This window comes from Nonomuraea sp. NPDC050540 (assembly GCF_044457485.1).
Taxonomy (GTDB): Bacteria; Actinomycetota; Actinomycetes; order Streptosporangiales; family Streptosporangiaceae; genus Nonomuraea.
In genome coordinates this window covers 1-57671 of record NZ_JBITHA010000031.1, presented here as the reverse complement: position 1 = coordinate 57671, position 57671 = coordinate 1, and the positions used below count along the sequence as shown (strand labels likewise).

At 71.0% G+C, this 57671-nt stretch carries 46 protein-coding genes (1 of these 46 running past the window's edge); 23 read left to right on the top strand and 23 right to left on the bottom strand.

From position 1 onward, the window contains the following. Window positions 1–1283: the 3' portion of a tetratricopeptide repeat protein gene (locus tag ACIBI5_RS51800; RefSeq protein ID WP_397258821.1), read on the top strand. 19 nt of this gene lie to the left of the window's left edge; only the last 1283 of its 1302 coding nucleotides appear in the window; its start codon lies off the left edge, out of view; it ends in the stop codon at window positions 1281–1283. On the opposite strand, the gene ACIBI5_RS51795 is transcribed toward ACIBI5_RS51800, so the two are convergent. Together ACIBI5_RS51795 and ACIBI5_RS51790 are read right to left on the bottom strand one after the other, a co-directional pair. Continuing rightward, window positions 1275–2048, bottom strand: a complete 774-nt coding sequence (locus tag ACIBI5_RS51795; RefSeq protein ID WP_397258819.1) for an LLM class flavin-dependent oxidoreductase — start codon at window positions 2046–2048, stop codon at window positions 1275–1277. The genes ACIBI5_RS51800 and ACIBI5_RS51795 overlap by 9 nt on opposite strands. Beyond that, on the bottom strand, window positions 1997–2368 hold the full coding sequence (locus ACIBI5_RS51790) for a nuclear transport factor 2 family protein (RefSeq protein WP_397258817.1): 372 nt from the start codon (window positions 2366–2368) through the stop codon (window positions 1997–1999). The genes ACIBI5_RS51795 and ACIBI5_RS51790 overlap by 52 nt, the downstream gene beginning before the upstream one ends. A gap of 84 nt (window positions 2369–2452) precedes the next feature. On the opposite strand from ACIBI5_RS51790, the gene ACIBI5_RS51785 reads away from it, so the two are divergent. Continuing rightward, window positions 2453–3103, top strand: a complete 651-nt coding sequence (locus ACIBI5_RS51785) for a TetR/AcrR family transcriptional regulator (protein WP_397258815.1) — start codon at window positions 2453–2455, stop codon at window positions 3101–3103. Here the strand turns inward: ACIBI5_RS51785 and ACIBI5_RS51780 are convergent. Genes ACIBI5_RS51780 through ACIBI5_RS51770 form a run of 3 tightly spaced genes read right to left on the bottom strand, consistent with a single transcriptional unit; the run spans window position 3075 to window position 6148 of the window. Continuing rightward, window positions 3075–3590, bottom strand: coding sequence for a disulfide bond formation protein DsbA (locus ACIBI5_RS51780; protein ID WP_397258812.1), 516 nt, complete (start codon window positions 3588–3590; stop codon window positions 3075–3077). The two genes, ACIBI5_RS51785 and ACIBI5_RS51780, sit on opposite strands and share 29 nt — an antisense overlap. Before the next feature lie 50 nt (window positions 3591–3640). After that, a complete protein-coding gene (locus ACIBI5_RS51775; protein WP_397258851.1) occupies window positions 3641–4483 on the bottom strand; it encodes a GNAT family N-acetyltransferase in 843 nt (280 codons plus the stop codon). 36 nt (window positions 4484–4519) lie between these two features. Beyond that, window positions 4520–6148, bottom strand: a complete 1629-nt coding sequence (locus ACIBI5_RS51770) for an alpha/beta hydrolase (protein ID WP_397258809.1) — start codon at window positions 6146–6148, stop codon at window positions 4520–4522. A 136-nt stretch (window positions 6149–6284) separates the two neighbouring features. Between ACIBI5_RS51770 and ACIBI5_RS51765 the strand changes: the two genes are divergently transcribed. Beyond that, window positions 6285–8516 (top strand): xanthine dehydrogenase family protein molybdopterin-binding subunit, encoded by a 2232-nt coding sequence (locus ACIBI5_RS51765; protein ID WP_397258807.1) that lies wholly within the window; start codon window positions 6285–6287, stop codon window positions 8514–8516. Here ACIBI5_RS51765 and ispG read toward each other — a convergent pair. The 3 genes from ispG to ACIBI5_RS51750 are packed head-to-tail and all read right to left on the bottom strand — an operon-like array spanning window position 8500 to window position 12092. Continuing rightward, window positions 8500–9672 carry a flavodoxin-dependent (E)-4-hydroxy-3-methylbut-2-enyl-diphosphate synthase gene (ispG, locus tag ACIBI5_RS51760; protein WP_397258805.1) on the bottom strand — a complete coding sequence of 391 codons (1173 nt, stop codon included), beginning with the start codon at window positions 9670–9672 and terminating at the stop codon, window positions 8500–8502. The genes ACIBI5_RS51765 and ispG overlap by 17 nt on opposite strands. 10 nt (window positions 9673–9682) lie before the next feature. Continuing rightward, complete coding sequence (dxr, locus tag ACIBI5_RS51755; RefSeq protein ID WP_397258803.1) at window positions 9683–10915, bottom strand: 1-deoxy-D-xylulose-5-phosphate reductoisomerase; 1233 nt, start codon at window positions 10913–10915, stop codon at window positions 9683–9685. 34 nt (window positions 10916–10949) lie between these two features. Further along, window positions 10950–12092: a mandelate racemase/muconate lactonizing enzyme family protein gene (locus ACIBI5_RS51750; protein ID WP_397258801.1), complete on the bottom strand. Its 1143-nt coding sequence runs from the start codon at window positions 12090–12092 to the stop codon at window positions 10950–10952. A gap of 146 nt (window positions 12093–12238) precedes the next feature. Here ACIBI5_RS51750 and ACIBI5_RS51745 point away from each other — a divergent pair, with 146 nt between their 5' ends. The 9 genes from ACIBI5_RS51745 to ACIBI5_RS51705 all read left to right on the top strand — a co-directional run bounded on the left by ACIBI5_RS51745 (window position 12239) and on the right by ACIBI5_RS51705 (window position 23974). Continuing rightward, complete coding sequence (locus ACIBI5_RS51745; RefSeq protein WP_397258799.1) at window positions 12239–13210, top strand: LacI family DNA-binding transcriptional regulator; 972 nt, start codon at window positions 12239–12241, stop codon at window positions 13208–13210. 71 nt (window positions 13211–13281) lie between these two features. Continuing rightward, the gene (locus ACIBI5_RS51740; protein WP_397258798.1) at window positions 13282–14640 is read left to right on the top strand and encodes an ABC transporter substrate-binding protein; all 1359 of its coding nucleotides are present in this window, start codon (window positions 13282–13284) and stop codon (window positions 14638–14640) included. Continuing rightward, entirely contained in the window at window positions 14637–15503 is an 867-nt protein-coding gene (locus tag ACIBI5_RS51735; RefSeq protein WP_397258797.1) for a carbohydrate ABC transporter permease, read from the top strand. Before ACIBI5_RS51740 ends, ACIBI5_RS51735 begins: the two co-directional genes overlap by 4 nt. Continuing rightward, window positions 15500–16348, top strand: coding sequence for a carbohydrate ABC transporter permease (locus ACIBI5_RS51730; RefSeq protein ID WP_397258796.1), 849 nt, complete (start codon window positions 15500–15502; stop codon window positions 16346–16348). Before ACIBI5_RS51735 ends, ACIBI5_RS51730 begins: the two co-directional genes overlap by 4 nt. A gap of 21 nt (window positions 16349–16369) precedes the next feature. Beyond that, the gene (locus tag ACIBI5_RS51725; RefSeq protein ID WP_397258795.1) at window positions 16370–18649 is read left to right on the top strand and encodes a hypothetical protein; all 2280 of its coding nucleotides are present in this window, start codon (window positions 16370–16372) and stop codon (window positions 18647–18649) included. Next, window positions 18649–20841: an FAD-dependent oxidoreductase gene (locus ACIBI5_RS51720; RefSeq protein ID WP_397258794.1), complete on the top strand. Its 2193-nt coding sequence runs from the start codon at window positions 18649–18651 to the stop codon at window positions 20839–20841. The genes ACIBI5_RS51725 and ACIBI5_RS51720 overlap by 1 nt, the downstream gene beginning before the upstream one ends. Then, window positions 20841–21683: an NAD-dependent epimerase/dehydratase family protein gene (locus ACIBI5_RS51715; protein ID WP_397258793.1), complete on the top strand. Its 843-nt coding sequence runs from the start codon at window positions 20841–20843 to the stop codon at window positions 21681–21683. Before ACIBI5_RS51720 ends, ACIBI5_RS51715 begins: the two co-directional genes overlap by 1 nt. Before the next feature lie 121 nt (window positions 21684–21804). Continuing rightward, window positions 21805–22794, top strand: coding sequence for a trypsin-like serine peptidase (locus tag ACIBI5_RS51710; RefSeq protein WP_397258792.1), 990 nt, complete (start codon window positions 21805–21807; stop codon window positions 22792–22794). A 55-nt stretch (window positions 22795–22849) separates the two neighbouring features. Further along, a complete protein-coding gene (locus tag ACIBI5_RS51705) occupies window positions 22850–23974 on the top strand; it encodes a trypsin-like serine peptidase (protein ID WP_397258791.1) in 1125 nt (374 codons plus the stop codon). Between the two features lie 13 nt (window positions 23975–23987). Here the strand turns inward: ACIBI5_RS51705 and ACIBI5_RS51700 are convergent, their stop codons facing one another. After that, window positions 23988–24629, bottom strand: a complete 642-nt coding sequence (locus ACIBI5_RS51700) for a DNA alkylation repair protein (protein ID WP_397258849.1) — start codon at window positions 24627–24629, stop codon at window positions 23988–23990. Between the two features lie 56 nt (window positions 24630–24685). Continuing rightward, on the bottom strand, window positions 24686–25261 hold the full coding sequence (locus ACIBI5_RS51695; protein ID WP_397258790.1) for a TetR/AcrR family transcriptional regulator: 576 nt from the start codon (window positions 25259–25261) through the stop codon (window positions 24686–24688). A 127-nt stretch (window positions 25262–25388) separates the two neighbouring features. Between ACIBI5_RS51695 and ACIBI5_RS51690 the strand changes: the two genes are divergently transcribed. After that, window positions 25389–26297 carry an alpha/beta hydrolase family protein gene (locus tag ACIBI5_RS51690; RefSeq protein ID WP_397258789.1) on the top strand — a complete coding sequence of 303 codons (909 nt, stop codon included), beginning with the start codon at window positions 25389–25391 and terminating at the stop codon, window positions 26295–26297. An 8-nt stretch (window positions 26298–26305) separates the two neighbouring features. Here the strand turns inward: ACIBI5_RS51690 and ACIBI5_RS51685 are convergent, their stop codons facing one another. From ACIBI5_RS51685 to ACIBI5_RS51670, 4 genes are all read right to left on the bottom strand, one after another. Then, complete coding sequence (locus ACIBI5_RS51685; protein ID WP_397258788.1) at window positions 26306–26926, bottom strand: LysE family translocator; 621 nt, start codon at window positions 26924–26926, stop codon at window positions 26306–26308. Further along, entirely contained in the window at window positions 26926–28455 is a 1530-nt protein-coding gene (locus ACIBI5_RS51680; protein WP_397258787.1) for a B12-binding domain-containing radical SAM protein, read from the bottom strand. Before ACIBI5_RS51680 ends, ACIBI5_RS51685 begins: the two co-directional genes overlap by 1 nt. A gap of 253 nt (window positions 28456–28708) precedes the next feature. Continuing rightward, window positions 28709–31564: an NACHT domain-containing protein gene (locus ACIBI5_RS51675; protein WP_397258786.1), complete on the bottom strand. Its 2856-nt coding sequence runs from the start codon at window positions 31562–31564 to the stop codon at window positions 28709–28711. A gap of 20 nt (window positions 31565–31584) precedes the next feature. Next, window positions 31585–33012, bottom strand: a complete 1428-nt coding sequence (locus tag ACIBI5_RS51670) for an aldehyde dehydrogenase family protein (protein ID WP_397258784.1) — start codon at window positions 33010–33012, stop codon at window positions 31585–31587. Between the two features lie 384 nt (window positions 33013–33396). Between ACIBI5_RS51670 and ACIBI5_RS51665 the strand changes: the two genes are divergently transcribed. Continuing rightward, on the top strand, window positions 33397–34029 hold the full coding sequence (locus tag ACIBI5_RS51665) for a TetR/AcrR family transcriptional regulator (RefSeq protein WP_379620500.1): 633 nt from the start codon (window positions 33397–33399) through the stop codon (window positions 34027–34029). Here the strand turns inward: ACIBI5_RS51665 and ACIBI5_RS51660 are convergent. Continuing rightward, window positions 34019–35386, bottom strand: coding sequence for a PucR family transcriptional regulator (locus ACIBI5_RS51660; RefSeq protein ID WP_397258782.1), 1368 nt, complete (start codon window positions 35384–35386; stop codon window positions 34019–34021). The two genes, ACIBI5_RS51665 and ACIBI5_RS51660, sit on opposite strands and share 11 nt — an antisense overlap. Window positions 35387–35505: 119 nt before the next feature. Between ACIBI5_RS51660 and gabT the strand changes: the two genes are divergently transcribed. Further along, the gene (gene gabT, locus ACIBI5_RS51655; RefSeq protein ID WP_397258780.1) at window positions 35506–36822 is read left to right on the top strand and encodes a 4-aminobutyrate--2-oxoglutarate transaminase; all 1317 of its coding nucleotides are present in this window, start codon (window positions 35506–35508) and stop codon (window positions 36820–36822) included. Window positions 36823–36999: 177 nt separating this feature from the next. After that, on the top strand, window positions 37000–37215 hold the full coding sequence (locus ACIBI5_RS51650) for a hypothetical protein (protein WP_246509588.1): 216 nt from the start codon (window positions 37000–37002) through the stop codon (window positions 37213–37215). 4 nt (window positions 37216–37219) lie between these two features. On the opposite strand, the gene ACIBI5_RS51645 is transcribed toward ACIBI5_RS51650, so the two are convergent. From ACIBI5_RS51645 to ACIBI5_RS51630, 4 genes are all read right to left on the bottom strand, one after another. Then, window positions 37220–38425 carry a saccharopine dehydrogenase family protein gene (locus ACIBI5_RS51645; protein ID WP_397258778.1) on the bottom strand — a complete coding sequence of 402 codons (1206 nt, stop codon included), beginning with the start codon at window positions 38423–38425 and terminating at the stop codon, window positions 37220–37222. Between the two features lie 160 nt (window positions 38426–38585). Beyond that, the gene (locus ACIBI5_RS51640; protein WP_397258776.1) at window positions 38586–39710 is read right to left on the bottom strand and encodes an extracellular solute-binding protein; all 1125 of its coding nucleotides are present in this window, start codon (window positions 39708–39710) and stop codon (window positions 38586–38588) included. A 67-nt stretch (window positions 39711–39777) separates the two neighbouring features. Continuing rightward, complete coding sequence (locus ACIBI5_RS51635; protein WP_397258774.1) at window positions 39778–41283, bottom strand: CoA-acylating methylmalonate-semialdehyde dehydrogenase; 1506 nt, start codon at window positions 41281–41283, stop codon at window positions 39778–39780. Beyond that, the gene (locus ACIBI5_RS51630; RefSeq protein WP_397258772.1) at window positions 41270–42544 is read right to left on the bottom strand and encodes an aspartate aminotransferase family protein; all 1275 of its coding nucleotides are present in this window, start codon (window positions 42542–42544) and stop codon (window positions 41270–41272) included. The genes ACIBI5_RS51635 and ACIBI5_RS51630 overlap by 14 nt, the downstream gene beginning before the upstream one ends. A 149-nt stretch (window positions 42545–42693) precedes the next feature. On the opposite strand from ACIBI5_RS51630, the gene ACIBI5_RS51625 reads away from it, so the two are divergent. Then, on the top strand, window positions 42694–46071 hold the full coding sequence (locus tag ACIBI5_RS51625; RefSeq protein WP_397258770.1) for an FHA domain-containing protein: 3378 nt from the start codon (window positions 42694–42696) through the stop codon (window positions 46069–46071). On the opposite strand, the gene ACIBI5_RS51620 is transcribed toward ACIBI5_RS51625, so the two are convergent. After that, window positions 46044–46931, bottom strand: coding sequence for a DUF6531 domain-containing protein (locus ACIBI5_RS51620; RefSeq protein WP_397258768.1), 888 nt, complete (start codon window positions 46929–46931; stop codon window positions 46044–46046). The genes ACIBI5_RS51625 and ACIBI5_RS51620 overlap by 28 nt on opposite strands. Window positions 46932–47170: 239 nt before the next feature. Here ACIBI5_RS51620 and ACIBI5_RS51615 point away from each other — a divergent pair, with 239 nt between their 5' ends. Beyond that, window positions 47171–47875, top strand: coding sequence for an alternative oxidase (locus ACIBI5_RS51615; protein ID WP_397258766.1), 705 nt, complete (start codon window positions 47171–47173; stop codon window positions 47873–47875). Here ACIBI5_RS51615 and ACIBI5_RS51610 read toward each other — a convergent pair. Then, the gene (locus ACIBI5_RS51610; RefSeq protein WP_397258764.1) at window positions 47872–49332 is read right to left on the bottom strand and encodes an MFS transporter; all 1461 of its coding nucleotides are present in this window, start codon (window positions 49330–49332) and stop codon (window positions 47872–47874) included. The genes ACIBI5_RS51615 and ACIBI5_RS51610 overlap by 4 nt on opposite strands. Before the next feature lie 55 nt (window positions 49333–49387). On the opposite strand from ACIBI5_RS51610, the gene ACIBI5_RS51605 reads away from it, so the two are divergent. The 4 genes from ACIBI5_RS51605 (at window position 49388) to ACIBI5_RS51590 (ending at window position 53826) form a co-directional block, all read left to right on the top strand. Continuing rightward, entirely contained in the window at window positions 49388–50089 is a 702-nt protein-coding gene (locus tag ACIBI5_RS51605) for a TetR/AcrR family transcriptional regulator C-terminal domain-containing protein (RefSeq protein WP_397258762.1), read from the top strand. Between the two features lie 13 nt (window positions 50090–50102). Further along, window positions 50103–51710 carry an AMP-binding protein gene (locus ACIBI5_RS51600; RefSeq protein WP_397258760.1) on the top strand — a complete coding sequence of 536 codons (1608 nt, stop codon included), beginning with the start codon at window positions 50103–50105 and terminating at the stop codon, window positions 51708–51710. A 101-nt stretch (window positions 51711–51811) separates the two neighbouring features. Then, window positions 51812–53428, top strand: a complete 1617-nt coding sequence (locus ACIBI5_RS51595) for a PucR family transcriptional regulator (protein ID WP_397258758.1) — start codon at window positions 51812–51814, stop codon at window positions 53426–53428. 23 nt (window positions 53429–53451) lie between these two features. Beyond that, complete coding sequence (locus ACIBI5_RS51590) at window positions 53452–53826, top strand: cupin domain-containing protein (RefSeq protein WP_184967307.1); 375 nt, start codon at window positions 53452–53454, stop codon at window positions 53824–53826. A gap of 288 nt (window positions 53827–54114) precedes the next feature. Here ACIBI5_RS51590 and trpS read toward each other — a convergent pair whose 3' ends face one another. Both trpS and ACIBI5_RS51580 read right to left on the bottom strand, forming a co-directional pair. Further along, window positions 54115–55077 (bottom strand): tryptophan--tRNA ligase, encoded by a 963-nt coding sequence (gene trpS, locus ACIBI5_RS51585; RefSeq protein ID WP_397258756.1) that lies wholly within the window; start codon window positions 55075–55077, stop codon window positions 54115–54117. Window positions 55078–55258: 181 nt separating this feature from the next. Beyond that, the gene (locus tag ACIBI5_RS51580) at window positions 55259–55408 is read right to left on the bottom strand and encodes a hypothetical protein (protein WP_184967311.1); all 150 of its coding nucleotides are present in this window, start codon (window positions 55406–55408) and stop codon (window positions 55259–55261) included. Window positions 55409–55654: 246 nt separating this feature from the next. Here ACIBI5_RS51580 and ACIBI5_RS51575 point away from each other — a divergent pair, with 246 nt between their 5' ends. Next, window positions 55655–57127, top strand: a complete 1473-nt coding sequence (locus tag ACIBI5_RS51575) for a phosphodiester glycosidase family protein (RefSeq protein WP_397258754.1) — start codon at window positions 55655–55657, stop codon at window positions 57125–57127. Window positions 57128–57671: the final 544 nt, after the last annotated feature.

Sequence of the window (57671 nt, the reverse complement as noted above, 5' to 3'; positions counted from 1 at the left end):
GCGCTGCCCTCTCCGCATACGAGCGGGGCGACTACCACCGCGTCGCAGAATACTGCCAGGAGGGCCTGGCCGCCGGAACGCAGGACGACGAACTCACAGTACGGCTCAGCCACCTCCAGCTCACCGCCACCGAGCTATGGTGGGCAACCAGCCCTTCCGACGCCATCCGCACTCAGGTCGAGGCGGCGGTCGAGGCGGCGGGCCGTACCGGCGATCCCGCGCTCCAAGCCATGGCCGGCGTCAGCGCCGGCGCCTACCGCCTGGCCGCCGAGGGGCTGCACGCGGGGGTCTCCTGCTTCCGCGAGGCGGTCGGTCATGCGGAGCGGTCCGGCCGTCCTCTTGCCCGTGTGGAGGCGCTGTCCTCGCTGGGACATCATCTGGTGGGGCTCGACATGGCGGACGGCATCGCCACGCTCGAGAAGGCTCGCAGGATCGCAGAGCAGTGCGCGGAGGCCGAGATCCCGCCTGCGGACCGGCCACTGTTCCGCGTGCAGACCGCACGGCTGCACGGCCACATCGGCGTCGCCGCCTTCGACGACGGCCGGTTCGACGAGGCGGAGCAGGGCCTGCGCCGCTCCATCAGAGGTCTGAACGCGACACACGCCCGGGACCAGTTCGCGATGATCTCCAACTATCTGGGGCAGTTGCTCACCGCGACCGGCCGGTTCGAGGAGGCCGAGCAGGTGCTCCAGGAGGCGCTGAGTGTCCTGCGCGAGGATGCCGATCTCAGCGTGCACCAGGGGTACAACCAGGGATTGCTCGGCAAGCTCTATCTGGAGTGGGGCAGGCCGGACGAGGCTCGGCCGATGATCGACACCGGGTACGAGCGGGTCCTGCGCGCCGGGCACGCCTCCATCACACCCATCCTGCGCACCTACCTGGCCGAGTCGCTGATGGCACCCGGGCACCGCGACCTTGAACGGGCCCGTCGTCTGTGTGCCGAGACCGTTCGGGAGTGCCGCCGGACCGGGTTCCGGCGCAGCCAGGTCGGAGCACTCTCGCTGCAGGCGCTTGTAGAACTGCAGCGCGGCGAGATCGACGCGGCGCTCGGCTCCAGCACGCTCGCGGTGACGCTTCTGGAGGAGGCCGGAACCCTGCCCGCGCTGCGGACCGAGGAGGTGTACTACGTGCACTACCAGGTCCTCCAGGCGTGCGGCAAGGACGAGGCGGGCCACTGGCTGGAGCGCGCGCGGGCCACGGTGTCGGCGAAGGCCGCCAGTCTGTCGTCGCCGGACAGCTTTCTGACCCGGGTACCGATCAACCGCGCGATCGGGTCAGGGTGATCCGGCAAGGGCGCGGACGGCCGTGGTGAGGGTTTTCAGGGGGGCGTGGGTCCAGGGGCCTGCGGTGATGACGACGGCGTGGTCGATGCCCCATGCGGCCGCCTGTTCGCAGCGGCGGGTGAAGGAGGTTGCGGATTCGCCCGGGTTCAGGCGGGTGGAGAGGGGCTTTTTCGATCTCTTCGTAGGGGCGGGCGATCTTCTCGCACTCCCTGGCCAGGACGGACAGCTTCCTGCGTACGGTGTGACCGTCGACGGGGATGTCGAAGCGTTGCACGCGTCGGCGTAACGGGCCACGAGGGGCAGGGTGCGGCGTTCCCCGGTGCCGCCGATCAGGACTCTCGGGCGGGTCTCGGGGCGTGGGTGGCTTGTGGGCCGGGCCAGGTGGTAGTGGGTGCCTTCGTACGGGGACTCGTCGCCGGACCACATGTGCCGGGCGATGCGCAGCGTCTCCTCCAGGCGGTCGAAGAGCTCGGCGACCGGCGGCAGCGGGACGCCCATCGCGTGCGCCTCCTCCTCGTAGTACACGGCGCCTATGCCCAGCCACGCCCGGCCGCCGGAGAGCGCGTGGACCGTGGTGACCGCCTTGACCAGCAGCGCCGACTCGCGGAAGGTGACGGCGGTGACCATGGTGCCCAGGCGTACGCGGCCGGTGTGGACCGCCAGGTAGCCGAGGGTGGACGAGTAGTTGGTCAGCCCGATGCTGACGCTTATGGCTAGCCGCCCATCTGCCGCAGCGGCCCGAGGTGGACGCTCGCGACCCTCCATCCGGCCTCCTGCCGGACGGCCGACAGCGTGAGCCGGAAGCGGCCGGAGTTGTCGCGCCCGCCGAACGTGGTCTCCTGCGCGTCCACGCCGACGACCACCGCGGCGGAACCGTGCTCGTGCACCTGCGGCTCCTCCACCACGAAGGCGCTGTTGACCAGGCCGTTGTCGAACCGGACCAGCCACTGCTCACGCGTGAGTACGAACCCCAGCGGGCCCACTCCGACGAAGCCGTCGGCCAGGAGCCCGTCGAGGGCGGTGGCGTCGTTGGCCTGCTCGGCGGCGGCCCAGCGGTGCACCAGATCGAGAACGTCCGCGGACATGATGGTCCTCCTCGCTCGAATCGTGTACTTACTCTCAATCTAGAGTTACTATCGACTTATAGCAATTCTAAGTTTGGAGCGAGGGTGGGGCTGCGGGAGCGCAAGAAGGAGCTGACGCGTCAGCAGATCATGGAGACGGCCTGGCGGCTGTTCTCCGAGCGCGGCTTCGACCGGGTGACGGTCACGGAGATCGCGCGGGAGGCGCAGGTGGGTCCGGCCACGATCTTCAACTACTTCCCGGCCAAGGAGGACCTGTTCTACTCGGGCCTGGACGAGTTCGGGGCTCGTCTGGTCGCCGCCGTTTCCGGGCGGGCGGCGGGCGAGCCCGTGATCGCGGCCGTGCGGCGGTTCCTGCTGGAGTCCGGGGGCCTGCTGGAGGCCATCGCCGAGGGCGACGAGGAGGCGCTCTCCCGCGCCCGCGCCGTCCACCGGGTCATCTCCGAGAGCACCGCCTTGCAGGCCAGGGAGGCCCAGGCCTTCACCCGGCTCACCGCCGACCTGGGCCGCGCGATCGCCGCGGACACCGGCGACGAGACCACCGCCCGGGTGGCGGCGGGCGCGCTGGTCGGGGTGCACCGGGCGATGGTGGATCTGGCCCGCGTCCGCGTCCTGTCCGACGACCGCGTGCGCGATCTCGCGGGCGACGTGCGCCGGTACGGCGAGCGCGCCTTCACCCTCCTGGCCGGCGGCCTCCAGGACTACGCGCCTAGATCTCCGCGTGCGGACCGCCCTTGAGCTCATGGAAGCCGGGCGTCGCGGCCATGACCAGCGTGGCGTCCCACAGGTCTCCGGCGGCCGTACCGCGAGGGATCTGGGAGATCACCGGGCCGAACCAGGCCGGGCCGTTCTCGACGGCGATGATGGGGGTGCCCACGTGCGGGCCGACCTTCGCCACACCCTCCGCGGTCGAGGCGCGCAGGTGGTCGTCGTGGCCGGTGGTCTGCGCGGCCGTGGCCAGCTCGGGCGGGAGCCCGGCGGCCTCCAGGGCCACCGTCCAGTCCCAGCCGTCGAGCTTCTGCATCTCCTCGTAGAAGCGGCCGAGCGCGGCCGAGCCGTGGGCGAGTTCCACGGCGGCGCAGACCCGGGCCGGGAACCACAGGTAGCCCTCGGTGTCCCCTTCCGGGTCCACCTCCAGGTGCTCGTTCAGGGCGGCCAGGCTGAGCAGCCGCCACCGGATGTCGAGCGGGCGCACGTCGGCGGCCTCGACGAGCCACCGGGACACGATCCACGTATACGGACAGGTCGGGTCAAACCAAAAGGACACCAACATAGTTAGAAAAGTACCGACATGAAGGTGTCCACTTCGTGGAACCCGACCTTCCGGTACACCGCCCGCGCCGAGCGGTTGAAGTCGTTGACGTACAGCGTCACCACCGGCGCGAAGCAGGCCAGCGCCGCCTCCACCACGGCGGCCATCCCGGCCACCGCGTGCCCCTGCCCCCTGAGCTGCGGGTCCACCCACACACCCTGGATCTGGCAGGCCTGCGGCGTCACCGCCCCGACCTCCGCCTTGAAGACGACCCGGCCGTCGTCGATCCGGGCGTAGGAGCGCCCGATCCTGATCAGCTCGGCCACCCGGGTCCGGTAGAGCGCGCCCCCGTCACCGGCGTTGGGCGAGACCCCCACCTCCTCGGTGAACATCGCCACGCAGGCCGGCAGCAGCCGCTCGAACTGTTCCGGCCGCACCCGCCGTACCAGCGGATCGGCCGGAACCGGAGGCTTCTGCGCGGTCGCCATCACCGGCTGCGCCCAGCGGATCGCCCGCGCCCGCCCCCAGTGCGGCTCCAGGCGCTCCCACAGCAGCGACACCGCGCCCTGCGGGCCCACGATGGACGAGCACCGCCGGCCCTGCTTGCGGGCACGGTCCGCGAAGGCGTGCACGGCTTCGGGGCCGGCGTTGACGGGCACCAGGTTGGCACCGGCATAACAGAGCGAGACGAGACCGCCGCGCGGCCCGAAGCCCCACATCTGACCACCCAGCCGTGCCGGATTGAGTCCGACGGTCCGCACCCGGGAGGCGACGAAGACGTTGGCGACCGGATCGGTGTCCAGGAGGTCGAGCACCTCATCGCGATCGCTGTCATCGAGCACGCGCGACGCCGATGTACGCAGCATCACACGGTCAGACTACGCGAACGCCCCCCGATTGGCTCATCTCGCAATGACGTCGGTGAGCCTTTCGTGACCCTGGGGCAAACCGGACGACATGCGAGCCGCCGGGCGCGGCGCGGGCAGACTCGGGCAAGTAGCGCCGAACTTGGGCACGGTGGTGTCGGCGAGATAGGCGGCCAGGGCCTTGTCCACGCAGCGGTTGCCGGCCAGCGAGATGCCGTGGTTGCCGCCGGACTCGGTGAGCATGCGGGCGGTGGGGAAGAGCTTGCGCATGTTCAACGCCCCCACGTACGGCGTGGCCGCGTCCCCCTTCGACTGCAGCATGAGCACCGGCGGCAGTTCCTTGGCCCCCTGGATCCTGGGCGGCTTCCCGCCGGGCACGGACCAGTAGGCGCACGGCGCGTTGTACCAGGCGTTGGGCCAGGTCAGGAACGGCGCCTTGCGGTGCAGCTGGCTCATGTCGGACTGCCACACCTTCCAGTCGCGCGGCCAGGCGGCGTCGCGGCACTGCACGCCCAGGTAGACGGCGTAGCCGTTCTCGTCCTCGGCGTCCTTCTCGCCGAAACGCTTGAACGCCGCGACCAGGTCCTTCGTCTCGCCCTTGCGGACATAGCCCGCCCACGCCTGCGCCAGCGAGGTCCAGATGGTGTTGGTGTATCCGCCGACGGTGAAGATGTCGTCGAGCTCGCTCGGGCCGACCACTCCCCCGGCGGGACGCTCACGCAGGCGCGAGCGCATCTCGTACCAGGCGAAGCTCGTCTGCTTGGCGGTACGGCCCAGCTTGTACACCTTGTTGTTCTTGGCCGTCCAGGCGAGGAAGTCGCGGTGCCTGCGCTCGAAGCCGCGATCCTGGGCCAGGTTGGCCTTGTACCAGACGCCGTCCGGGTCGACGCTGCTGTCGAGCACCAGGCGCTTGACCCGCTCGGGGAAAAGCGTGGCGTAGGCGGCTCCGAGGTAGGTGCCGTAGGAGTAGCCGAGGTAACTGATCTCCTGCTCGTCGAGCGCGGCGCGGATCGTGTCCATGTCGCGGGCGACGTTCTCGGTGGTCATGTGGGGCAGCATCCAGGCCCACAGGTTGCCGCAGCGCTCGGCGTACTCGCGGGCGCGGGCCTGCAGCACGTTCTGGTCCCGGCCGGTACGCGGCACCGCGTCGGGCCGCGGCGGCGCGTAGAACTTGGCCGGGTCGACGCAGCGCAGCGCGGGCTCGCTCGACCCGACGCCGCGCGGGTCGAAGCCGATCACGTCGAAGCGCTCGGCGAGCTTGCCCGGCAACGCGGCGGCGACGTACTCGGCCAGCTCCCGACCGGAGGCGCCGGGCCCGCCCGGGTTGACCAGGAGCGTGCCGAGGTGGTGGTGGTCACGTGAGACGCTGCCCTTGACCCGGTTGAGGGCGATCTTGATGGCCTGCCCCATGGGCTCGCGGTAGTCGAGCGGCACCCGCAGCGTGGCGCACTCGACGCCCGGCCCCGGCGGCTCCTCGTCGACCAGCCCGGTGCCACCGAGCACGTTCCCGGTGACCGACCCCTGCTTCTTGTCCGCGCACTTCTCCCAGACGATGTCCGCGCGTCCGGAGGACGCCTCGGAGGGCGCGGCCACCGCGCCGCCCATCCCCACGGCCCCCATGGCCAGCACCGCCAGTCCGGCGACAATCCCGACAACCCGCTTCACCCGGCTGTTCCCCCGCTCTAGTCGTACGGCACTGCGATGGTGCCGCCCGCGGCGGATCCACTACATTCGGTATGGAGAAACTCTTACCATGGTGTAATCGCTTGATTGCCTTCTGTAATCGACCCAGAATCACGACATGGTCATCGGTTCCAGGACACCCCGCAGGGAAGACGCGCGACTTCTGACGGGCACGGGCCGGTTCGTGGGCGCGGTGCGCCTGCCCGGCATGGTCCACGCGTTCGTGGTCAGAAGTCCGATCGCGCACGGCCGCCTGCTCGGCTGCGCGGCGGACGCGGTGCGCGGCCTCGACGGCGTGCTGGACGTGATCACCGCCCGCGAGGCACCGGGCGCCGCGCTCCCCTGCGTCACCGTCGCCCCCGGCCAGGCCCAGACCAGCTACCCGGTGCTCGACGACACGCTCCGCTACGTCGGCCAGCCGGTGGCCCTGGTCGTGGCCCGCACTCCGGAACTCGCCCGCGACGCCGCCGACCTCATCGACCTGGACCTCGCCGAACTGCCGCCGGTCGTGGACCTCGGCGAGGGCGAGGTGGTCACGGACTTCACGCTGGGCGACGCCGACGCGCTGGAGGTAGCGGCGGCCCACGTCGTGGAGATGTCCTTCCGGTACGGCAGGGCCGCGCCGTTCGCCATGGAGCCCCGCGGCGTCGTGGCCCACCACGCCGACGGCGACCTCACGCTGTGGACCGCCACCCAGGCCCCGCACCACGTCCGCGACCACGCGGCGCACGCGCTCGGCCTCACGCTCGACCGCATCCGGGTGGTCGCCGGCGACACCGGCGGCGGCTTCGGCTCCAAGGAGCACCTGTACCCGGACGAGGCGCTGGTGTGCCTGGCGGCGATGCGGCTGGGCCGTCCCGTGGCCTGGGCGGAGACACCGGGCGACCGGCTGGTGGCGTCGCTGCCCGCGCGGGCGGCGACGCATCGGGCCCGGCTGGCCCTGGACGCGGACGGGCGGTTCGTGGCGATCCACGCGGACGTGCTCGGCGACCTGGGCGCGCATCCCTCCAACGTGGGCACCTCGCCGTTCGCGGTGACCGCTTCGATGCTGCCGGGGCCGTACCGGTTCGAGCGCGCGGGGGCGCGGCTGCGGTGCGTGCTCACCAACACCGTGCCGACCGGCTCCTACCGCGGCTTCGGCATGCCGGAGGCGGCGATGACCAGAGAACGGCTGATCGACGAGGCGGCCAGGCGGCTCGGCCTGGATCCCGTCGAGCTGCGGCTGCGCAACCTGATCGGCCCGGACGAACTGCCCTACACCAGCCGGATGGGCCAGGCCTACGACTCGGGCGACTATCCGGGCGCGCTGCGCGCCCTGTGCGAGCTGGTCCGGGCGCCCGCCAAGGACGACGGGCGGCTGCGCGGCGTCGGGTACTCCTGCCAGGTCGAGGGCACCGGCCTCGGCCCGTCGGAGGTGATGCGGCGGATGGGCATGCGGGCGGGCGGGTTCGAGACCGCGGTGGTGCGCATGGAGGCGGACGCCTCGGTGGTCGTGTCCGCGGGCGTGGCCGGGATGGGGCAGGGCATCGAGACGACGCTGGCGCAGATCGCCGCCGAGCGCGTCGGGGTGCCGCTGGCGGGCGTGCGGGTGGTGCTGGGGGACACGGCGGCCACGCCGTACTCGGGGGTCGGCTCGATCGCGAGCCGGTCGCTGGTCGTCGGCGGCGGCGCGCTGCGGCAGGCGGCCGACCGGCTCAAGGAGCGGGTCCTCGCGCTGGCCGCGCACCGGCTGGAGGCGGCGCCGGAGGACCTGGAGCTGGTCGACGCGACGGTGCGGGTGAAGGGCGACCCCCATGCGGCGCTGACGCTGCGGGAGATCGCCACGCACGCCTGGCGCGGCTGGGATCTGCCCGAGGGCTTCTCACCCGGCCTGGAGGAGCGGGTGTCCTACGACCCGCCGGACTCCACCTACGCCTACGGCGCGCACGCGGCGGCGGTGGCCGTCGATCCGGAGACCGGGAAGGTCGAGGTGGAGGGCTACTGGGCGGTGGCCGACTCCGGCGTGGTCGTCAACCCGGCCATCGTCGAGGGGCAGCTGGTCGGCGGCATAGCGCAGAGCATCGGGATGGCGCTGACCGAGGAGGTCGTCTACACGGCGGACGGGCAGCCGGGCGCCATGTATCTGACGCCGACGGTGCGCGACGTGCCGGACATCACGGTGGTGCTGCGCAGTTCCCCGTCGCCGATCACGCCGGGCGGCATGAAGGGCGCCGGGGAGTCGGGCACGATCGGGCCGCCCGCGGCGATCGCCAACGCGGTCGCCGCGGCGCTGCCCGAGGTCGCCGAGCGGGTGACGCGCACCCCGATGACGCCCGAGGTGGTGTGGGGCTGGCTCAGCGCGCCACGGTGACCTGCGGGCCGGGCGCGTCCTCGTCGTCGAGGTCGATCTCGACGCCCATCTCGTCGGCGATGCGCATGGCCTCCTCGATGAGGGTCTCCACGATCTGCGACTCGGGGACGGTCTTGATGACCTCGCCCTTGACGAAGATCTGGCCCTTGCCATTGCCGGAGGCGACGCCGAGATCGGCCTCGCGGGCCTCGCCGGGGCCGTTGACGACGCAGCCCATGACGGCCACGCGCAGCGGCACCTTCATGCCCTCAAGCCCGGCCTGGACCTGCTCGGCCAGCGTGTAGACGTCGACCTGGGCGCGGCCGCAGGACGGGCAGGAGACGATCTCCAGGCCGCGCTCGCGCAGCCCGAGCGACTCCAGGATCTGGGCGCCGACCTTGACCTCCTCGACCGGAGGAGCCGACAGCGAGACGCGGATGGTGTCGCCGATGCCCTCGGCCAGCAGCGCGCCGAAGGCGACCGCCGACTTGATCGTGCCCTGGAAGGCGGGCCCGGCCTCGGTGACGCCGAGGTGGAGCGGGTAGTCGCACCTCTGGGCGAGCAGCCGGTAGGCGTTGATCATCACGACCGGGTCGTTGTGCTTGACCGAGATCTTGATGTCGCGGAAGCCGTGCTCCTCGAACAGCGAGCACTCCCACAGCGCGGACTCGACCAGCGCCTCGGGGGTGGCCTTGCCGTACTTCTGCAGGAGGCGGGGGTCGAGCGAACCGGCGTTGACGCCGATGCGGATCGGGGTGCCCGTCTCGGCGGCGGCCTTGGCGATCTCACCGACCTTGTCGTCGAACTTCTTGATGTTGCCCGGGTTGACCCGCACCGCGGCGCAGCCCGCGTCGATGGCGGCGAAGACGTACTTCGGCTGGAAGTGGATGTCGGCGATGACCGGGATCTGCGACTTCTTGGCGATGATGGGCAGGGCCTCGGCGTCGTCCTGGGACGGCACCGCGACGCGGACGATCTGGCAGCCCGAGGCGGTCAGCTCGGCGATCTGCTGCAGGGTCGCGTTGATGTCGGCGGTGACCGTGGTCGTCATCGACTGCACGGATACCGGCGCGTCGCCGCCCACCGGCACGTTGCCGACCATGATCTGGCGGGAGTGCCGGCGTTCGGCGAGCGGCTTCGGGCGGACCGTCGGAATGCCGAGTGCTACAGAAGTCACGGGACCCAGTCTAGGCAACGCCGGTGAGCTCACCGGCACGTGTACGGGCCCAGGCGTCGGCGGCGAGCACTTCCTCGACCGTGTCGGCCGGGGTGACCTGGTGTTCGGCGACGACCTCGGCCACGGTGTCCACGATCGCGAGGAACGGCAGCGCCCCGCGCATGAAGGCGTCCACGCAGACCTCGTTGGCCGCGTTGTAGACGGCCGGGGCGGTGCCGCCCTCGGTGCCGACGTGCCTGGCCAGCTCGACGCTGGGGAACGCCTCGTTGTCGAGCGGCTCGAACGTCCAGGTGTGGGCGGTGCTCCAGTCGACCGGCCGGGCGGCGCCGTCGACGCGGTGGGGGTGGCCGAGCGCCAGAGCGATCGGCAGCCGCATGTCGGGCGGGCTGGCCTGGGCGATGGTGGAGCCGTCCACGTACTCGACCATGGAGTGGATGATCGACTGCGGGTGGACGACGACCTCGATGCGCTCGAAGCCGATGTCGAACAGCAGGTGCGCCTCGATGACCTCCAGGCCCTTGTTGACCAGGGTCGCGGAGTTGATGGTGATGACCGGCCCCATCGACCAGGTGGGGTGGGCGAGGGCCATCTCGGGGGTGACGCCGGTGAGCTCGGCGCGCCGCCTGCCGCGAAACGGCCCGCCGGACGCGGTGACGATGAGCTTGCGTACCGCCTCGGGGTCGTACCCGGAGGGTCCTGAGGCCCACAGCGACTGCTGCAGCGCCGAGTGCTCGGAGTCGACCGGCACGATCTGGCCGGGCTTGGCCCGCCGCTTGACCAGGGGTCCGCCGATGATCAGGGACTCCTTGTTGGCCAGGGCGAGCGTGCGGCCTGCGTCGAGCGCGGCCAGCGTGGAGGTCAGGCCGAGCGCCCCGGTGATGCCGTTGAGCACCAGCGGCGTGGCGCCGGGCGCCCAGGCGGCCCCGGGCAGGTCGCCGGATCCGCTGGGTGTCCAGGTGGCGACCTCGGCGACGCCCTCGGGCCCGGCCAGGACTTCGGGCCGGACGCCGCGCGCCGCCAGCGCCTCCTTCAGCGTCGGTACGGCCGCCGCGTCGGCCACCGCGACCGCCTCGACCCCGAACCGGGCGGCCTGCTCGGCCAGCAGTCCGGCTCTGCCGCCCCCGGCCGCCAGCGCCACCACGTGGAAGCCGGCCGGGTGGGCGTCGATCACGTCGAGCGCTTGGGTGCCGATCGAGCCGGTGGAGCCGAGGACGACGACGGGGCGGGAGATGTCTGCATGCACGGCTCCATTCTCCCGCCCGGGAGTGCCGCCCTGTTCACCAGTTGGTGAAAGCGCCGTCCGAGCCGCGCAGATGGGGCCGCTCCGCGGCGACGGCCCGGTATCGGCGGGCGGCGTCCCGGTCGATGTCCACCCCGATACCGGGAATGTCGGATATCTCCACGCGGCCGGCGTGGATCTTCGGCCGGGCGGTGAACAGCGCGTCGATCTCGGGCTCCGGCTGCTCCTGGTGCTCCTGGATCGCCACGTTCGGGCAGGCGAGGTTGAGGTGGAGCGAGGAGGCCGCGGTGACGGGGCCGAGCGGGTTGTGGGTGGCGAGCTTGACGTAGTGGGCCTCGCACATGGCCGCGATCTTCTTGGCCTCGGTGAGCCCGGCCGCCACGCCCACGTCGACCCGGGCGTAGTCGATGAGGTCGGCCTCCACCAGTCGCTGGAACTCCCACTTCGAGCCGAACTGCTCGCCGGCCGCGAGCGGCGCCGCCGTACGGGAGCGGAGCATGCGGTAGGCGTCCAGGCCCTCGCTGCGCAGCGGGTCCTCCACGAAGTACGGCCGCGCCGCCTCGATCTCCCTGCACAGGGTGAGCGCCTCCGGCGGGTCGAGCCGGGTGTGGACGTCGAGTATGAGCTCGACCTCGTCCCCGACGGACGCCCTGACCTGGTGGAACAGCTCGATCCCCGCCCGCATGGAGGCGCGCTGGTCAAGGACGCCGTCCGGCGCGTGGGGCACGGCGAAGCGCAGGTGCCCCCAGCCTTCCGCGACCAGGTCCCGGGCCTTGGCCAGGAAGCGCTCGCGGTCGTGGTAGTCGTCGCCCAGGTGGATGTAGGCGGGCACGTGGTCGCGCACCCGGCCGCCGAGCAGTTCGTAGACGGGCACGCCGAGGGCCTTGCCCTTGATGTCCCAGAGCGCCACGTCCACCGCGGCGATGGCCGCCGACACGAAGCGGTCGGCCGGGAAGAAGCCGCGGCGGAACATGACCTGCCAGAGGTGCTCGATCCTGGCCGGGTCCTCGCCGACGAGCAGTTCGCCGAGGTGCTCGATGGCGCCGGCCACGGCCTTCTGGCGCGAGCGGATGCCCACCTCGCCGATGCCGTGCAGGCCCTCGTCGGTATCCAGGACCAGCAGCATCATGCTGTCGCCGTGGTCGGGCAGGGTCAGCACTTCCCAGCCGGTGATCTTCACTCGTGCTCCTATGAAAACGTTCCCGAGAATCTCAAGAACGCATCATGGCATCTCCGCGTAATCTGCAAAAGATCTGGATTTATCACTCTTGACGCATGGCGGTAACGTTTGCAAGCATCCTGGCTACCAACGAAGAGGAGGCCGGAGTGGCGGTAACCATCAAGGAAGTGGCGAGCGCCGCCGGGGTCTCCGTCTCGACCGTCTCGCGCGCCTTCACCGCGCCCGACCAGGTGCAGCCGCAGACACTGCAGCGCATCCTCGACGCGGCGTCCAAGCTCGGCTACGCGCCCAATCCGGCCGCCCGCTCCCTGCGCGGCGGCAGGACCGGCTCGCTCGGGCTGATCATCCCCGACATAAACAACCCGTTCTTCCCGCCGATCTTCAAGGCCATGCAGGCCAGGGCCCGGCGTCAGGGGTACACGATCCTGGCCGCCGACACCGACGAGCGGGAGTTCGACGAGCTCGAGACCATCGCCACCGTCTCCAAAAGGGTCGACGGCCTGGTGCTCTGGGCGTCCATGCTCGGCGAGGACCGGCTGCGCGAGCTGGCGGCGGAGATTCCGCTCGTGCTGGTCAACCGGCACGTCGAGGGCATTCCCGAACTGCGCATCTCACTGGCGGCCGGCATCGCGCAGGCCGCCGAGCACCTCAAGGCCTACGGCCACACCCGCTGCGTGTTCGTCAACGGCTCGCGACCCGAGCTCGAACGCGGCAAGTCCATCAGGGAGTCGTTCGAGGCGCACGAGCTCTCGCTCGCCGAGCTCGGCCCCTACGAGCCCCGCTTCGAGACCGGCGTGCACGCCGCGACCCTGGTCGCCTCCGGCGACGCCACGGCCGTCGTCGCGCACAACGACCTGGTCGCCCTCGGCGTGCTCCACCAGCTCGCCAAGCTCGACGTCAAGGTCCCCGGCGCCGTCAGCGTGATCGGCATCGACGACACGCTGCTCGCCGCCACGTCCACCCCCTCGCTGACCACGATCAGGATCTCCGCCGACGAGGTCGCCACCCAGGCCGCCGACCTGCTCATCGACACGATCGCGGGCAGGGGCGAGGGGCGCGTGGTGGAGATCGGCTCGCGCCTGATCCCGCGCGCCTCCACGGGGCCCGCCCCGCGCTGAACCCCAACCTCCTGAAGGTGCGGCGTTCGCCGTACCTCTATCCCCACCTGCCCCGACGCGGGAGAGTCATCATGAAACACACCGCCGCCCTTCTCGGCTGCGCCGTCCTCGCCACGGCGCTCGCGGCGTGCGGATCACCCAGCGCCGACGACGGCGCGGTCGTGATCCGCGTGCAGGGCATGCCGCCCGCCACGGACAAGCCCGGCCTCGCCCAGTTCAAGACGATGGTCGCGGACTTCGAGCGGCAGAACCCCGGCATCAAGGTTCAGGGCTCGACGACCGCCTTCGACCCGCTGACGTTCTCCGCCAAGCTGGCCGGCGGGCGGGCCGAGGAGGTCATCAAGGTCCCCCTGACCGAGCCGCAGGGTCTCATCGCGCGCAAGCAGGTGCAGCCCCTGACCGCCGAGCTCGGCAAGTGGGCGCACTACAAAGAGTTCAACCCGCAGGTCCTGCAGCCGCTCAGCGACGACTCCGGCCAGGTGTACGGCGTGCCGCAGGCCCCCTTCGCCCAGGGCCTGGTCTACAACCGCGAGCTGTTCACCAAGGCCGGGCTCGACCCGGACAAGCCCCCCGCCACCTGGGATGAGGTACGCGCGGCCGCCAAGAAGATCGCCGGGAAGACGGGCAAGGCCGGGTTCGTCCACGAGTCGAAGAGCAACCAGGGCGGCTGGCAGCTCACCATGCTCACCTACACCCACGGCGGCGAGATCGAGAAGGACAGCGGCGGCACGTACGTCGCCGCCTTCAACGCCGAGCCTGCCAAGAAGGCGCTGACCCTGCTCAAGGAGATGCGCTGGAGCGACGACTCAATGGGCAGCAACCAGCTCAACGACCAGAACGACGTCATCAAGCGCTTCGCCGCCGGCGAGATCGGCATGTACATGGGCACGCCGGGCACCTACCGCCTGGCCAAGATGACCTACGGCATGGAGAACACCGACGCGTTCGGCATCGGCCCGCTCCCCCAGGCCGGCGGCAAGGCCACGCTGACCGGCGGCGACGTCTATCTGGTGCCCAAGTCGGTGAGCAAGGAGAAGGCCGCGGCGGCGGTGAAGTGGCTGCTGTTCGCCTACGCCCAGCCCGCCTACGACCCGGCCGCGGCGGCGGAGCGGGCCAAACAGCTCGCCGCCGACCCCGAGTCGGCGGTCGGGGTGCCGACCCTGCCGATGTTCGACGCCGCGCAGCAGGCCAAGATCGACGATGCGGTCAAGCCGCACGTGAACGTCAAGCTTGAGCATTTCGCGCCCTGGCTGGAGGGCACGCCCGCGCTCACGCTCAAGCCCGAGCCGCCCGTGCAGGCCCAGCAGGTCTACGCGGTACTCGACACGGTCGTGCAGGCGGTGCTCACCGACAAGGACGCCGACATCGACGCGCTGCTGGCCAAGGCGGAGACCGACGTGAACGCCAAGCTCGCCGCCGCCCAGCGATGATCCGCAAGAACACGCTCACGGCACTGGTCTTCCTCGTGCCCGCGCTCATCGTCTTCGGCGCCTTCTCCTGGTGGCCGATCGTGCGCGGGCTGCTGATCAGCTTCCAGAGCACCAACCTGGTCGACCCCGCCGAGTGGGTGGGGCTGGCCAACTTCACCGCCCTGTTCGCCGACCCGCTGCTCGGCGTCTCGATCCGCAACACCCTGCTGTTCGTCGGGCTGGCGCTGCTGATCGGCTTCCCGGCCCCGCTGGTGCTGGCCACGGTCATGGCCACGGTACGGCGGGCGGCCGGCATCTACCGGTTCCTCGTCTACCTGCCGGTCGTCATCCCCCCGGTGGTGGCGATCCTGCTGTGGAAGTGGTTCTACGACCCCGGGCACGGCCTGTTCAACGAGCTGTTCGGCCTGGCCGGCCTGGGACCGTTCCCGTGGCTGGACTCGCCCGGCAGCGCGATGCTCAGCCTGGTGCTCCAGTCGACGTGGGCGGGGATGGGCGGCGCCGTCCTCATCTACCTGGCGGCCATCGTCGGCATCCCCTCGGAGCTGTACGAGGCCGCCCAGATGGACGGCGCCTCCATCCGCGCCCGGATCTGGCACATCACGCTGCCGCAGCTGCGCCCGGTCATCGGGCTGCTGCTGCTCATGCAGCTCATCACCACCATGCAGGTGTTCACCGAGCCGTACGTCTTCACCGGCGGCGGCCCGGAGAACTCCACCCTGACCGTGCTGCTGCTGATCTTCCGCTACGCCTTCCAGGACGGCGCCTACGGCCAGGCCGCCGCGCTGTCGCTGCTGCTGGCGATCGTCCTGGGCATCCTGTCCGCGGTCTACCTGCGGGCCACCCGGAGCTGGAGCGCCTCATGATGATCTCGCCGGTGGAGGAGCGGCGGCCGGCCGTACGGGCGGCGCTGCGCTCGATCCAGTGGGTCACGCTCGGCCTGCTGGTGGCGCTGGGGATCGGGCCGCTCTACATGACGGTCAAGGGCGCGGTCTCGCCCTCGGCCGACCTGATCGCCAAGCCGCTGGAGCTGTGGCCGGCCGACCCGCGCCCGGAGAACTTCGCCACCGCCTGGGCCGATCTGGGCGTCGGCGGGTACCTGCTCAACACGCTGCAGGTCGTCGGCGGGGCGTGGGCGGTGCAGCTGTTCGTGGCGGTGACCGCCGGGTTCGCGCTGTCGGTGCTGCGGCCCCGGTTCGGCCGGTACGTGTACGGGGCGATTCTGGCCACGATGTTCGTCCCCTACACGGTCTCGATGGTCAGCCTGTTCATGACCGTCATCGACCTGGGGCTGGTCGACACCTACTGGGCGATCTGGCTGCCGGCGGGCGCGAGCGCGTTCAACGTGCTGCTGGCCAAGCGTTTCTTCGACGCGCTGCCCGCCGAGCTGTTCGCGGCGGCGCGCATCGACGGGGCGACCACCTGGCAACTGCTCACCAAGATCGTGCTGCCGATGAGCCGGCCGATCGTGGCGGTGATCAGCCTGCTGGCCGTCATGCACAGCTGGAAGGACTTCATCTGGCCCCTCGTGGCCATCACCGACCCGGAGAAGCAGCCGATCAGCGTCGCGCTGGCCAACCTGGCCGAGCAGGCGCCGCAGGACGAGCTGATCGCCGCCATGGCGATGGCGCTCGCCCCGCCGGTGCTGGTCTTCCTGGTCTTCCAGAAGTACATCGTCGCCGGTCTGGGATTCACCGGCGTCAAGGGCTGACAACTCGCGAAAGGCACCCCCATGCCGGACATCTCACCCCTGCCAGAAGTCTCACGACGCAACGCCCTGCAGATCGCGGGCGCGGCCGCCATCGCACCCGCCGCCGCCGCCGTCGCACCCGCCCTCGCGCCCTCGCCCGCGCGGGCGAGCACCGCGCCGACCGCCACCGCGCCGATCACGATCGAGGCCGACGGCATCGTGCTCACCGCCGGGACCGACGGGTCGATCACGGTCGGCGACGGCGCCGACCGGATCAAGCTCACCCATTTCATGATCAAGGACAGCGTCTTAGGGCAGCAGCGCACCTTCGGCGGCACGCCCTCCCTGATCACCGTGGACGGGCGGCAGGCCATCCAGATCGCCTACGTCATGTCCGCCTCCGCCCAGGCGGTCACGGTACGCGGGATCTTCACGGTCGCCGCCCGCCGGGCCCGCCTGCGCTGGGAGGTCTCGGGCAGCACGACGCTGACCCCGACCGGCTACATGTTCGCCAGGACCCTGCTGGCGCCCTCGGCGCCCGAGCGCTACGTGCCCGCGACCAAGTGGACGCGCGATGCCCGGGGCGGCGTGCCGTACGAGATCAATGACGGCGCGCTCTACCAGGAGACGTGGAGCGACACGCAGGCCTACTTCCGGCTGGCCAAGACCACGCCCGGCTTCACGAACGCGAGCTGGATCCACGCCCCCGCCGGCGCCGACGGCGCCACCGACGTCGAGCTGGTGCTCGGCGCGATGCGTCCGGCCGCCGCCAACGCGCTGGGCGCCGGCGCGCCGCTCAGCGTCGACGTCTGGAGCGAGCAGCCCTTCGGCCTCTACGGCAGTGCCGCGCCCATGGCGCTGAAGGCCCAGGTCGTGAACGGCGCCACCGTACCACGGCAGGTGACGCTGACCTGGTGGGCCCGCGACTTCGACGGCGGCCAGGTCGGCGGCGGCACCCTGAACAGGACCCTCGCGCCCGGCGCCGTCTGGGACGAGTCGTTCACCGTCGCGGGAGCCCCGCAGGGCATCGTCTTCACCGAGGTCAAGGCGGTCGCCGGGACCGACGAGGTGTTCGCCCGCACCAACCTGGCCACGCTCAAGGACCACGTCTACCAGGCCGAGGGCCGCTTCGGCATCGCGAACTACACCTGGATGCTCGTCCCGGACAAGGCGGCCGTCGGGCAGCTGATGAAGAAGATCGGCGTCAAGTCGGTGCGCATCGCCTATGACGGCGCGCCCGGCCACTCCCCCGCCGAGCTCGACGCCCTCGGCATCCCGCACAACGTGCAGCTCGGCGGCGTCATCTTCAACGGCACGCCCGAGCAGATCACCAAGTGGGCCGACGAGAAGGCGGCGATCGCCCGCGCCTCCGGCGCCCGCTACTTCGAGGTGGCCAACGAGCTCAACCAGCCGTGGATGTCCGGTCAGAAGGCGGCCGAGTACGTGCGCGATGGGCTCAAGCCGATCCACGACCGCCTGAACGGCTCCGGCATCAAGCTCATGAACTGCGGCCTCGGCGGCATGGACGTCAACTGGACCGCGAACTTCCACAAGGCGGGCGGCTGGCCGCTCATCGACGTCTTCGCCTTCCACCCGGGGCGCGGCAACTTCACCCCGGACTACGCGCCGCCGCCGTCGGAGTGGCAGCAGGGCGAGAACGGCACGTACTGGAACTTCCTCGGCGCGCTGCGCGAGGCGCGCAGGACCGTCGACGCGCACGGCGGCGGCAAGGAGCTCTGGCTGACCGAGGCGTACGCCTGCACCCGGCCCAACCGCTGGTGGAACGACAACCACCGGCAGGCGGCGGAGAACGTGCTGCTCACGCTGGCCCTGGCGCTGTCGGAGGGGGTGGACGGCGTGAACTGGTACCAGCCCCACGACAGCACGATCCACCACCCGCAGGAGGCCGACCCGAACAACGCCGAGTACCACTTCGGCCTCATGAACCGCGACACCAGCGTCAAGGCGGCCCTGCTGGCCTTCGCCACGGCCACCAGGACGCTGGAGGGCGCCAGGTTCGTCACGTGGATGACCTTCAAGGACCAGCAGGTCAAGGGCCTGCGGTTCGACGGGTTCGCCATCCTGTGGACCCGCGCGGACGGCTACCACCTGAACGCCGACCACGGCCCCGACCAGTGGTACCCGCACAAGGAGGCGTGGGTGGACCACTGGCCGACCAAGACGCGGCTCACCGTGGCGGCCAAGGGCGCGCACGTGCGCGTCGTGGACTGCATCGGCCGCGAGACCCGGGTCCCGGTGAAGAACGGCAAGGTGACGCTGACTCTGGACGGCGCGCCCCGCATCTACTACGGATTGTGCTAATGCGACAAGAAACCATAAAAGCTGACATCACGGTGGTCGGCGGCGGCCTGGCGGGAACCTGCGCCGCCATCGCCGCCGCCCGCCTCGGCCGTACCGTCGCCCTGGTCAACAACCGGCCGGTGCTCGGCGGCAACTCCAGCAGCGAGGTCCGCGTCTGGGTCTGCGGCGCCACCGGCCACGGCAAGAACCACCACGCCCGCGAGGGCGGCATCATGGGCGAGCTGTTCGTCGAGAACCAGTACCGCAACCCGCACGGCAACCCCTACTTCTGGGACACCACGATCCTCGACGCCGTCCGCGCCGAGCCGAACCTCTCCGTCTTCCTCAACACCGACGTCCGCCACGTCACCGCCGGCCCCGGCGGCATCGAGTCGGTCACCGGCTGGATGATGGGCTCGGAGCGGGAGATCACCTTCGAGTCCGGGCTCTTCCTCGACTGCACCGGCGACGGCCTGGTCGGCCACCTCGCCGGCGCGAGCCACCGCATCGGGCGCGAGGGCCGCGAGGAGTACGGCGAGCCGTGGGCGCCGGAGGTCCCCGACGACATCACGCTCGGCAGCACGCTGCTGTTCTACACCAAGGACGCGGGCGAGCCCGTCCGCTACGTCCCGCCGGACTTCGCCAAGGACATCACCCGGACCTCCATCCCCGAGCGCCGCATCATCAAGGCCGGCGACAACGGCTGCGCCTACTGGTGGATCGAGTTCGGCGGCGAACTCGACACCGTCCACGACAACGACCGCATCCGCGACGAGCTCTGGTCGGTCATCTACGGCATCTGGGACCACATCAAGAACTCGGGCCAGTTCGACGCCGACACGATGACACTCGAATGGGTGGGCGCGCTGCCCGGCAAGCGCGAGTACCGCCGCCTGCTCGGCGACTACGTGCTCACCCAGCACGACGTGCTCGGCCAGACGCCGTTCGAGGATCGCGTCGCCTTCGGCGGCTGGTCCATCGACCTGCACCCGCCGCAGGGCATGTACGCCACCGAGGCCGGGGCCAGGCAGCAGTACGCCGACGGGATCTACCACATCCCCTACCGCTCGCTCTACTCGGTCGACGTGCCCAATCTGCTCATGGCCGGCCGCAACATCTCCGCCTCGCACGTGGCCTTCGGCTCCACCCGCGTCATGGCCACCTGCGCGACGATCGGCCAGGCCGCGGGCACCGCCGCCGCCCTGTGCGCCGCGACGGGCGCGCGACCGCGTGACCTGCCGGTCGCCGACCTGCAACGCACCCTGCTGCGCGAGGACGCCTCCGTCGTCGGCCTGCGCTACGACGACCCCGCCGACCTCTGCGGCACGGCCGCCGCCACCGCGTCCGGCACCCTCACCCGGCTCGTGGCCGACACCCCGCAGGAGGCGTGGCGGCTCGACGCCGACGCCGGGATCGTGCTGCCGGTGGACCCGTCGCTCACCGGGGTACGGCTGCTGCTCGACGCCGCCGGCGACACCACGCTCACCGTCGAGTTGCACGACCCGGTGCTCGGCCAGAACTACGTGCCGCGCGAGCTGGTCGCCACCCGGGAGATCGCGCTCGCGGCCGGTGAGAAGCAGTGGGCGGAGCTGGGCCTGGACTGGCACCCGGAGACAGCGCGCAACGCCTTCCTGCTGGTCAAGGCCAATCCCCTGGTGTCCCTGCACGTGGCGGACCAAGCCACTCCCGGGGTGCTGTGCTTCACGCGGGTGCCGCTGCCGCCGCAGGCCGAGTCGCCGCAGCCGCTGCGGGAGTGGAGTGACCGGGGGTTGCTGCGCCGTACCTTCTGCCTGGAGACGGGGGTGACGGCGGCCTTCGCGCCGGGCAAGGCGCTCGACGGCTACCAGCGCCCCTACGCCGGGCCGCACATGTGGGTCTCGGCCACGCTGCCCGCCGAACTGGAGCTGCGCTGGCCGGAGCCGGTGACGATCGGGCGGGTGGAGGTCATCGCCGACGACGACGTCAACGAGGATCTGATCAATCTGCATCATCACCGCACGCCGTTCGAGATCATCCCGACGCTCGTGCGCGACTACCGCGTCGAGGCGCTCGCCGGCGGGCGGTGGCGGCAGGTCGCCGAGACCCGCGGCAACCGCCGCAGGCGGATCGCGCACCCGCTGCCCGAGCCCGTGACGGCGGAGGGGCTGCGGATCGTCGTCGAGGCGTCGAACGGGGCGCCCTCCGCGCACCTGATCGCGGTCAGGGCCTACTGATGGAGCGCGTGCTGGTGACCGGCGCCGCGGGGCGGATCGGGCGGTCGGTGCTCGGCCTGCTGCAGGCGCGGGGCGTCGAGGCGGTCGCGCTGGAACGTTCGGACCCCGGCGATCTGCCCGTCGCGCGGGTGGTGACCGGCGACGCGACCGATCCCGCGGCCGTCAGGCGGGCTCTGGACGGCGTGGACGCGGTGATCCACCTCGCCGCCATCGCCACGCCGGAGTGGCTGCCCGCCGAGCAGGTGTTCGGGCTGAACACGCTGGCCACCTTCACCGTGCTGGAGCAGGCCGGGCTGGCGGGGGTGCGCCGGGTGTGCCTGGCCAGCTCGATGGCGGCCGACGGGGTGCCGTTCGCGGCGCGGGAACTTCATCCGGCCTACGTGCCGGTGGACGAGCGGCTGCCGTCGCAGTCCGAGGACCCCTATGCGCTGTCCAAGCAGGTCGACGAGCTGACCGCGGCGACGATGGCGCGGCGGCACGGGATGGGGATCGTGGCGTTGCGCCTGCCGTACGTGGGCGGGTTCGATGAGCGGCTCGACGCGTTCGCCGCGCGTTGCGCCGCCGACCCCGGCGCGCACGCCCGCGGCTACTGGGCCTACCTGGAGACGCGCGACGCCGCCCGCGCGTGCGTGCTGGCCCTGGGGGTGCCGGGTCCCGGCGTGGAGGTGGTGAACGTCTGCGCGCCCGAGACGATGGCGAAGGAGCCGACCGAGGACCTGCTGCGCCGCTACCACCCCGACGCGGAGGTACGCGCTCCGCTGCCCGGCCGGACGGTCCCGGTGGACCTGTCGAAGGCGGAGCGGCTGCTGGGTTTCACGGCCGAATACCGGCTACAGATGTGACACCAGATAATCGACGGCATTAATGCCCGAATATCGCTATATCTGTTCGCGTAAATCTTGAGAAATCGGGATATTGGCACCGCTACCTTCCAACCCCAGGTCCGGTTTCGGGAGGTACGTAATGCACCGCAGAGTCGCTCTGCTTTCCCTCGTCACCCTCGCGGCCGGGAGCTTCCTGCTCCCGGCCGGGGCGGCGCAGGCCACGGCGGGCCCCAAGCCCGCCGCCAAAGCCGCCGCAGACAGCAAGTCCGAGCAGCGCGAGGTCCTGTCCTACTGGACCCCGCAGAAGATGGAGGACGCGCAGCCGCTCACTCCCCCCGCGCCCAAGGCCAACGCCAAGCACGGCCCCGGCACCCCCGGCGAGCCGACCACGGGCAACCCCTGGGGAGTCCCGCCCACCGGCACCCCCCAGCAGCAGGCCCAGGCCAGCGGCGGCGCCCCGTGGACCCGCGGCGGCGCCGTGGCGCAGACCACCGGCCGGGTCTTCTTCACCTACCAGGGCCGCAACGCCTCGTGCTCGGGTTCGGCCGTGACCAGCGCCAACGAGAGCGTCGTCATCACCGCCGGGCACTGCGTCAAGATGGGCGGCGCCTTCCACACCAACTGGGTCTTCGTGCCCGGCTACAACGCCGGACAGCGGCCCCACGGCACCTGGCCGGCCACCAGACTGCTCACCACGCCGCAGTGGAACGCCCGTGAGGACATCAACTTCGACATGGCCGCGGCGGTCGTCGCACCCCTGTCCGGCAAGACCCTGACGGACGTGGTGGGCGGGCAGGGCATCTCCTTCAACCAGGGCCGGAGGGTGCAGATGCACGCGTTCGGCTACCCGGCGGCGGCGCCGTACGACGGGTCGAAGCTGATCTACTGCGCCGGGCGGACCTTCGACGACTTCCTGCTCTCCCGCGACCACGGCCTGACATGTAACATGACCGGTGGTTCGAGCGGGGGTCCATGGTTCCAGAGTTTCAACGAGAGTTCCGGGCTGGGCACGCTCAACTCGGTCAACAGCTTCAAATACAACTTCGCCCCCAACTGGATGTTCGGCCCATACTTCGGGGCAGAAGCCCAGGCCGTCTACAACTCCGCCCAGAGCACCGACGCCCTCTGACGCATTTACCGAAAGTAGTCACAAGAACACCCGTCGTAGTGCACACTCGGGGTTCATGACCCTGAGCACCCCCCTGCTTGCGGCGGCACCGCTCGTCGCGGGACTGGTGGGACCGGCACTCATCGGCGCGACGGCGCTCGCGCCCGCCCATCAGCCAGCCGACCGCCCGTCCGTCACCAGCGTCGAGCGCGCGGCACCCCGCGCCGAGGTCGTCGAGCACGTCGCCGCCCGCACACCCGCGGACCAGCGGCGCGTGCTCGGCTACTGGACACCTCAGCGGATGGCCGGAGCTCTGCCGATCGACATGCTCGGCCTCGTCATGAAGGGCGGCGGGCTGCTCAGCGGACTGTCCAGCAGGTCCGGCGTCGGCACGGCGCCCGAGGTGGCCGGGGGCGCGGCCAAGATCGTCACCCGCGAGCTGCCCGGCAAGGCGGCGGTCCCCGGGCTGGCGGGCGGCGCGACTCCACGGCACCAGTCGGCCAGGCCCCAGGCCACGACCTCCGGCTCCCGCTGGGTGACCGGCGGCCTGGTGTCCAAGACCACCGGCCGGGTCTTCCTCACCGTGGGCGGCGTCGACTTCGTGTGCTCCGCCGGCACCGTCAGGAGCGCCAACCGCGACGTCGTCGTCACGGCGGGCCACTGCGTGAAGGACGGGGCCGGGGATTGGGCGGACAACTGGACGTTCGTACCCGGGTACCAGGAGGGCGGGGGGCAGCCGTACGGGGCGTACACGGCCAGGCGGATGTTCGTCGCCGGCCCGTGGTCGCGCAGCGGCGACGACAGCTACGACGTGGGCATGGTCGCCCTGAACACCTCGCGGGGCAAGCACGTGGCCGACGTGGTCGGCACCCAGGAGATCGCCTTCAACGGCGGCAGAGGCGGCCAGGCCTATGGCTTCGGCTACCCGGCCGACCCCCCGTACGACGGCGAGCGCCTGTTCTACTGCGCGGGCCGCCTGCGCAACGACCCCTACGGCCAGACCCGCGACCAGGGCCTGGGCTGCGACATGACCGCGGGCTCAAGCGGCGGCCCGTGGCTGACCCGCTTCGACCCCGCGACCGGCAAGGGCACGGTGACCTCGGTCAGCAGCTTCAAGTACTCCGACGACCAGGGCACCATGTACGGCCCCTACTTCGGCGACTCCGCCCGCGCCCTCTTCACCACCGCCCAGAACGCCTGACGGCCTCGCCCGGCTAGGCGTGCTGGCGGCGCACCATTTCGGCGATCCAGACGGGCGCGAACGGAGACGTGCAACCCGGGGACGTCGGGTAGTCCTTGAGCACCTCCAGGCGTTCACCGATGCCGACGGCACGGGCGCGGTGCTCGGCGTGCTCGATCCCGATCTGCGCCAGGCAGTGGTTCATCGCCCACTGCAGGCGATCCGGGGCGCCCTTCATCTCCGCCTCGATGACGTCGAGCAGCCCTGCCAGGTCGAGGACGCCAGGCTGCTTCGCCACACGTTCGGTGGTCAGCGCCCAGCCCGCGCTCGCCACGACCGGATCCGGATCGGCGTACCAGGCCACGCGCAGCTCTTCGACGTGCGGGTTCTTCTTCACCACGTAGTTCACGAGCCAGTCGTGCACCTTGGGCGTGCCGGCGTCGCGAACCATGGCGTCCAGTTCGTCGCGCTCGAACGCCTTCGGGCGGCAGATCAGGAGCGCCAGCAGCCTCGCCGCGGTGTCGCCCGTCTTCCACAGCTCACGGGCGAGTTCTTGCTGTGTCTTCAGCCGCTTGGCGAGGGCGCGCAGCTTGGTGAGGTTCACGCCGTGGTCGTCGCCGTGTCGCTCGTTCACCTCGCGGATCTTCGGGTCCTCGAGTACGGCCAGCTCGGCCATCACCTCGGCCACCGTGGTCTCGGCCACCCCAACCTCCCGTCCGTCACGTACGGGGCTCAGCCTACGTGCCGGCGCAGCCCTGCGACCAGGAGCGCGACCAGGCGGCGGGCGTCGTAGCGGGGGTCGGTCTCGGCGCCGACGCAGAGGTTTCCGATGCCACGCATGAGCTGGTACGCGTCAAGGCCGGAGCGGATCTCACCGGAGGCGGCGGCGGCTTCGAGGAGCTGGGCGCACACCGGCAGGAGTCGGTCGAGGAAGTAGGCGTGCAGGGTCTCGAAGCCGGTGCCGTCGTTCCGCATCGCGGCGGCGAGGCCGTGCTTGGTGACCAGGAAGTCGACGAAGAGGCCGATCCAGCTTTCGAGGGCGGCGCGCGGGGTCGGGCTGGATGCCAGCAGGGCCGGTCCGGCTTCGGCGCAGGCGTCGACCTGGTGCCGGTACACGGCGATGACGAGGTCCGCCCGGGTGGGGAAGTGGCGGTAGATCGTGCCGATGCCGACCCCGGCCTTGGCCGCGATGTCGCGCACCGGTGCTTCCACGCCCGCGGTGACGAAGACCGCGGCGGCCGCGTCCAGCAGGGCCTGCTGGTTGCGGCGGGCGTCCTTGCGCTTGGACCCGGTCGCGCTGTCGTTCACGGCGGGACTCCTTCCGAGAGACTTGCAAAGCGGAACCGTGTTCCGTATTGTTAGCGGAGCAGTGTTCCGTTTTGCTCATGATGGCAGATCAGAGGTCTGCCGGCCAATCCGAATGGAGAGCACTTCCATGTCCCACCCGAACGCCACGGTGGTGTCCGCGCACCCGGTCGTCCTGCCCGCCCCCGGCCGCGGCGAGGACCTGCGGGTCCACGTCTCGGCCCCCGCCACGGGCAGCGGCCTGCCCGTCATCGTCTTCTCGCACGGCTTCGGCTCGTCGATGAACGGCTACGCCCCCCTGGCCGACCACTGGGCCGCCGCCGGTTTCGTCGTCCTGCGGCCCACCCACCTCGACTCCAGAACGCTCGCGCTCCCGGCCGAAGACCCCAGAACGCCGGACATCTGGCGCATCCGCATCCACGACCTGACCCGCGTCCTGGACGGGCTCGACATCCTCGAAGCCTCGGTGCCGGGTCTCGGTGGGCGCGTCGACCGCGACCGCGTCGCCGTGGCCGGACACTCCTGGGGTGCGCAGACGGCGAGCACGCTGCTGGGCGCGCGCGTCCTGGACGCCGCGGGCGTCCCCGGCGAGGACCTGTCCGACCCCCGCGTCAAGGCGGGAGTACTGCTCGCGCTCACCGGTCTGGGCGACGACCTGGTCCCGTTCGCCGCCGAGCACTTCCCCTTCATGAGGCCGTCCTTCGACACCATGACCACACCGGCCCTCATCGTCGCCGGCGACAACGACCAGTCCCACCTGTCCACCCGCGGACCGGACTGGTTCGTCGACCCGTTCCTCCACAGCCCGGCGGACAAGAGCCTCCTCACACTGTTCGGTGCGGAGCACTCGCTGGGCGGCATCGCCGGCTACGAGGCGGCCGAGACGACGGACGAGAACCCCGCACGCGTCGCGCTGATCCAGCGGCTCACCACGGCCTTCCTCCGCAGCGCCCTCTACCCGGAGGACACCGCGTGGAAGGCGGCGGCCACCGCCCTGGAGCAGGACCCCAGCCCGCTGGGCACGCTGCGCGGCAAGTAGCGGACGTCTCACCACCGAATCAACAGGTGGATGAGGGACCAGGCGGCGAAGCCGAAGAAGACCAGGGCCACCAGCCGGCTGATCGCGGGGGCCGCCCTGCCGTACGCCTGCCGCAACGCGGGAAGGCCTGAGATCCAGGACAGCAGCGCGCCCGAGGCCAGGCAGCCGAGGAGACCGGCGGCCAGGAAGAGCGGGATCGTGGCCACGGTGAGCAGTTCGATGCGGTCGCCGAGCACGGCGGTGAAGACGGCGAGGGTCACCGGGTAGCTCTTGGGGTTGGTCATGCCGAAGGCGGCGCCCTGCAGCATCGCCCGCCTGCCGGTGAAGGCCGCCGCCCGCTGCGGGGTGTCCGCGGCGGCCAGGGCCCGTACGCCCAGGTAGATCAGGTAGAGGGCGCTGGCCATGGTCAGGGCGGCGAAGAAGACGGGCGAGATCAGCCGCACCCATCGCAACGCCACCAGCGCCAGCGCCGACCACACCAGGTCGCCCGCCAGGTGACCCAGCACGAAGACGAAGCTGGAGCGGCGGCCGCCACTGGCCCCGAGGTGGAGCACCATCAGCACGCCCGGCCCGGGGGTCAGGACGACGAGGGCGCAGGACAGGACAGTGGCGGCCAGCAGTGAGAGCACTAGAACGATCCGAGGGTGGCCTGGGTGATGCGGCCGGAGCCGGTGACGGTGCCGACCCGTTCCGCGTAGGAGCGGATGGAGTGGGTGGCGTCGATGAGCTCGTCCCAGGTCGAGTGGCTGAAGATCTTGCACCAGTCCTTGGAGACCTCGTCGAAGTCCACGATGTCGCTCGTGCCGTACTTGGCGGGCATGAGGTCGAGCAGTTCCTCGTCGTAGATCTCGAAACCCCGCTCCTTGGCGACCTGCCTGGCGAGGTCGGGGTTCATCATCCATTTTCCGGTCAGGGCGCCGAAGTCGGGATAGAGCGGCTGGGCTTCCAGCGAGGCCATCATCTCGTTGTCGATCAGCCAGCGCCCGAACTTGACCGTGTTCTCCAGGCTTTCGGCGTTCTCGCCGGGTCCGCCCAGGACCAGCGAGCCGTGGATCAGGATTCCGGCGTCCTGGAACAGGTGGCAGGCCCGCTGGTTGTTCTCCAGGCTGTCGCGCGGGCCCTTGAGTACCTTGAGCATCCTGGTGTCGCCCGCCTCAAGGCCCATGTTCACCCGGTAGACGCCGAGCTTCTGGTAGAGCTCGACCAGGCGCGGAGTGGTCTCGGCCGCCTGCGTGTACACGAAGAACTTCGGGTCGCCGATGTCGTCCGGTTTGGCGTCGACCACGGCCTTGATCCAGCGCGGTGAGCTGCTCATGCTGTCGAACGCCTCGTAGAAGATCGAGGCCGAGATCTGCTCCTGAGCGGTGCGCACGTCGTTCCAGAACATCTCAGGGGAGGAGAAGCGCAGGCTCAGGTCCATGATGCCGCAGAAATGGCAGGGCGCCTTCACCCGCGCGCACCCTCGGGCGCGGTTCATGGTGGTGACGCCGGTGACCTCCTCGTCGTCGTGGAAACCGCCATACCGGTTCAGGTAGTTGTCCAGGTACCGCTCCCAGTTGTTGTCCGGCATCAACGTGCGGTCGGGCACGGGGATGGCGTCCAGGATCATGGTCTTGAACGCGCCGCCGCTGCCCTTGATCTCGTCCGGGGGAATCTCCGGCAGGCGGTTGTGGGCGAGCCCGTCGGGCGTGCGGTAGAGGAGCTCGGGCACGGAGTCGATCGGGCGCTCCCCCTTCACCGCGCTCACCAGGGCGGACAGGGCGAACTCGCCGACGTCGGCGGCGCACACGTAGTCGACGGCCTCGCGGTGCTTCAGGATCCGCTCGGCCATGGCCGTGGCCTGGTCGTTGCCGAAGACCGTGACGGCGCCGGCGTTCTTGCCGAGTTCGGCCAGCCGCAGCGCGTTTCCGTAGGACGTGGCCAGCACGCCCACGCCGAGGATGTCGGGATCGAGGTCCCTGACGAGCTGTTCGATCTCCGCCATGGGCGTGATCTGGCCGTCGACGGCGATCACGTCCAGGTCGGGGTGGTCGCGTCGCAGCACCGTCGCCAGTGAGACGACGCCGAGAGCGGGGAACGTGCCGTCGTTCGCGATCGAGGAGACATCGGCGTCGCTGCCGGCGTTGACGAGCAGGACACTCTGTACCTTCTTGGTCATCGAGTACCTCTCAGCGGGTTCCAGGCCGACGTGCCGGTCCAGCCGTACGGGCAGGCAACCCCGCGGGCACACACAGTGAGGCCGGACCGTTTCGCACGGTCAACGGCTTCCCCCAGGCCAGAGCGCGTGGCTGTCCGACCACGACGGCTCCATGCGCCCACTGTCGCCCACGATCGCGGGCAGGCTCAATGATCCGGACAGATAGAATTGACAGTGGTCATCCACTATTGACATCCTTCATGTCCTAGGTGTATTAGCGGGAATGCAGGCGCAGGATCCGGCTCATCAGCCGCTGTCCGGCGATCGAGCCGCGCGAGACCTCGTCGACCACCTCGCTCACCTGGCTCTCCCGCAGCGTGGCCATGTCCCCGGCGATCGCCCTGATGACGGCCTCGGTGATCACGTGGTCGCTGAGGTAGTGCACGTACTCGGCCAGGGCCAGGTAGGAGCGGGCGCGGCCGTCCTCGTTCGGGCCGCGCAGGACCAGAATCTCCAGGATCTCGCGCAGCAGCGACTTGCCGCCGTTCCAGGACAGGGCGGCGCCGAGCACGGGTTCCAGCGCGTGCAGGAAAAGCGTCTCGTGCGGCAGGAACGAGAACAGCACACCCTGGCGGGCCCGCAGGTACGCGCCGGTGTCGGGCGGGGCGATCCAGGAGGTGTCCATCGGGGTGAGGTCCCAGGTGGAACCGGTGTCCAGGGCGAGCTCCAGGTCGGCGGGGCCGCCGACGTCGGCGGCCCCGCCGACGGACGTGGCCCGCACCACCCTGGTCAGGCTGTCCCACTCCTCGTTGGCCAGCTGGGAACGCCACAGCAGCGCGAAGCGCCGCCACTCGGTGAAGGGGTCCTCGTGGCCGGGCCGTACCCGGGACCAGAGGAGGCGGGCGGGGTCGCAGGCGAGGGCGACCTTCAGCAGGTTGGCCGTGTAGTAGGCGTTGCGGCGGGCGGGTCCGGCGGTCCAGGGGCGGTACCCGGGGTGGGCGAGCTGGTCGCGCAGGTCGGCGAGCGCGAACAGGCGGGTGGCCAGCCCGCGCCAGGCCGGGTCGGCCGACTCGCGCAGAAACGTGATCACGGGCGGCCTGGTGGAGAGCGTCGACCAGGACAGCAGCGTGCCGAGCATGCCGTCGCTGACCTCCTCCACGACCAGGCGCGACTCCTGGACCACCATGTCGTCCAGGAGCCTGCCGATCAGCCGGGCGATCAGGAACTCGCCGAACGTGGCGTGCAGAAACTCGTAGGTCTGCAGGATCTCGCCGCCGTCGCGGGTGGCCTGGGCCTGGTGGACGAAGAAGAAGCGGCCGAACGCCTGCTCACCGGCGGTCAGCGGGGTGGCCAGCGAGGTGGGGCGGCGGGCGGACAGGCGCAGCGCCTCCACGTCCGCGTCCACCTCGGCGGCGGTCGCCCACTGGCGGCCCCGGTTGAACATCGCGAACGCGACGATGCCCAGCAGCAGCAGTTCCTTCTCCACCAGGGCCGGGATCCGCTCGCGCGGGTGGCTCTTCTCCAGTTCCCGCTCGGCGAAGGCGCGCATGAGGCGCTCGTACAGCTCGGCCTCGCCGATGCGGTCGGCCAGGTTCCTGCGCAGGGCGTTGCCGTAGGCGTCGTAGAGGGCCAGCATGAGCAGGAGCAGCGGCTGCTCGGCCAGGTTGCGCTGCGCGCGGGCGACCTCCATGGACAGCGGCCGCAGTCCCGCCTCGTCGAAGTAGGCGGCATTGGCGTGGTTCCACACCTCCAGCCACTGCTCGATCTCCTCCAGATCGAACGGCTCCAGCCGGGTCACCAGCGAGCCCTCGGGGTAGTCGACGCGGTCGGCCACCGCCGTACGGGAGGTCACGATCACCGCGACGGCGCGCCCCGCGTCGAGCTCGCGCTGCTGGAAGCGGGCCACCTTGGCCAGGTAGTCGGACTGCCGCACACCGGTGGCCTGCAGCAGTTCGTCGAAGCCGTCGAGGATCACGACGGGCAGCGCGCCGTCGGCCGCCCTCGCCAGGTCGGGCCAGTGCAGCCGCTCGCCGCTGAGCTGGTAGACGGCCTGTTCGATCTGCTCCTGTACGTCCGCGCCGGCCGCCACGTCGCGCAACGGCACCCGGACGGGCACGAAGTCGGCGGGCAGGCGGGCGGCGAGCACCTTGGTCAGCACCGACTTGCCCGCCCCCGGCTGGCCGAGGACCATGAGCGGCGTCCTGCCCGCCTCCGGCGAGGTGAGGTAGCCGGCGAGGAAGCGCGGCAGGCCGTCGCGCACCTCACGCTCGCTCCACCACGCCTCCTGGCTGGGGTCCTCCGCGCGCTCCGGCCGGCCCGAGCGGAAGCGCGGGGTGACGTAGGCGTCGCCCAGGCTGGGCAGCGCCAGCCCGGCGGGCACGTCTCCGGTCTCGGCGACCGGGCGGCGCAGCGCCGCCTGGTGGAGTTTGCCCAACGCCGCCAGCTGTGCGTCCTGCGCGCGGGCCGGGGCCAGGCCGTCGAGCAGCCGTGCCAGATCGGCCAGCCGCGCCCGGGTGGCCTGGTGCTCGACCATCGCCGACCAGAACCCGAATTCCGGCACGTCCATGGCCAGCCTGCGGTAGCCGTCCTCGTACCTGCGGATGGCCGCCGTGGCGAGTGAGCTGTCGAAGACCCACTCCCGCTGGTGCTCCTGCAGCCGTTCCCAGAGGCTCAGCCCTTCCGCGAAGCTCCGCAGCGCGCCGCGCAGCCGCTCGTACCGTACGAGGATGACGCTCTTGGCCTCCTCGAACGGCAGTTGCGGCGACGGGCAGACCGGGCTGCCCAGATCCACTCCGCGCAGCAGCGTGACCTGCTCCGACTTGCTCATGCGCAGCTCACGGGCGCTGAACGGCAGTTCGATCCCGTCCAGCGCCTCGAAGAACGCGGTGAGCACCAGGATGGTGTGCGCCGCTTCGATGCGGTCCGTACGGCCGCGCCACTCCTTGCCCGCCCGCCAGTCCCGCCACCGCCCGAGCAGGTCGTTGCCCACCCGGATCAGCTCGCCCTTGGCGTCGATCAGGTCCCAGAGCCCCAAAGTGGCGACCCCGAGAACCGTGTCGAGCGCTCTGACCGCCGGGTCGTCGCCGCCCAGTAACCGCACGGCGTCGGCATACCGGTACTCCCTCGCCATGCCGCCGATTATTGCGGGATTTAGAGGGTCAGCCCGGTCAGAACCATCACCTTCTCGTAGGTGTAGTCCTCCATCGCCGAGTGCAGGCCCTCGCGGCCGATGCCCGAGTCCTTCACCCCGCCGTACGGCATCTGGTCGGCCCGGTAGGAGGGGACGTCGCCGATGATGACGCCACCGACCTCCAGCTCCCGGTTGGCCCGGAAGGCGGCGTCCAGCGACCGGGTGAACACGCCGGCCTGCAAGCCGTACTTGGAGTCGTTGACCATCGCGTACGCCTCGTCGATCGAGGCGGCGCGCTGAAGGATCATGACCGGGCCGAAGACCTCCTCGACGTTGACCTTGGCGTCGTGCGGGACGTCGGCCAGCACCGTCGGCGTGACCGTTGCGCCGTCGCGGGTGCCGCCGGCCAGCAGCCGGGCGCCGCTCGTGACGGCCTCCTGGACCCACTGCTCGACGCGCTCGGCGGCGGCCAGCGAGACCAGCGGGCCCACCTGCGTCTTCTCGTCGGCCGGGTCACCGGTCACCAGGTCGCCGACGGCGGGCAGGAGGCGCTCGACGAAGGCGTCGTACACCGGCTGCTCGACGATCACCCGCTGGACGGCGATGCAGCTCTGGCCGGCCTGGTAGTTGGAGAACAGGGCGATGCGCCGGGCGGCCCAGTCGAGGTCGGCGTCGGCCAGCACGACGGCCGCCGCGTTGCCGCCCAGCTCCAGCGTGACGTGCTTGCGCGGGATCTGGTCGGCGATGGAGTAGCCGACCGGGGCGGAACCGGTGAACGACACCACGGGCAGGCGCGGGTCGTCGACCAGGGACGAGGCGCGCTCGTTCTCGATGGGGAGCACGGAGAACATGCCCGCCGGCAGGTCGGTCTCGGCCAGGATGTCGCCGAGCACGAGCGAGGACAGCGGGGTGGCGGGCGCGGGCTTGACGATGACCGGCGCGCCGACCGCGATGGCGGGGGCGACCTTGTGGGCGACGAGGTTCAGCGGGAAGTTGAACGGCGTGATCGCCAGCACGGGCCCCTTGGGCACGCGGGTGACGTAGGCGAGCCGGCCGGCGGCGGCGGGCTCGGTGTCGAGCCGCTGCGTGGTGCCGGACCAGCGGCGGGTCTCCTCGGCGGCGAAGCGGAAGGTGGCGACGGCCCGGCTGACCTCGCCGCGGGCCCACATGATCGGCTTGCCGTTCTCCGACATGATCAGATGGGCGATCTCGTCGGCCCGCTCGGCCAGGCGGCGCGAGACATGGGCCAGGGCTTCGGCGCGCACGTGGACGGGCAGCGCGGCGGCCTGCCCGGCCACCGCGGCGGCGGCCGCCACGGCCTCCTCGACCTGCGCGGCGGTCGGCACCGAATATCGCCCGACCTCGCGACCGTCGTGGGGATTGGTCACGGTGAGCTCGACGTCCCCGGTGGCGGGGCGCCCTGCGAGCCAGAAGGTACGCACGTCCATACCTATGACGGTATGCCACCAGGAAGATCGGTGATTTGCACCGGGGTGCACAAGACCACCTCGGGCCTCCGCCGTTCCGTACAACCCCTCGCCGCCGCCGGCACGAAGCCGACTCGCAACCGTGATGGTCAGAGGGTGCCGTCGATCAGGCCATGGGTAAGATCTCTAACCCCAAGTCAGGGTAAGGCCTGCTCCCCGATCGGCGCCCCGGGCTTGGCGTCACTGTTGCCACGTGGCCCTCATGTTTACCCGCTGTGTAACAGAAGTAGTACTAAATCGGGATGTTTACCGTGTGGAGCGGTTTGAACGATCGCCGCCATGGCTAAGTCATCGTGTGCGGGTCTCCAGCGCGGCGGGCCCCCGAGCTAGAAAGGCGTGGGCCCCGTGACCGAGCAGCATGCTTCGGCTCCGCTCGGGCTTCAGGGTGCCTACCTTCTGGGCGAGCGGGCCGGGCAGGACGAGCTGCGTTCGCGCCTGCTCGACGTGGCCGTCGCCCTGCTGGACAGCGACGGCCCGGAAAGCCTGAACATGCGCAGGATCGCCACCGAGGCGGGCTGCACCACCACCGTCATCTACACGATGTTCGGCAACCGGGAGGGCCTGGCCGAGGCGCTTTACCTGGAGGGGTTCGAACGCTTCCGCCGCTTTCTGGACGCGGTGCCGCACCGGCGCGATCCCTTCGAGTACCTCACCGCGCTCGGCCCCGCCTACCGCCAGGCCTGCCATGCCGAGCCCGGCTACTACTCGCTGATGTTCGAGCGCGCCATCCCCGGCTTCGAGCCCAGCGAACGCGCCCGTACGCTGGCCCGCGCCGCCCTCAACATCCTCGACCGGGTGATCTCCGACTGCATCGCCCAGGGCTACCTCATCCCGACCCAGCCCAGGAAGATCGCCGACGCCCTGTGGGCCGCCGCCCAGGGCGCCATCAGCCTGGAGCGGGCGGGCCACCTGCGCGACGGCCGCACCTATGAGGCGGTCACCACGGCCACCATCTGCTGCTACCTGGTCAACAAGTAGCTTCCAGGGCGATCCAGAGTTCCGCGCGCACCCCCGGGTCGTCCAGGTCGCGGCCGAGGAGTTCGGCGACGCGTTTCATCCGGTAGCGCAGGGTGTGGCGGTGGATGCCCAGGCGCTGGGCGGCCGCGTCCCAGTGGCCGTTGCTGGCCAGGTAGGCGCGCAGGGACGCGATGAGGTCGGCGCGGGAGCCGTACTGGCTGAGGGGGGCGAGCAGCGCGGCCGAGAACGCCTGGGCGGCGGCGGGATCCAGCAGGGCGAGCAGCCCTTGTCCGGCCAGGTCGGCGAAGCGGACCGGCGTGCCCGTGCTGGCCTGCAGCGCGCGCCGCGCCTGGTCGAGCCCGCCGCGCAGGTCCCGGTACGGGCCCGGTCCGCTCACCCCCACCCTCCCGGCGACCCGGCCGGCCGCCTCCGCGGAGACCACCGCGACCGCGGCGCCGTCGTGGAGGGCGGTGAACCCGTGGGGTTCGAGGAGGTCGAGGGCGTCGGGGGCGGCGGCGAGGACCACGACCGGCTCGTCCGGCAGGTGGGCGCCGATCGGGGCCAGCACCGCGCGCGCCGCGCCCTCCAGCTCCGCCAGCAGCAGTTCCAGAACGGCGCCGCGCACCCGCCGCTCGGCCTCCCTGTGCGCGCCCCCTTGCTCGACGGCCAGCGTCAGCAGGGAGCCGGCCGCGTTGATCACGGTGTGCGTGACAGGAGAGAACGCCCGCCCGGCCCCCACGGCGAAGAACCCGCGCGGCCTGGCCCCGCCGCCGAGCGGCTGCACGACCACCTGCCCGTCGGGGCCCGACATGGCCACACTCGCCGGAAACCGCCCGCTCCTGCGCCGAAGCGCCGACTCCACCTGGTCCGTCCGTGTCCCGGCGGTGGCGTGCAGGATCTCCCCGGTCTCGGACACCAGCGCCGCCCACCCGCCCACCTCCTTGGCCAGGCGGTCGATCACCGCGCGCATCCCCTCGGGCCGGAGCGCCGCCCGGGTCAGGCGCCCCTGGGCGGCGAAGGCGCGGGTGATCTCCTCGTACTGCTCGGCGGCCAGCAGTTCGCTGACGACCTTGCCGATGGCGATGAACGGCGTCTCGCGGGGCACCTCCAGCAACGGCAGCCCGGCGGCGGCAGCGGCGTCCACCAGCGCGGCCGGAACCTCGTCGTGGGTCAGCCCGACCCCGAACCCCAGCCCCGCGACGCCCCGCTCCACCAGCCGCCCGACATATCCGGGAAAGTCGCTTGCGCTGCTCAGCCGCATCCCCGTGGTGAGCACCAGTTCGGCGCCCTCCAGGAACGGCGTGGGGTCCTCGAGTTCGCTGACCGCGACCCACCGCACGTCCGAGTCGAGCGACCCGGTCAGGGGCCGAAGGCCCATCCGTCGCACCACGGTTCCCAGAGAAGGCGGCATTTTGTCCAGTCCGGCAGATTGAGACCCCTCAAGTGTGACATATCGACGTATCGGCGCAGGTCATCACCCGCCGTACCGTCAAGAGCATGAGCATTCCGCAGGAGCGTCGTCTCGTCACCGCCATCCCGGGGCCGAAGTCCCAGGAACTGCTGGCCCGCAAGCAGGCCGCCGTGCCCCCCGGCATCGGCACCACACTGCCCGTCTTCGTGACGCGCGCGGGCGGGGGCGTGGTCGAGGACGCCGACGGCAACTCGCTCATCGACTTCGGCTCCGGCATCGCCGTGACCAGCGTCGGCAACGCCGCTCCGCGCGTGGTCGAGCGGGTACGCAAGCAGGTGGCCGACTTCACCCACACCTGTTTCATGGTCACGCCGTACGAGTCGTACGTGGAGGTCTGCGAGAAGCTCAACCAGATCACCCCGGGCGAGCACGAGAAGCGCACCTTCCTCGTCAACTCCGGCGCCGAGGCCGTCGAGAACGCCATCAAGGTCGCCCGCTACGCCACCGGCCGCCAGGCCGTCGTGGTGTTCGACCACGGCTACCACGGCCGCACCCTGCTGACGATGACCCTGACGGCCAAGAACATGCCGTACAAGCAGGGCTTCGGCCCCTACGCGCCCGAGGTCTACCGGGTGCCGCTGGCCTACCCGTTCCGCTGGCCCGGCGAGAACCCGGCCGACGAGGCGTACGCCCAGGCCGTGGACATGATCGAGAAGCAGGTGGGCGCGCGGAACGTGGCCGCCGTGGTCATCGAGCCGATCGCCGGAGAGGGCGGCTTCATCGAGCCCGCCAAGGGCTTCCTGCCGAGGATCGCGGAGTACTGCCGCGCCAACGGCATCGTCTTCGTCGCCGACGAGGTGCAGACGGGCTTCGCGCGTACCGGCGACATGTTCGCCTGCGAGGACGAGGGCGTGGTCCCCGACATCATCTGCACCGCCAAGGGCATCGCGGGCGGCCTGCCGCTGGCCGGGGTCACCGGCCGCGCCGAGCTCATGGACCAGGTGCACGTCGGCGGCCTCGGCGGCACGTACGGCGGCAACCCGCTGGCCTGCGAGGCGGCGCTCGCCGTGCTGGAGACCATCGAGCAGGACGACCTGGTGGCCAAGGCCCGCCGGATCGGCGAGATCATGCTCCCCCGCCTCAGGGCGTTGCAGGAGCGCTTCCCGATCATCGGCGACGTACGCGGACGCGGCGCCATGATCGCCATCGAACTGGTCGAGCCCGGGACGAAGAACCCGAACCCGGCCGCCGTCCAGGAGATCGTCAAGCGCTGCCACGCCGAGGGCCTGATCATCCTCACGGCCGGAACCTACGGCAACGTGCTGCGCTTCCTGCCGCCGCTGGTCATGCCCGAGCACCTCCTGGAGGAGGGCCTCGGCATCCTGGAAAAGGCGTTCTCTTAGAAGAACCCCCACAGAACGGGCCATCCACCTTGGTGGGGATGGCCCTGTTTTGTTGGTGTACCGCACGCCATCCGGCCGTGATTTCACCTGAGCTTGACGCTGCGCTAGCCGACCGGCGGCGCGAGCGCGGCTATAACGGATCCGGTATAGGGGTGGGCGAACGCCTGGGGGAGAGTGATGGACTGGGGTTCGATGCTGACGTTCGACCCTGACGGCCTGAGCTGGGCCCAGCGTGACGGGGACGCCTGCGTGGTCTGCCACAAGAGGTGGCCGCGTCCCCGGGTGCGGGTGGGCCGCTTCCCCGACGACACCGCCGTGCTGGCCTGCCACGACTGCGCGGAAGCGCTGCGGCCCGCGCCGCTGGCCACCGTGGTGGCGTTCCGGGCCCGATGAGGCCTCAGGCCGCCTGACGCATCCCCCACGGCGAGCCGTACTCCTTGAGCAGGTCGAGGAACGGCACCGCGTCGAACGCCTCGGGACCGAGCACGCCCGTCCCCTTCCAGGCGCCGCCGGCCAGCAGTTCCAGCGCGACGACCGGGTGGATGGCGGTCTGCCAGACGACGGCCTGCGAGCCGTACTCGCGCATCGACCACTCGTTGTCCACCACGTGGTACAGGTACACCTCGCGCGGCGCCCCGTCCTTGCCCGTGCCCTTCACCCACGTCCCCGCGCAGGTCTTGCCGCGCATGCGCGAGCCCAGCGTGGCCGGGTCGGGCAGGCTGGCGGCCACGAGGTCGCGCGGCGCGACCTCGGCCGTGCCCACCTTCACCTTGTCGGCGCTGTCGAGCCCCAGCTTGTGCAAGGTCTTGAGCACGCCGATGAACTCCTCGCCGAGCCCGTACTTGAACGTCACCCGCCGCGCGTCGATCCAGCGCGGCACGAGCAGCACCTCTTCGTGCTCGACGTTGACGCACTCGACCGGCCCGATGCCCTCGGGGAAGTCGAACACCTCCGGCTCGCTGAACGGCTCGGTCGTGCGCCACTCACCGTCCTCCCAGACGACGGGCGGATTGAGGCACTCCTCGATCGTGGTCCAGATCGAGAACGTCGGCGCGAAGTCGTAGCCGTCCACGACCAGGTTGGAGCCGTCGCGCACGCCGATCTCGTCGATGCGCGCGAACAGGTGGTCGGCGGCGTAGCGGGCGAACACGTCGGCCAGCCCCGGCTCCACCCCCATCCCGACCAGCGCGAGCTGCCCGCCCTCACGCCAGCGCGGGTCGAGCTCGAACTGCCGGTCGCCGAGCTTCACTCCCGTCTTCCTGTACGGCTCGCGCGGATGCGGCTGCGAGAGCGACATCGCCATGTCGAGGTAGTGCGCCCCGGCCTCCAGCGCCGCCTCGAACAGCGGCATGGTGAAGCGCGGATCGACGGCGTTGAACAGCACGTCGCAGTCGTGGGCCCGCAGCGCCTCGGCGACCTGGGCCCGGTCGGCGGCGTCGAGCTGGATGGCGCTGAACCGGGGGTCGTCGACCTGGGCGACCGCTCGCGCGGCCCGGTCCTGTTTGGAGTCGGCCACCACGATGTGTTCGAAGAAATCTCGGCGGGCCGCGATGGGCACGACAGCCGATCCGACGCCTCCGGCGCCGACAAGGAGGATTCTCATGCCCGAACTCTTTCACTGACTGGCCATTCAGTCAATCGCAGGGGCAAAAGGGAGGCGTCCCGGGTCGGGGGGAACGCCCGGGACGCCTCAGGCAGGCGATGCCCAGCGGGGGGACGGGCACGCCCGCAGCATGTGCGAGCGGGCCCCCGAATTCACCCGCTCAGCTCACAAGATCGGTCCACCTGTCTTCCCAGGTGTCGTAGTCAGTGCATTCCCGCTCCTGCGGACGGCAATCCCCCGGTGGCCGAACGGCAAAGGCGATCCGGTCGAAGCGTGACTTCTTGCCCACCCCGTACGCCTCGCAGACCCGCCTGGCCTTCCCCTTGCACGCCTTGTCGTTGGCCGGGGCCAGCCCCACCCACGCCGCCGCGGCACGCTGCGTATCGGCCGACGCCGTCCAGCTCAGCCACCGGTAGGCGCAGTCGAGATTCGCCCCGGACGCGCCCAGCATCCACGAGTCCACCCACCCCGTGGTCCGCGCGGACGGCACCGTCTTCACCGGCTTGCCCGCCGTCTGCAACAGCAGCCGCAGGTACGGCGTGGCCTGCGCGAAGTCCAGCCGCCCCGTCGCGAACCCGGTCACCACGTCCAGAGGATCGTCCCAGTAGACGCGCTCGTCCTGCCGCCCGAGCATCTCCATCGCCTTGTCCAGCTCGGCCTCGGTCAGCGAGTACGGGCTGCCGGACTTCCCGGCCGCCAGGGCCGCGTCCGCGATCGCCAGCGGGTCGTCCTTGAGCGCCGCCTTGGGCGAGGCGAAGACCTGGTCCATGCCGGGCGCCTTGATCCGGCTCGTGTCGTAGAGGTACTCGTGGGAGCCCCACAGGTACGGCACGCCGTACACCTTGCCGCCCGAGGTGGTGAGGTCGCGCAGCGACTTGCCCAGCTCGGCGTACCCGTCGACCTTGGCCAGCTCGATCGGCAGCACCTGCTTGTCGGCGATGAGGCGCCCGGCCAGCCCGGGACCGGCCGAGACCACGTCGTAGGAACGTTCCCCGAGCCGGGCGGCCATCTCCCCCGGAGTCTGGACCTGGTCGAGCCGGGCGATGCGGCAGCCGGTGGCCTTCTCGAAGGTGCCGGTCCAGTTGACCTTGGGGCTCGTGCCGCCGTACTCGGCGTAGCCGCGGTAGGTGAGGATCTGGAGCGTGCCGTCGCTCTGGGTGGGGGTGGGCGTCGGCTTGGCGGTGGCCGGTGTGGGTTTGGGGGTGGGGCTCGCCTGTGCGGCACCTGCCGAGGACACCACCACGGCCAGCGCGGCCAGCGCCAGGGCGGGTGTGCGGCGGTTCAACAGGATGCCCCCTTCTCGTTGCGGTCTGCGCTGGAGTTTACCCGGGCAGACCGCAACGGGAGGGGCGTCACTTGTTCGTCGGGAAGCCCAGGTTCACGCCGCCGTGGGACGGGTCGAGCCAGCGCGAGGTGACGACCTTGCCGCGGGTGTAGAAGTGCACGCCCTCGGTGCCGTGCACGTGCGTGTCGCCGAACAGCGACGACTTCCAGCCGCCGAAGCTGTAGAACGCCATCGGCACCGGGATCGGCACGTTGATGCCGACCATGCCGACCTCCACCTCGTTCTGGAAGCGCCGCGCGGCGCCACCGTCGTTGGTGAAGACGGCGGTGCCGTTGCCGAACTCGAGCCCGTTGATCAGCTCAAGACCCTCCTCGTAGGAGGACACGCGCACGATCGACAGCACCGGGCCGAAGATCTCCTCGGTGTGGACCCGCGAACCGGCGGGAACGTTGTCGAGCACGGTCGGGCCGAGCCAGAATCCGGGCGTCTCGGCCGCCGGCGTGCCGCCGAGCACCTCCGTCCGCCGCCCGTCCACGACCAGCGTGGCGCCCTCGGAGACGCCGAGGTCCAGGTAGGAGGCGACCTTGTCGCGGTGCGGACCGGTCACCAGCGGGCCCATCTCCGAACGCGGGTCGTCGCCGGGGCCGATCACGAGCTTGTCCACCCGCTCGACGATCTTCTTGACCAGGTCGTCGCCGACGGGGTCCACGGCCAGCACGACCGAGATCGCCATGCAGCGCTCGCCGGCCGAGCCGAACCCGGCCGAGACCGCCGAGTCGGCCACCAGGTCGAGGTCGGCGTCGGGCAGCACCAGCATGTGGTTCTTGGCCCCGCCCAAGGCCTGGACGCGCTTGCCGTGCGCGGTGCCGGTCTCGTAGACGTAGCGGGCGATCGGCGTGGAGCCGACGAACGAGACCGCCTTCACGTCCGGGTGCTCCAGCAGCCGGTCGACGGCGGCCTTGTCGCCCTGGACGACGTTGAAGACGCCGTCGGGCAGCCCGGCCTCCTGCCACAGCCGCGCCATCAGCAGCGAGGCCGACGGGTCCTTCTCCGACGGCTTGAGGATGAAGGCGTTCCCACACGCGATCGCGATCGGGTACATCCACATCGGCACCATCGCCGGGAAGTTGAACGGCGTGATCCCCGCCACGACACCGAGCGGCTGCCGGATGGAGTAGGAGTCGACCCGCGTCGAGACGCCCTCGGAGAAGCCGCCCTTGAGCAGGTGCGGGATGCCGCAGGCGAACTCCACGACCTCCAGGCCGCGCGACACCTCGCCGAGCGCGTCGGAGTGCACCTTGCCGTGCTCGGCCGAGATGAGCGCCGCGATCTCGTCACGGTGGGCGTACATCAGCTCGCGGAAGCGGAACAGCACCTGCGACCGCTTGACCAGCGAGGAGTCACGCCAGGCCGGGAAGGCCGCGAGGGCGGCGGCGACCGCCGCGTCCACGTCCGCGGCCTCGGCCATCGCGACGGTCCCGCTGACCTCGCCGGTCGCCGGGTTGTAGATCTCCTGGGTACGGCTGCCGCCGTCGGCGAGCGCGCCGTTGATCCAGTGCTTAACGGACTTCATCGTTGATGGTCTCCAGAGCGTCGACGATGATGCCCAGGCCTTCCGCGGCCTCGTCCATCGTCAGGGTGAGCGGCGGGGCCATGCGGATGGCGGTGCCGTACAGGCCGCCCTTGCCCGCGAGCAGGCCCGCCTGCTTGGTGAGCTCCATGAAGCGGCCGGTCATCGCGGGTTCGGCCAGCTCGATGGCGAACATCAGGCCCTTGCCGCGCACGCCGGTGACGATCGGCAGCCGCTCGGCGGCCGCGCGCAGGCCGTCGATGATGTGCGCGCCGGTGCGGGCGGCGTTGGCCTGCAGGTCGTGGTCGAGTACGTAGTCGAGGGTGGCGTTGGCGGCGGCCATGGAGATCGGGTTGCCGCCGAAGGTGGACAGGCCGACCGCGTGCAGGCCGTCCATGAGGTCGCCGCGGGCGACGAGGCCGCCGACGGCGAAGCCGTTGCCGAGACCCTTGGCGAACGTCATCATGTCGGGCGTCACGCCGTGGTTCTGGATGCCGAAGAACGCGCTGCCGGTACGGCCCCAGCCGGTCTGCACCTCGTCGGAGATGAGCAGGATGCCCTCCTCGTCGAGCACCTCCTTGTAGGCGGCGAACAGCCCGTCGGGCGCCATCGTGAAGCCGCCGACGCCCTGGATCGGCTCGGCGATCAGCGCGGCGACGTCCTTGGAGACGCTCGTGGCCAGCACGTGGCGCAGGTCCTCGACGCACACCTTGATGTAGTCGGCGTCCGACAGGCCCTTGAACTGCGACAGGTGCCGGTCGGCGCCGTGCAGGAAGTGCACGTTGAGCGGCGAGAGCGAGTTGTTCTTCCAGGTGCGGTTGCTGGTGACGCTGACCGCGCCGAAGCTGCGGCCGTGGTAGCTCTGGCGCATGGCCAGGACCTGGTCGCTCTTGCGGGCGTAGGTGGCCAGCAGGAGGGCGGTCTCGTTGGCCTCGGTGCCGGAGTTGGTGAAGAAGACCTTCGCGTCGGGGATGCCGGAGAGCCGGGCGATCTTCTCGGCCAGCTCGACCTGGCCGCGCAGCAGGTAGACGGTGCTCGTGTGGACGACACCGGTGGCCAACTGCCGCTCGACGGCCTCGCGTACCTCGGGAACGTCGTATCCGATCATGTTGGTCAGGATGCCGACGAAGAAGTCCAGGTAGCTTTTGCCTTCGCTGTCGACGACGCGGCTGCCCTTACCGCTGACGATCTCGATGGGCTCGTGGTAATTGAGGGCCAACCAGTTGGGCATCACTGCCCGGTGGCGCGCGAGAAGCTCCGACATGTTCCGAGTATCGCCGCATTCCGGAGCACCTTACACCAGCAACATGTCGGAGCGCGGGCTTGATGCCTTACATGTCGTAACCCTGCGGAAGGCAGGACAGAAGGGCACTTCGCGAGGCACGCTGGAGGTCCCCGCCCTGCGAGGGTTCGATGATCATACGACTGACCGTCCGCGACCCCGAACTGACCGCCGAGCACGACCTCGAAGTGGCGGCCGAGCCGGGCACGAAGCTCTCCACGCTGCTCGGCGCGCTGCCGCCGCGCCCCTGCTACGCCGGTTCCGCCAAGCTCGATCCCGAGGCCACCTTCGCCAACGGGCCGCTGGTGTCCGGGATAGTCGTCGGCGTCGGCGAGCCGGCCCGTGACGAGCGGGCCAGACCGGCGGGGGCCACCGGCGGTCTGCGGGTCGTCGGCGGCCCCGACGCCGGGCGGCTCGTCTGGCTCTCGCCCGGCGCGCACGTCGTGGGCAGAGACCACGACGCCGCCGTCCGTCTCGTGCGCGACCACCGGGTCTCCCGGCTCCACGTCCGCCTTGAGGTGAGCGTGACCGGCGAGCTCACCGTCACCGACCTGGGCTCCACCAACGGCACGCTGGTGGGGGGCGAGCAGGTGACGGGCTCGGTTCGGCTGCGGCACGGGGAGATTCTCCAGGTGGGCGACGACCTGCTGCGCTGGGTGCCGTTGCCGGCCGCGCGGCCGCATGCCGTACGCGGGGCCGACGGCATGATCGCCTTCGACCGCGCGCTCGCCCGCCGCGAGGCGGGGACGCCGTCCGACCATGTTCCCGACGAGCTGGACCTGACCCTGGCCGCGCTGCGGGAGGGCCCCGGGCTGTGGTCGCGCGACGCCGCCTCCCCCGACGGGCTCACGCTGCGGGTGGGGGTCGCGGGTGAGCCCGCCGTACCGGCTGCCGTGGATCTGCGGGAGGCCGGCGTGCTCGGTGTCGTGGGGCCGCGCCCGCCGGTCGACGGGCTGGTGCGCTGGCTGCTGGTGCAGCTCGCCACCCTGCGCGCCCCCGCCGAGCTGCGGCTGGTGATCCTGGCCGAGGGGGGCGGCGAGCATCTGGCCTGGACGCGCTGGCTGCCGCACCTGCGCGGCGGCGAGCGGGTGCCGTGCCTGATCGGCATCACCGAGGAGACGCGGGCCGAGCGCGTGGCCGAGCTCCTGGCGCTGATCGCCGACCCGCCGGAGGGCGAGGAGGTGGTCGTGCTGCTGGACGGCGCGCGCTCGCTGCGGGAGTTGCCCGGCCTGCGCGAGGTACTGCGCGACGGCCCGGCCGCAGGCGTGTACACGATCTGCGCCGACCGCCGCGGGATGAGCGAGTGCCGGGCCATCTGCGAACTCGACGGCACCGACCTGCTGCTCACCCGGCCCGGTGACGGCCTGCCCGCGCCGATCCGGCCCGAGCACGTGGACGCGGAGGCGGCCGGGCGCATCGCCCGCGCGCTGGCGCCGCTGCGCGATCGCGCCGAGCCCGACGCGCCCGCGCGGCTGCTGGACCTGCTCGGCATGGAGACGCCCGCCGTGCGCTGGTCGGACGCGCCGGTGACCAAGGTGGTGGTCGGCGAGTCGGTGGCGGGGGCCGTCGGCGTGGACGTGGCCGCCGAGTCCCGCCTGCGCCTGGGCGGGGCCGGGCCGGACCTCGCGCGCGCCCTCGTCGCCGCGCTGCTCCTGGCCAACCCGCCGGACACGCTCGCCCTCGTCCTCGTCGGCGAGAGCCTGCGCCCGTTCGCGCCGTGCCCGCACGTGACCGGGTGGTTCCCGGCCTGGGAACCGCGCATGAGCACGGCCCTGACGGCCGAGGCGCAGCGGCGCACCGCGCTCCTGGCCGCGCACGCGGAACCGCCGCCCCGCCTCGTGGTGATCGCCGAGGAGGACCACGCTCCGCCCCAGCCGGTGGAGAACGCCCAACTCGGCCTGCACCTCGTGCTCGTCACGGCGCTCACCTCCCGCCGCCGCGGCCTCGGCATGATCATGCGGGCGGGCGGCGATCCGCTCCTGTTCAGGACCGGCGGGCTCGGCGACCCCCCGCCCTCGTGGGGCGCTCCGGCCCGCGTGCGCGTGGTGTCGTGGGCCGAGCTCGGCGACCCACGCCCCGCCGATCCGCCCGCCGAGATCCCCACCGACCTGGAGTCCACCGTCGCGGCGATCGTCGGCGCGGCCGAGCGCCGCGGAACCCGGCCGCCGTTCCGCCCCATCCCGCCGCCGCTGCCCGAGGTCCTCCACGATCCGGTACGGCTACCGCACGGCCTGCCGCGAAAGACCCAGGCGGTGCCCTACGGCCTGGCCGACGATCCCGCGCACCAGGCCCAGCCCGTCGCGGCGTTCGACCTGCGCGGCACGGACCGGCTGCTGGTCGCGGGCCGCGCCGGATCCGGCCGTACCACGTTCGCCCGCACGCTCATCAGCGCCCTGACCCGGCACCCCGCCTGGATCTACGCGATCGAGGACAAGCCCGGCGAGCTGGCCGCCTACATCACCCACTGCGGGGCCGTCGTCTCCCGCGGCGAGCCGGACCGGATCCGTCGCGTCATCACCTGGCTCGCGGGCGAGGCCGAGCGCCGCCTTGCCGCCGGGCCTGGCGATCCGGTGATCGTCCTGGTGGTCGACGGCTGGGAGCGCTTCGAGCGGCCCGACGCGCGATCGCTGATGAGGATCCTGCGCCGCCTGGTCACCAGGGGCCCGGCTGCCGGCATCCACACGGTCGCCGCCGGCCGGCGCGACAACGTGCTGTTCTCCCGCCGGCTGCTGCTCGGGCACGGGCCGCCGGGCAGGGCGGCGGACGCGGCGACCGGCCAGGTGGTCCAGATCGCCGTCCCGGCGCGGCCGCGCACGCCGTTGACGGCCGCGCGGCCGTTCCCGCCGATGCCCGCAATCGTGGAGCCGGGCGAGCTCGGCCTGGTCACGGGTCTCGCGATCGGCGTGGGCGGCCAGGACGTGACCACGATCGGCCTGGACCCACTCGGCGCCGGGCCGCACGCCGTCCTGGTCTCCGGCCCGCCGGGCTCCGGCCGCAGCGGCGCCGCGCTCCTGCTGGCCGGCGCCCTGCTCGAGCGGGGCGTGGACGTCCTGGTGATCGCCCCGCCAGGTTCACCCGTCGCGGCGCTGGCCGGAGCGCGCGTCCTCACCGGCACGGCCTTCGCCGACGAGGAACTGCGCGCGGCGGTGGCGGGGCGGCAGCGGTTCGCCGTGGTGGTGGACGACTTCGACCAGGTGACCGTCACCGCCGCCGACCGGCCCACGCTCCTCGACGAGGCCGCCTCCAGCCTCGGTGCGCACGTCCTGGTCCTGGCGGGAGACGCCACGCCGATCCTGGAGGGACGGCCGCATCCGCTGGCGGCGGTCGTGACCGAGGTGTTCAGGTCCGGCGCCCGCATCGTGCTCAACCCCCGCGACCGGGCCGCCGCGCTGATCCACGGGCTCGTGCTGGAGAACGACGAGCACGTCGCGGGTCCGCCGGGGCGCGGCTACCTGTCGGTGTCCGGGCGAACCGTGCTCGTTCAGCTGGCGCGGGGGTCGAGCGCGTAGTCGATGCGCTCGACCAGCTGCGACAGCCCGTCGTACAGGTAGACGGTGTGGTTGCCTTCGGCGTCCCTGACCGAGGTGCCGCGTGACTCGTACTCCAGCGTGAGCTCAAGCGGGCCTGACACGCGTACGCACCGGCCGAGGGCGTCGTAGGTGTAGGCGTGCCGGTCGCCGTCGTCCCATTCGGTGACGCGGCCGGCCCGGTCGTACGCGAAGCGCCGCACCAGTCCTTGGCAGGCGGCTTCGGTCAGGTTGCCCGCCCGGTCGTAGGTGTAGGCGGCCAGTTGCTCGCCACGCCGCCGGATCGCGACGACGCGGCCCGAGGCGGTCTCGACGTCCAGGGCACGGCCCGCGGCGTTCACCACCTCGGCCGGGGCGCCGTCCGGGCCGTGGCGCAGCTCGGTCCGGCCGCCCGCCCCGTCCACGGCGGTCAGCGGAAGGCGGTCGCCGGCGCCGGTGTAGTGCGTGGTCAGGCCGGTGCCGGGGTCGGTGACGGCGTAGCCGTACCGGATCCTGCTCAGGCGGGCGCGCCCGGCGCGCTCGCCCGGCGGCGGGCAGGCGGCCACGGACCCGTCGCCGGGATGCGGGAACAGGCGCGCGGCGCCGTCGGCGGCGAACACGTGCACGCCGTCGGCGTGAACCTCCGCCCGCTGGTCGAAGGTGGAGGTCCACGCCGGGCCGAACCACCGTCCGTCCCCGTGACCGGACCGGTGCACGCGCCGCAGTTGCAGCGCGGGCGGTCCGGGCAGGTCGAGGTCGTGTTGCGGCAGGATCACCGTGCCGGTCGCGTAGTGGATCGGTCCGGCGTGCGCGGACGCGCGATCCGATCCAGCCCCCGATGCGACCGCCTCCCGCACACCCATGGACCATCTCCCCAGAACGGAATTCGGCTGCCCCGTTGTACGCACCCGGCCCACCCGGCGGTTCAACTTCCGAGCAAGATCTTTTCCGGGCCCCCTAGGGGGAATCCCGTGCACCTGTCGGTGTACGCCGCCGCCACCCACTACCGCGGCTGAGGCACGGCAAGAGCCGCCTGCGGGGCGACGACCGGGAGGGGTCCGATCACCCACTATCGGATCATCACCACGAACAAGGAGATCCGATGACGAACACCGCCACCCTTCCCCGCCCTGACGTCCACCCCGGCCCGCCGAAGCTCGACCGCGACCAACTGCGCCGCGCCCAGCAGGAGACGCTGGACACCCCGCGCATGAAGTACAGCCTGCTGGCCAAGATGATGTTCAAGCCGGTCGACATCATGTACGGCAAGGAAGGCTCGTTCACCAAGTTCGCCATGCTGGAGATCATCGCCCGCGTGCCGTACCAGGCGTGGGAGCGCATGGGCTACTGGGCGGTCCACCGTCACCGCACCCGCTCCGGGCTGGCCAGACGGGTCTTCGAGCGGATCGTCGAGGCCCGCGCCGACCAGGACAACGAGCAGTTCCACCTGCTGATCATGGAAGACCTGATCGACCGGCAGGGGCTCAAGCGCAACTGGCTGCTGCACCGCGCGGCGCCGTGGATGATCGCGCTGTTCTACTACCACGTCTCGTGGATGCTGTTCCTGGTCAGGCCCGACTGGAGCTACCGGCTGAACGCCGAGTTCGAGGACCACGCCGAGCACGAGTACATGACGTTCGTGGCCGAGAACCCGGACCTGGAGTTCGTGCCCGACCCCGGCACCTACGCCGACGAGTACGGCCGCTACCGCTCGGTGGCCGACCTGCTGCGCCAGATCGGCCACGACGAGCGGGTGCACAAACTCGACAGCCTGGAGAACATGCGCGAGCCGCGCGTGGCGGCCTAACCGATGGCCGCCTCGACGGACTGCTCCGCCTGCTTGGGAGCGGACGTACGCAGGACCGCGAGCGCGAGCACGGCGGCCAGGAGGCAGAAGACCGCACCGATCCAGGATCCGACGTGCATCGCGGTGGTGAAGGCCTCGCGGGCGGGGCCTTCCCAGCCGCCCAGCCTGAGCGCCTCGCCGATCGACGCCCTGGCCTGGGCGGGCGCGCTCTCCGGCATCGCCGAGGTGTACACCCCGGCCAGGACGCTGCCGAGCACGGCGATGCTGAGGGCCATGCCGACCTGCTGGACGGTGTCGTTCATGGCCGAGCCGACACCGGCGTGCTCCACCGGGATCGCGCCCATGAGCGTCGCGTAGGCCGCGGGACCGGCCAGGCCGCCGCCGATGCCCATGACCACGAGGCCGGCCAGCATGGGCCCGTACCCGGTGGTGACGGCGAGGATGACGAACCCGACGGCGAGCACGAGCAGCCCCGAGGCGATGAGCGCCCGGTTGCTCACCCGCTGCCCCAGACCCGCGCCGGCCGCGTTGAAGACGGTCGCCGCGATCACGTACGGCACCAGCGCCAGCCCCGCCTGCATGGCCCCGTACCCGAGGACGAACTGCAGATACTGCGTCAGCATCAGCATCAGCGCGCCCGCCCCGAAGGACATGAGCAGGATCGAGAAGGAAGCGCCGCTGAAGTTGCGCTGCCTGAACAGCTCCAGAGGCATCATCGGATGGTCGGAGCGCCGCTCCCAGACGAAGAAGGCGGCGAGCGCGAGCACGGCCAAGGCGATCGCGACGACGTTCCACTCCCGCTCGATGATGACGTAGACGGCCGAGGTGAGGCCGACGATGGACAGGATCACGCCGACCGGGTCGATCCTGCGGGCCGGGGCCTTCGACTCGGGCATGAGGACGATCGCGGCGACGATCGCCAGCACCGCGATCGGCACGTTGATGAGGAAGACCGAGGCCCAGCCCCACTTCTCCAGCATGAGGCCGCCCAGCGTGGGCCCGGCGACGACGCCGATCATCGACGTGGCGCCCCACGCGGCCATGGCCTTGCGGCGTTCCTCCGCGTCGAAGACGGTGATGAGGATGGACAGGGTCGAGGGCATGAGCACCGATCCGCCGACGCCCATGAGCGTCCGCATGGCGATGAGGTGCCACGGCTCGCTCACCAGGACCGCGAGGGCGGAGGCGCCGCCGAACAACGCGAGGCCGATCACCAGCATCTTCCTGCGGCCGTAGCGGTCGGACAGGCTTCCGGCGGTGAGGAGCAAACCGGCGAAGACCAGCACGTAGGCGTCCAGGATCCACTGGATCTCGGAGGGCGTCGCGCCCAGATCCCGCACGAGGGTCGGGATGGCCAGGTTCAGCACGGTCCCGTCGACGGCCAGCACGAGCGTGGCCAGGCAGAGTACAGCGAGCGTCCACCAGCGGCGGGGGTCTCGCACAGTGTTCGATTCCACTCGCACACTGTACGATACTTCTCGCACAGTGTGCGAGAGCATTTATCCTGGAGGGGTGACCAAGCCGTTCACCTCCGTCTGGACCCGCGAACCGCGCTCGCCCCGGTCCTCTCCCGGCCTGAGCCGCGAGCAGATCGTCCGCGCCGCTCTGGAACTGCTCGACACCGAAGGCACCGAGGGGCTCAGCATGCGCAAGCTGGGCGCCAAGCTCGACGCCGGGGCGACCAGCATCTACTGGTACGTCGCCAACAAGGACGAGCTCATGGAGCTCGCCTACGACGAGATCTGGGCGGACATGGAGGTGGCCGACCCGGAGCAGATCACCTGGCGCTACTCCGCGGCCACCTTCGGCAAGGGCATGCGCCAGGCCATCCTGCGGCACCCCTGGTCGGCCCGCCTCATCGGCCGCATGCCGGCCATCGGGCCCAACGCGCTGCGCGTCAGCGACCAGCTGCGCAAGGCCCTCACGCGGGCGGGCTTCAGGGGCCTGGAGATCGACTACGCGGCGAGCACCCTCACCGGCTACGTCTTCGGGATGACGATCCCCGAGGCGGTCTGGAACGAGTACATCAACGACCGGCAGCCCGACATGGACGGCATGCGCGAGGCCGTGGCGTCCGCGGTGGCCGGCTATCCGGAGATGCAGGCCCGCATCGAGGAGATGCAGTCCCACGACCCCAAGGAGGTCCGGGAGATGAGTTTCGACTTCGGCCTGTACACGGTGCTCGACGGTCTTGAGGCGCGCCTGGTCACGTAGCAGGATTCCGGTCATGAGCGATTTCCGAGCCGCGCGCGACCTGCTGCTCCAGTCCGACTACGACACCGCCCGCCGCGACTTCCGCTGGCCCGACCTTCCGGAGTTCAACTGGGCGCTGGACTGGTTCGACGGCGTACTGGCGGCCGAGTCGCCGGACGCGGTCGCCCTGAACATCGTCGGCAAGGTCTCCTACACCTTCGCCGAGCTGTCAGAACGCTCCAACCGGGTGGCCAACGGGCTGCGCTCGGCCGGGGTACGGCGCGGCGACCGGATCCTGCTCATGCTGGGCAACCAGGCGGAGCTGTGGGAGTCGATGCTGGCCGCGATCAAGCTGGGCGCGGTCGTCATCCCGGCCACCACGCTGCTGACCGCCAAGGACATCGAGGAGCGGGTCGCCCGGGGCGGCGTGGCGCATGTCATCGCCAATGCCGCTGACGCGGAGAAGTTCACCGGCGAGGCGTACACGAAGATCTCCGTCGGCGCCGCCGACGGCTGGCGGACCTACTCCTACGGCGAGCCGCACTTCACCCCCGACGGGCCGACGCTCGCGAGCGACACCATGCTGCTCTACTTCACCTCGGGCACGACCTCGCAGCCCAAGCTGGTCGAGCACACGCACGCCTCCTACCCGGCCGGGCACCTGTCCACGATGTTCTGGATCGGGCTGCGGCCCGGCGACGTACATCTCAACATCTCCTCGCCGGGCTGGGCCAAGCACGCCTGGAGCAACGTCTTCGCGCCGTGGAACGCGGGGGCGACCGTGCTGGTGCACGACTACCAGCGCTTCTCCGCGCAGGCGCTGCTCGAAGTGCTGCGCGACGAGCGGGTGACGACGTTCTGCGCGCCGCCGACGGTGTGGCGCATGCTCATCCAGGAGGACCTCGCCGCGTGGCAGCTCTCCCTGCGTACGGCCGTCGCCGCGGGCGAGCCGCTCAACCCGGAGATCATCGACCAGGTCGCCAAGGCGTGGGGCCTGACGATCCGCGACGGCTACGGCCAGACCGAGACCACCGCCCAGATCGGCAACGTATCCGGCGTACCGGTCAAGCCCGGCTCGATGGGACGCCCGCTGCCCGGCTACGACGTGGTCCTGCTCGACCCGGTGACCGGCGAGCCCGGAACCGACGGCGAGATCTGCCTGCCTCTCGACGAGCGCCGCCCGCTCGGCCTGATGGCCCGCTACGTCGGCCAGGACTCGGGCACCGCCGACGGCTACTACCACACCGGCGACGTCGCCACCCGGGACGCCGACGGCTACATCACCTATGTCGGACGCACCGACGACGTGTTCAAGGCCTCAGACTATCGCATCTCGCCGTTCGAGCTGGAGAGTGTGCTGCTGGAGCACGAAGCGGTCGCGGAGGCCGCGGTGGTGCCCGCCCCCGATCCGGTACGGCTGGCCGTACCGAAGGCCTACGTGACCCTCGCGCCCGGGTACGAGCCGACGGAGGAGACCGCGCGGGCGATCTTCGAGCACTCGCGGCGGGAACTGGCGCCCTACAAGCGGATCAGGCGGCTGGAGTTCGGCGAGCTGCCCAAGACGATCTCCGGCAAGATCCGCCGGGTCGAGCTGCGCGAGCAGGCGGCGGATCGGGAGTTCACCGAGGACTCCTTCCGCTAGGAGCCTGACGGACAAATCCCAGGAAGAGCGCCATTTCGCCTATAACATCTTGTAAGGGGCCAGGTGTCCATAATTACAGGCTGATCGGATAGGCTCGGGCCGTGCTGCCCACTATCGCCGATGTCCTGGCCTTGGAGACCGTACGCCGGGGAAACCCGCGTGTGGTCGCCGGGGCCGATCGGCTCGACACCAAGGTGCGGTGGGTGCACGTCGGAGAGATCGCCGATATCGCGCACCTGTTGCGCGGTGGCGAACTCGTCCTCACCACGGGCGTGGCCCTGCCCGACGACCCCGAGAAGCTGGCCGACTACATCGCCGAGCTCGCCCAGGTCGGCGCGTCGGGGCTGGTCGTCGAGCTCGGGCGCCGGTTCGTCCGCGAACTGCCCCGAGCCGTGATCAAGTCCGCCGAGGAGCACGGGCTGCCGGTGATCGTGCTGACCCGCGAGACGCCGTTCGTGCAGATCACCGAATCGGTGCACGCCTGGATCATCGACAACCAGCTGGAGGAGCTGCGCGCCTCCGAGCAACTGCACGAGGTGTTCACCGAACTGTCGGTCGAAGGCGCCTCGCCGGCCGACGTGCTCGCCCAGGTCGCGCGGCTGTCGAACCGCCCCGTCCTCCTGGAGAACCTCGCCCACCAGGTGCTGGCCTGCGAATCCGCCGGCCGCGACATCGGCGCGCTGCTCGCCGGCTGGGAGACCAGGTCACGCGCCGTGGCCCCCGCCGACCGGACCGCCTACGACCCCGCCTCCGGCTGGCTGGTCACCACCGTCGGCGCCCGCGGCCAGGACTGGGGCCGGCTGATCCTGCTCTGCGACGTGCCGCCGGGACCGCGCGACCTCGTGCTGGCCGAACGCGCCGCCACCACCCTCGCCCTCGGCCGCCTGCTCGAACGCCACCAGGAATCCCTGGAACGCCAGGCCCACGGCACGATCATCACCGGCATCCTCACCCACGCCTACTCCGACCCCGACGAGGCCGCCGCCCGCGCCCGCGCCGTCGGCGTCCCGCTCACCGGGCGCAAGCTGATCAGCGTCGTCATCCGGCCGACCGAACCCGTCGACCAGGCACTCGACGGCCAGGCCCAGCTCGGCGAACTGGCCGAGGCCACCGCAGCCGCCTGCCGCGACGCCCGGCTGCCCGCGCTGGTCGGCGCCCTCGACCAGGACCGGGTCGGCGTCCTGCTGCCGCTGCCGCCGCGTACCCACGCGGAACCCGCGCTGACCACGCTGGCCGACCGGCTGCGCCTGCTGTGGAAGCCCGGCTCCGCCTTCGTCCTCGCGGCGGGTTCCGTCGTCGAGTCGATCCGCGACGTGCGGCGCAGCTTTTTAGAGGCCGAGCAGGTGGCCGACGTCGCCGTGCGCCAGCCCGACGGCCGCGCCTACTACCGGCTGCCCGACCTGCGCCTGCGCGGGCTGCTCCACCTGCTGCGCGACGACGCCAGAATGCAGACCTTCGCCGAACGCGAACTCGGCGCGCTCCTGGCCCACGACGCCCAGCGCGGCGGCGACCTCACCAGGATCCTGCGCATCTACCTGGACTCCGGCCGCAACAAGGCGGTCGCCGCCCAGAAGGCCCACCTGTCCAGGCCCGCGTTCTACGATCGGCTGCGCCGCCTGGAGCGCATCCTGGACACCGACCTGGACGATGTCGAGTCGTGCCTGTCGCTGCACGTGGCGTTGCTGGCGCTGGAGTCATTCCGTCGCGAGAATCGCTGAAGCAAACCGGACCAAGGACGTTCATGCCTGACCTCTTCGTGCCCGAGCCCGCCGCGCTGGGCCCCATGCTCGCCACCGCGGGCGCGTTCGCCGTCCCCGTCCACGAGGTACGGCTGACGCCCGACGAACTCCACCCCGACCAGATCGTCGCCGGCGACCCCGCCACCTCCTCCATGGACCTCGGCAACGGACGCGGCATCTGGGAGATCACGCCCGGCGTGGTCACCGACGTGGAGACGGACGAGATGTTCGTGGTGCTGTCGGGGCGGGCGACGATCGCCGTCGAGGGCGGGACCACGATCGAGGTGGGGCCGGGGGATGTGGCGTTGCTGGCGGACGGCGCGAAGACGACATGGATCGTCCACGAAACCCTCCGCAAGGTCTACCAATCCCGCTAACCCCACCACTCCCCTTTAGCCACCCCGGCCCGCCACCTCCTCGGTCCAACCGCCCCTCCCACCCCCCGGCCCGACACCCCCGCCACCTCCCGGGCCCGGCTCCCTGGTCGCCATCGGGCCCGAGTCCTTCGGCCGTCACCCGCGCCGCCTCCCGGCACGCGCCCCGTCCGCCCTCCCCCTCTGACCCCTCTGCCGCCTTCCACCACCGGCAGAGGGGATCCCGGCGGGCCTTCACCGCCGGAATCCTCGGCCTCCGCCCTCGGGGTTTCGGACAGGGTTCGGGGTCCTTCAGAAACCCATGGCCCGCCGTACCTCCTCAAGGGTGAGGGTGGCGCGCTCGCGAGCCGTGGCGTTGCCCTCGCGCAGGACCGCCCGCACGGCCCCCTCGTCCAGGTCGGCGCGGCGTTTCCTGATCGGGCGCAGGAAGTCGTTGACCGCGTCCGTGGTGACGGACTTGAGGCGGGCGGCGCCGCCGTCCCCGATCTCCTCGGCGAGTTCCCCCGGCGGGCGGTCCAGGCACAGCCCGGCCAGCGTGAGCAGGCCGGAAACGCCCGGCCGCCGTTCCTCGTCGAAGGTGATGCGGCGGTCGGCGTCGGTGACCGCGCGGCGGATCAGCGCGGCCGTCTCGTCCTCGGTGGCCTTGAGCGGGATGGAGTTGCCCCGGCTCTTGCTCATCTTGCCGCCGTCGAGCCCCTTGAGGCTGGGCTGCGCGCCCATCATCGCCTCCGGTAGGGGAAAGACCTTCCCATACCGTTCGTTGAAGCGCCGCGCCACGAGCCGCGTCACCTCCACGTGCGGCAACTGGTCCCGCCCGACCGGCACCAGCGTGCCCTTGCAGAACAGGATGTCGGCCGCCTGATGCACCGGATAGGTGAACATCAGCCCACTCACCGCACTCTGCGAACTGTGCAGGATCTCGTCCTTGACGGTCGGGTTCCGCTGCAGTTCGGCCATCGACACCAGGCTCAGGAACGGCAGCAGCAACTGGTTCAGCTCCGGCACCGCACTGTGCTGGAAGATCGTCACCCTGGCCGGGTCGAGCCCGATCGCGAGATAGTCGAGCAGCAGCTCCGTGATGTTGCGCTGGATCTCCCCGGGCAGGTCACGGTCGGTGATCACCTGATAGTCGGCGACGAGCACGTACATCCGGTGCCGATGCTGCAGCTCCACCCGATTGGCGAGCGAGCCGAAGTAGTGGCCGAGATGGAGCGGTCCGGTCGGCCGGTCGCCGGTCAACACGACGTGGTTCATTCTGGGATTCCTTTCCGGACGTCCCCAGACACCACAAAAGGCCGTCCGAGGACGGCCTTTTCGCATGCGAAGGTCAGCGGCCGCCGGGCGGCCGCCACCACATGCAGATTCGGGTCATGACTCCATTGTAGGCGCAAGCCGTACAGGACCCAGATTCTGTACGGCTTGCGCCGGCTCGTGACTACGTGCGGTGATCGTGCGACATGTCGGCGTGGATGGTGTCGTCTGCGCAGATGTACAGATCCCACCGACGGGGACGCGCCACGAACGCGCCCAGGATGAACCCCAGGACGACGCTCGCGAAGATCACAAGGAGGATGCTCAGCCCCATAACGGCTGCCTCTCGGGGAAAGTTCGTGCCGCTCGAAATACGGCCTACCGAAAGGTAACCCCGGCCGGTCCTGTGGCGCAGCAGAATCCCATGTACTCCCCCATTTTGACCATTCAATCGCCGCAGGCATGGGCCCTTTCGCTAGTTGCTGATGTCAATCTCGTAACCACGGGCGTGTTCCCCCACCCCGGCCAAGCGGGAGCGCCAGGATAGTCCGGATTGTTATCGGCACCCTGGAGTCTTTTGATGTCTCGACGCACCCTCGTCGTCGGCCTGTCCCTGGCCACCGCGATCACGGCCGCCACCGTGCCAGTCGCCGCCAAGGAGCTGGCGGTGACGTTCCCCTCCTCCAAGTTCCCGTTGGGAACGGCCACCGTACCGACCAAGACGCAGAAAGCGGTCGCCGGCGGCATCGACATGTACAAAGTCCGGGCCGGCACCGCCACCCAGGGCTACAGCGTCAGCGTGCTCATGCCCAGCGGCCGCGACTACGGCACCCGCGCGACCGCCGATGCCAAGGCCGCCGAGGTCGAGGCCGCCGGCCAGATCCCCAGCGTCCAGCAGTTTATCCGCCCCGCCGTGGCCGACGCCCCGGCCCAGGAGATCTTCATGGTCCGGGTCGGCCTCTGGTCCCTGCAGGACAAGAAGAAGGCCGAAGAGACCGTCAAGGCCCTGAAGGACGCGGGCATCAAGTCCAAGGTCGACTACCTCGGCGACGACGGCGTCGACACGACCGGCCCGTGGAACCTGAACGTCCTCATGATCGACGCCAAGAAGTTCCGCGGCTCGTACGGCGCCAGCCTCGGCACCAGCGTCGCCAAGCGCGAGACGACCTCCGCCATGGCCAAGGCGGCCGGCGCCCTGGCCGCGATCAACGGCGGCTTCTTCAACATTCACGCCTCGAAGGCCCTGCGCGGAGACCCCCTCGGCGCTTCGGTGGTCGCGGGCAAGCTCCTGAGCGAACCCGTCCCCGGCCGCGCCGCCATCGTCCTGAGAGGCCGCAAAGCCACCATCACCGAGCTGAAGTCCACCATCACCGCCGTGTCCCAGGACGGCCAGACCCTCAACGTCAACGGCATCAACCGCCCCACCGCGGTCGACGAACTCGTCCTCTACACCGAGGAGTGGGGCGCCAAGACCCCCGCCGACGGCGGCGCCGACGTCGTCCTGGACGCCAACGGCAAGGTGGTCGCCGTACGCGCCGCGGGCGCCGCGGTCCCGGCCGGCCACCGAGTCCTGCACGGCGTGGGCGCGGCAGCCGAATGGCTGGGCCAGCACGCCATGGACACCTGGACCGTCAAGATCGACACCAAACTCGTGGACCTGCGCACCGGCAAGCGCCTGGCCCTCACCCCCAACCTGAACGTGGTCGCCGGCGGGGTCGGCCTCGTCCGCAACGGCCGGGTCAAGGTCATGGCCAAGCGCGACGGGCACGACTCGGTCAACATGATCCTCCGCCGGCACCCGCGTACCCTCGCCGGCGTCACCAGGAACGGCAGCCTGATCCTCGCCACCGTGGACGGCCGCAAGCCCGGCGAGACAGTGGGAGCCAACATGGTGGAGGCCGCCCAGCTGATGCGCTGGCTCGGCGCCGTCCAGGCGATCAACCTGGACGGGGGCGGTTCTACGGCGATGGTGGTCAAGAACAAGGTGGTCAACAAGCCTTCTGACGGCGCCGAACGAGCCGTGGGCGACGCCCTGCTAGTCCTCCCCAGGTAGCGAAAAGGGGGCGCCCGGCCACCACCGAAGCGCCCCACACCCCCACCCCACCGCAGCCACACCAACCCAGCAAACACGAGCCACGCGGGAGCGTCCCTTGACGTCTGTCCGCGTTGCGCCGTTCGCGCCCGCGGGGATGCTCGCCACACCGGCGCCAGACAAGCGTCGGGGAGACCGCGGGGGCGGGAGGGCAAGCGAGGCGAGGTGGCAGAGGTCTCGCCGGGGCGGGGCCGAGCGTGCCCCGCCGGGCGGTGGTGGCGAGCCTCAGCCAGCGGGGATCGTGTGTGGAGGCGCATGAGGGGGGTCGTGTGGTGGAGGTGCAGGCGGGGATGGAGGGTGCAGGCGGGGGTGGAAGTGCAGGCGGGGTGGTGTGGTGGGAGGCGCGCACGAAGGTCGTGTTGCGTGTTGCGTGGTGGGGTGAACGCGAAAAAGGGGCCCAACCCTAAGGCTGGACCCCTTCATCGTGCATACGTGTTTGTGCGGCGGTGACCTACTCTCCCACACCCTCCCGAGTGCAGTACCATCGGCGCTGAGAAGCTTAACT

Excerpts from the sequence above, each read along its gene's own strand:
- ACIBI5_RS51795 (WP_397258819.1), bottom strand. The coding sequence starts at position 2,048 with ATGGAGGGTCGCGAGCGTCCACCTCGGGCCGCTGCGGCAGATGGGCGG.
- ACIBI5_RS51790 (WP_397258817.1), bottom strand. The coding sequence starts at position 2,368 with ATGTCCGCGGACGTTCTCGATCTGGTGCACCGCTGGGCCGCCGCCGAG.
- ACIBI5_RS51775 (WP_397258851.1), bottom strand. The coding sequence starts at position 4,483 with ATGCTGCGTACATCGGCGTCGCGCGTGCTCGATGACAGCGATCGCGAT.
- ACIBI5_RS51765 (WP_397258807.1), top strand. The coding sequence starts at position 6,285 with ATGGTCATCGGTTCCAGGACACCCCGCAGGGAAGACGCGCGACTTCTG.
- ACIBI5_RS51740 (WP_397258798.1), top strand. The coding sequence starts at position 13,282 with ATGAAACACACCGCCGCCCTTCTCGGCTGCGCCGTCCTCGCCACGGCG.
- ACIBI5_RS51735 (WP_397258797.1), top strand. The coding sequence starts at position 14,637 with ATGATCCGCAAGAACACGCTCACGGCACTGGTCTTCCTCGTGCCCGCG.
- ACIBI5_RS51730 (WP_397258796.1), top strand. The coding sequence starts at position 15,500 with ATGATGATCTCGCCGGTGGAGGAGCGGCGGCCGGCCGTACGGGCGGCG.
- ACIBI5_RS51725 (WP_397258795.1), top strand. The coding sequence starts at position 16,370 with ATGCCGGACATCTCACCCCTGCCAGAAGTCTCACGACGCAACGCCCTG.
- ACIBI5_RS51720 (WP_397258794.1), top strand. The coding sequence starts at position 18,649 with ATGCGACAAGAAACCATAAAAGCTGACATCACGGTGGTCGGCGGCGGC.
- ACIBI5_RS51715 (WP_397258793.1), top strand. The coding sequence starts at position 20,841 with ATGGAGCGCGTGCTGGTGACCGGCGCCGCGGGGCGGATCGGGCGGTCG.
- ACIBI5_RS51710 (WP_397258792.1), top strand. The coding sequence starts at position 21,805 with ATGCACCGCAGAGTCGCTCTGCTTTCCCTCGTCACCCTCGCGGCCGGG.
- ACIBI5_RS51705 (WP_397258791.1), top strand. The coding sequence starts at position 22,850 with ATGACCCTGAGCACCCCCCTGCTTGCGGCGGCACCGCTCGTCGCGGGA.
- ACIBI5_RS51700 (WP_397258849.1), bottom strand. The coding sequence starts at position 24,629 with ATGGCCGAGCTGGCCGTACTCGAGGACCCGAAGATCCGCGAGGTGAAC.
- ACIBI5_RS51690 (WP_397258789.1), top strand. The coding sequence starts at position 25,389 with ATGTCCCACCCGAACGCCACGGTGGTGTCCGCGCACCCGGTCGTCCTG.
- ACIBI5_RS51680 (WP_397258787.1), bottom strand. The coding sequence starts at position 28,455 with ATGACCAAGAAGGTACAGAGTGTCCTGCTCGTCAACGCCGGCAGCGAC.
- ACIBI5_RS51675 (WP_397258786.1), bottom strand. The coding sequence starts at position 31,564 with ATGGCGAGGGAGTACCGGTATGCCGACGCCGTGCGGTTACTGGGCGGC.
- ACIBI5_RS51670 (WP_397258784.1), bottom strand. The coding sequence starts at position 33,012 with ATGGACGTGCGTACCTTCTGGCTCGCAGGGCGCCCCGCCACCGGGGAC.
- ACIBI5_RS51660 (WP_397258782.1), bottom strand. The coding sequence starts at position 35,386 with ATGGGCCTTCGGCCCCTGACCGGGTCGCTCGACTCGGACGTGCGGTGG.
- gabT (WP_397258780.1), top strand. The coding sequence starts at position 35,506 with ATGAGCATTCCGCAGGAGCGTCGTCTCGTCACCGCCATCCCGGGGCCG.
- ACIBI5_RS51650 (WP_246509588.1), top strand. The coding sequence starts at position 37,000 with ATGGACTGGGGTTCGATGCTGACGTTCGACCCTGACGGCCTGAGCTGG.
- ACIBI5_RS51645 (WP_397258778.1), bottom strand. The coding sequence starts at position 38,425 with ATGAGAATCCTCCTTGTCGGCGCCGGAGGCGTCGGATCGGCTGTCGTG.
- ACIBI5_RS51635 (WP_397258774.1), bottom strand. The coding sequence starts at position 41,283 with ATGAAGTCCGTTAAGCACTGGATCAACGGCGCGCTCGCCGACGGCGGC.
- ACIBI5_RS51630 (WP_397258772.1), bottom strand. The coding sequence starts at position 42,544 with ATGTCGGAGCTTCTCGCGCGCCACCGGGCAGTGATGCCCAACTGGTTG.
- ACIBI5_RS51625 (WP_397258770.1), top strand. The coding sequence starts at position 42,694 with ATGATCATACGACTGACCGTCCGCGACCCCGAACTGACCGCCGAGCAC.
- ACIBI5_RS51620 (WP_397258768.1), bottom strand. The coding sequence starts at position 46,931 with ATGGGTGTGCGGGAGGCGGTCGCATCGGGGGCTGGATCGGATCGCGCG.
- ACIBI5_RS51615 (WP_397258766.1), top strand. The coding sequence starts at position 47,171 with ATGACGAACACCGCCACCCTTCCCCGCCCTGACGTCCACCCCGGCCCG.
- ACIBI5_RS51600 (WP_397258760.1), top strand. The coding sequence starts at position 50,103 with ATGAGCGATTTCCGAGCCGCGCGCGACCTGCTGCTCCAGTCCGACTAC.
- ACIBI5_RS51590 (WP_184967307.1), top strand. The coding sequence starts at position 53,452 with ATGCCTGACCTCTTCGTGCCCGAGCCCGCCGCGCTGGGCCCCATGCTC.
- trpS (WP_397258756.1), bottom strand. The coding sequence starts at position 55,077 with ATGAACCACGTCGTGTTGACCGGCGACCGGCCGACCGGACCGCTCCAT.
- ACIBI5_RS51580 (WP_184967311.1), bottom strand. The coding sequence starts at position 55,408 with ATGGGGCTGAGCATCCTCCTTGTGATCTTCGCGAGCGTCGTCCTGGGG.
- ACIBI5_RS51575 (WP_397258754.1), top strand. The coding sequence starts at position 55,655 with ATGTCTCGACGCACCCTCGTCGTCGGCCTGTCCCTGGCCACCGCGATC.